At 66.7% G+C, this 57,385-nt stretch carries 48 protein-coding genes (1 of these 48 running past the window's edge); 24 read left to right on the top strand and 24 right to left on the bottom strand.

The window, feature by feature from the left end; all coding sequences use genetic code 11:
- Positions 1–7 precede the first annotated feature (7 nt).
- Both LC490_RS06660 and maiA read left to right on the top strand, forming a co-directional pair.
- Positions 8–994, top strand: a complete 987-nt coding sequence (locus tag LC490_RS06660; RefSeq protein ID WP_223619679.1) for a fumarylacetoacetate hydrolase family protein — start codon at positions 8–10, stop codon at positions 992–994.
- 98 nt (positions 995–1,092) lie between these two features.
- Positions 1,093–1,755: a maleylacetoacetate isomerase gene (gene maiA / locus LC490_RS06665; protein WP_223619680.1), complete on the top strand. Its 663-nt coding sequence runs from the start codon at positions 1,093–1,095 to the stop codon at positions 1,753–1,755.
- Positions 1,756–1,848: 93 nt separating this feature from the next.
- On the opposite strand, the gene LC490_RS06670 is transcribed toward maiA, so the two are convergent.
- Positions 1,849–2,967, bottom strand: a complete 1,119-nt coding sequence (locus LC490_RS06670) for a PilT/PilU family type 4a pilus ATPase (RefSeq protein WP_031371504.1) — start codon at positions 2,965–2,967, stop codon at positions 1,849–1,851.
- Between the two features lie 96 nt (positions 2,968–3,063).
- Here LC490_RS06670 and LC490_RS06675 point away from each other — a divergent pair, with 96 nt between their 5' ends.
- The 8 genes from LC490_RS06675 to LC490_RS06705 all read left to right on the top strand — a co-directional run bounded on the left by LC490_RS06675 (position 3,064) and on the right by LC490_RS06705 (position 10,247).
- Positions 3,064–3,441, top strand: a complete 378-nt coding sequence (locus tag LC490_RS06675; protein ID WP_036148343.1) for a DUF4398 domain-containing protein — start codon at positions 3,064–3,066, stop codon at positions 3,439–3,441.
- On the top strand, positions 3,438–4,067 hold the full coding sequence (locus LC490_RS06680; RefSeq protein ID WP_223619681.1) for a hypothetical protein: 630 nt from the start codon (positions 3,438–3,440) through the stop codon (positions 4,065–4,067). The genes LC490_RS06675 and LC490_RS06680 overlap by 4 nt, the downstream gene beginning before the upstream one ends.
- A 389-nt stretch (positions 4,068–4,456) precedes the next feature.
- Positions 4,457–4,579 (top strand): hypothetical protein, encoded by a 123-nt coding sequence (locus LC490_RS24390; protein WP_255610692.1) that lies wholly within the window; start codon positions 4,457–4,459, stop codon positions 4,577–4,579.
- 38 nt (positions 4,580–4,617) lie between these two features.
- Positions 4,618–4,833: a YdcH family protein gene (locus LC490_RS06685; protein WP_031371506.1), complete on the top strand. Its 216-nt coding sequence runs from the start codon at positions 4,618–4,620 to the stop codon at positions 4,831–4,833.
- A gap of 340 nt (positions 4,834–5,173) precedes the next feature.
- Complete coding sequence (locus tag LC490_RS06690; RefSeq protein WP_223619682.1) at positions 5,174–6,544, top strand: pyridoxal-phosphate dependent enzyme; 1,371 nt, start codon at positions 5,174–5,176, stop codon at positions 6,542–6,544.
- 349 nt (positions 6,545–6,893) lie between these two features.
- Positions 6,894–8,072, top strand: coding sequence for a cystathionine gamma-synthase (locus LC490_RS06695; protein ID WP_031371508.1), 1,179 nt, complete (start codon positions 6,894–6,896; stop codon positions 8,070–8,072).
- Complete coding sequence (locus LC490_RS06700) at positions 8,069–8,908, top strand: ABC transporter permease (RefSeq protein ID WP_081930729.1); 840 nt, start codon at positions 8,069–8,071, stop codon at positions 8,906–8,908. The genes LC490_RS06695 and LC490_RS06700 overlap by 4 nt, the downstream gene beginning before the upstream one ends.
- Positions 8,898–10,247 carry an ABC transporter ATP-binding protein gene (locus LC490_RS06705; protein ID WP_031371510.1) on the top strand — a complete coding sequence of 450 codons (1,350 nt, stop codon included), beginning with the start codon at positions 8,898–8,900 and terminating at the stop codon, positions 10,245–10,247. The genes LC490_RS06700 and LC490_RS06705 overlap by 11 nt, the downstream gene beginning before the upstream one ends.
- A gap of 52 nt (positions 10,248–10,299) precedes the next feature.
- Here LC490_RS06705 and LC490_RS06710 read toward each other — a convergent pair whose 3' ends face one another.
- The 7 genes from LC490_RS06710 to LC490_RS06740 all read right to left on the bottom strand — a co-directional run bounded on the left by LC490_RS06710 (position 10,300) and on the right by LC490_RS06740 (position 18,272).
- Positions 10,300–12,150 (bottom strand): glycosyltransferase, encoded by a 1,851-nt coding sequence (locus LC490_RS06710; RefSeq protein ID WP_051884737.1) that lies wholly within the window; start codon positions 12,148–12,150, stop codon positions 10,300–10,302.
- The gene (locus tag LC490_RS06715) at positions 12,150–13,088 is read right to left on the bottom strand and encodes a glycosyltransferase family 2 protein (protein WP_051884739.1); all 939 of its coding nucleotides are present in this window, start codon (positions 13,086–13,088) and stop codon (positions 12,150–12,152) included. The genes LC490_RS06710 and LC490_RS06715 overlap by 1 nt, the downstream gene beginning before the upstream one ends.
- On the bottom strand, positions 13,085–14,152 hold the full coding sequence (locus LC490_RS06720; RefSeq protein ID WP_031371513.1) for an NAD-dependent epimerase/dehydratase family protein: 1,068 nt from the start codon (positions 14,150–14,152) through the stop codon (positions 13,085–13,087). Before LC490_RS06720 ends, LC490_RS06715 begins: the two co-directional genes overlap by 4 nt.
- Positions 14,153–14,154: 2 nt before the next feature.
- Positions 14,155–15,300: an acyltransferase gene (locus tag LC490_RS06725; RefSeq protein ID WP_223619683.1), complete on the bottom strand. Its 1,146-nt coding sequence runs from the start codon at positions 15,298–15,300 to the stop codon at positions 14,155–14,157.
- An 87-nt stretch (positions 15,301–15,387) separates the two neighbouring features.
- Positions 15,388–16,329: an electron transfer flavoprotein subunit alpha/FixB family protein gene (locus LC490_RS06730; RefSeq protein ID WP_223619684.1), complete on the bottom strand. Its 942-nt coding sequence runs from the start codon at positions 16,327–16,329 to the stop codon at positions 15,388–15,390.
- Positions 16,329–17,075, bottom strand: coding sequence for an electron transfer flavoprotein subunit beta/FixA family protein (locus tag LC490_RS06735; protein ID WP_031371516.1), 747 nt, complete (start codon positions 17,073–17,075; stop codon positions 16,329–16,331). The genes LC490_RS06730 and LC490_RS06735 overlap by 1 nt, the downstream gene beginning before the upstream one ends.
- A 351-nt stretch (positions 17,076–17,426) precedes the next feature.
- Positions 17,427–18,272: a D-hexose-6-phosphate mutarotase gene (locus LC490_RS06740; protein WP_223619685.1), complete on the bottom strand. Its 846-nt coding sequence runs from the start codon at positions 18,270–18,272 to the stop codon at positions 17,427–17,429.
- A gap of 182 nt (positions 18,273–18,454) precedes the next feature.
- Here LC490_RS06740 and LC490_RS06745 point away from each other — a divergent pair, with 182 nt between their 5' ends.
- A complete protein-coding gene (locus LC490_RS06745) occupies positions 18,455–19,867 on the top strand; it encodes a mannose-1-phosphate guanylyltransferase/mannose-6-phosphate isomerase (RefSeq protein WP_223619686.1) in 1,413 nt (470 codons plus the stop codon).
- A 109-nt stretch (positions 19,868–19,976) separates the two neighbouring features.
- On the opposite strand, the gene LC490_RS06750 is transcribed toward LC490_RS06745, so the two are convergent.
- Positions 19,977–20,888, bottom strand: coding sequence for a hypothetical protein (locus LC490_RS06750; RefSeq protein WP_223619687.1), 912 nt, complete (start codon positions 20,886–20,888; stop codon positions 19,977–19,979).
- A gap of 117 nt (positions 20,889–21,005) precedes the next feature.
- Here LC490_RS06750 and LC490_RS06755 point away from each other — a divergent pair, with 117 nt between their 5' ends.
- The 7 genes from LC490_RS06755 (at position 21,006) to LC490_RS06785 (ending at position 34,602) form a co-directional block, all read left to right on the top strand.
- Positions 21,006–21,743: a CoA transferase subunit A gene (locus tag LC490_RS06755; RefSeq protein ID WP_223619688.1), complete on the top strand. Its 738-nt coding sequence runs from the start codon at positions 21,006–21,008 to the stop codon at positions 21,741–21,743.
- 309 nt (positions 21,744–22,052) lie between these two features.
- Complete coding sequence (locus LC490_RS06760; protein ID WP_223619689.1) at positions 22,053–22,685, top strand: CoA transferase subunit B; 633 nt, start codon at positions 22,053–22,055, stop codon at positions 22,683–22,685.
- Positions 22,686–22,949: 264 nt separating this feature from the next.
- On the top strand, positions 22,950–25,193 hold the full coding sequence (locus tag LC490_RS06765) for a reprolysin-like metallopeptidase (RefSeq protein WP_223619690.1): 2,244 nt from the start codon (positions 22,950–22,952) through the stop codon (positions 25,191–25,193).
- Between the two features lie 246 nt (positions 25,194–25,439).
- Positions 25,440–27,599: an FG-GAP-like repeat-containing protein gene (locus LC490_RS06770; protein ID WP_223619691.1), complete on the top strand. Its 2,160-nt coding sequence runs from the start codon at positions 25,440–25,442 to the stop codon at positions 27,597–27,599.
- Between the two features lie 53 nt (positions 27,600–27,652).
- Entirely contained in the window at positions 27,653–29,914 is a 2,262-nt protein-coding gene (locus LC490_RS06775; RefSeq protein ID WP_223619692.1) for a reprolysin-like metallopeptidase, read from the top strand.
- Between the two features lie 65 nt (positions 29,915–29,979).
- A complete protein-coding gene (locus LC490_RS06780; RefSeq protein WP_223619693.1) occupies positions 29,980–32,274 on the top strand; it encodes an FG-GAP-like repeat-containing protein in 2,295 nt (764 codons plus the stop codon).
- A gap of 48 nt (positions 32,275–32,322) precedes the next feature.
- A complete protein-coding gene (locus tag LC490_RS06785; RefSeq protein WP_223619694.1) occupies positions 32,323–34,602 on the top strand; it encodes a reprolysin-like metallopeptidase in 2,280 nt (759 codons plus the stop codon).
- An 83-nt stretch (positions 34,603–34,685) separates the two neighbouring features.
- Here the strand turns inward: LC490_RS06785 and LC490_RS06790 are convergent, their stop codons facing one another.
- On the bottom strand, positions 34,686–36,335 hold the full coding sequence (locus LC490_RS06790) for an electron transfer flavoprotein-ubiquinone oxidoreductase (RefSeq protein ID WP_223619695.1): 1,650 nt from the start codon (positions 36,333–36,335) through the stop codon (positions 34,686–34,688).
- Between the two features lie 231 nt (positions 36,336–36,566).
- Here LC490_RS06790 and LC490_RS06795 point away from each other — a divergent pair, with 231 nt between their 5' ends.
- A complete protein-coding gene (locus LC490_RS06795) occupies positions 36,567–37,160 on the top strand; it encodes an alpha-ketoglutarate-dependent dioxygenase AlkB (protein WP_031371528.1) in 594 nt (197 codons plus the stop codon).
- A gap of 244 nt (positions 37,161–37,404) precedes the next feature.
- On the opposite strand, the gene LC490_RS06800 is transcribed toward LC490_RS06795, so the two are convergent.
- The 6 genes from LC490_RS06800 to LC490_RS06825 all read right to left on the bottom strand — a co-directional run bounded on the left by LC490_RS06800 (position 37,405) and on the right by LC490_RS06825 (position 43,441).
- Positions 37,405–38,592: a glycoside hydrolase family 16 protein gene (locus tag LC490_RS06800; RefSeq protein WP_223619696.1), complete on the bottom strand. Its 1,188-nt coding sequence runs from the start codon at positions 38,590–38,592 to the stop codon at positions 37,405–37,407.
- Between the two features lie 175 nt (positions 38,593–38,767).
- Positions 38,768–39,454 (bottom strand): ABC-type transport auxiliary lipoprotein family protein, encoded by a 687-nt coding sequence (locus LC490_RS06805; RefSeq protein WP_223619697.1) that lies wholly within the window; start codon positions 39,452–39,454, stop codon positions 38,768–38,770.
- Between the two features lie 77 nt (positions 39,455–39,531).
- Entirely contained in the window at positions 39,532–40,461 is a 930-nt protein-coding gene (locus LC490_RS06810; protein WP_223619698.1) for an MlaD family protein, read from the bottom strand.
- A 46-nt stretch (positions 40,462–40,507) separates the two neighbouring features.
- Positions 40,508–41,392, bottom strand: a complete 885-nt coding sequence (locus LC490_RS06815; RefSeq protein ID WP_223619699.1) for a CPBP family intramembrane glutamic endopeptidase — start codon at positions 41,390–41,392, stop codon at positions 40,508–40,510.
- Complete coding sequence (locus LC490_RS06820) at positions 41,389–42,207, bottom strand: ABC transporter ATP-binding protein (protein WP_223619954.1); 819 nt, start codon at positions 42,205–42,207, stop codon at positions 41,389–41,391. The genes LC490_RS06815 and LC490_RS06820 overlap by 4 nt, the downstream gene beginning before the upstream one ends.
- Before the next feature lie 112 nt (positions 42,208–42,319).
- Entirely contained in the window at positions 42,320–43,441 is a 1,122-nt protein-coding gene (locus tag LC490_RS06825) for an MlaE family lipid ABC transporter permease subunit (RefSeq protein WP_031371534.1), read from the bottom strand.
- Positions 43,442–43,574: 133 nt separating this feature from the next.
- On the opposite strand from LC490_RS06825, the gene LC490_RS06830 reads away from it, so the two are divergent.
- Positions 43,575–44,825 carry a threonine/serine exporter family protein gene (locus LC490_RS06830; RefSeq protein ID WP_031371535.1) on the top strand — a complete coding sequence of 417 codons (1,251 nt, stop codon included), beginning with the start codon at positions 43,575–43,577 and terminating at the stop codon, positions 44,823–44,825.
- Between the two features lie 204 nt (positions 44,826–45,029).
- Here LC490_RS06830 and LC490_RS06835 read toward each other — a convergent pair whose 3' ends face one another.
- The 3 genes from LC490_RS06835 to LC490_RS06845 all read right to left on the bottom strand — a co-directional run bounded on the left by LC490_RS06835 (position 45,030) and on the right by LC490_RS06845 (position 48,188).
- On the bottom strand, positions 45,030–45,413 hold the full coding sequence (locus tag LC490_RS06835) for an H-NS histone family protein (protein WP_031371536.1): 384 nt from the start codon (positions 45,411–45,413) through the stop codon (positions 45,030–45,032).
- Between the two features lie 420 nt (positions 45,414–45,833).
- On the bottom strand, positions 45,834–47,546 hold the full coding sequence (locus tag LC490_RS06840) for a proline--tRNA ligase (protein ID WP_223619700.1): 1,713 nt from the start codon (positions 47,544–47,546) through the stop codon (positions 45,834–45,836).
- Between the two features lie 159 nt (positions 47,547–47,705).
- Entirely contained in the window at positions 47,706–48,188 is a 483-nt protein-coding gene (locus tag LC490_RS06845; RefSeq protein WP_081930741.1) for a DUF4124 domain-containing protein, read from the bottom strand.
- 112 nt (positions 48,189–48,300) lie between these two features.
- On the opposite strand from LC490_RS06845, the gene pssA reads away from it, so the two are divergent.
- From pssA to rimI, 3 genes are read left to right on the top strand one after another with little or no spacing between them, the layout of a single operon-like run.
- Positions 48,301–49,077, top strand: coding sequence for a CDP-diacylglycerol--serine O-phosphatidyltransferase (gene pssA, locus LC490_RS06850; RefSeq protein WP_031371539.1), 777 nt, complete (start codon positions 48,301–48,303; stop codon positions 49,075–49,077).
- Positions 49,074–49,451: a hypothetical protein gene (locus LC490_RS06855; RefSeq protein WP_223619701.1), complete on the top strand. Its 378-nt coding sequence runs from the start codon at positions 49,074–49,076 to the stop codon at positions 49,449–49,451. The genes pssA and LC490_RS06855 overlap by 4 nt, the downstream gene beginning before the upstream one ends.
- Positions 49,452–49,504: 53 nt before the next feature.
- A complete protein-coding gene (gene rimI / locus LC490_RS06860; RefSeq protein ID WP_051884772.1) occupies positions 49,505–49,939 on the top strand; it encodes a ribosomal protein S18-alanine N-acetyltransferase in 435 nt (144 codons plus the stop codon).
- Positions 49,940–49,958: 19 nt separating this feature from the next.
- Here rimI and LC490_RS06865 read toward each other — a convergent pair whose 3' ends face one another.
- The 5 genes from LC490_RS06865 to LC490_RS06885 form a co-directional block, all read right to left on the bottom strand.
- Positions 49,959–50,840 (bottom strand): DUF2785 domain-containing protein, encoded by an 882-nt coding sequence (locus LC490_RS06865; RefSeq protein WP_223619702.1) that lies wholly within the window; start codon positions 50,838–50,840, stop codon positions 49,959–49,961.
- A gap of 475 nt (positions 50,841–51,315) precedes the next feature.
- Positions 51,316–54,084 (bottom strand): valine--tRNA ligase, encoded by a 2,769-nt coding sequence (locus LC490_RS06870; protein ID WP_223619703.1) that lies wholly within the window; start codon positions 54,082–54,084, stop codon positions 51,316–51,318.
- A gap of 143 nt (positions 54,085–54,227) precedes the next feature.
- Complete coding sequence (locus tag LC490_RS06875) at positions 54,228–54,653, bottom strand: DNA polymerase III subunit chi (RefSeq protein WP_223619704.1); 426 nt, start codon at positions 54,651–54,653, stop codon at positions 54,228–54,230.
- Positions 54,654–54,662: 9 nt separating this feature from the next.
- Positions 54,663–55,040 (bottom strand): hypothetical protein, encoded by a 378-nt coding sequence (locus LC490_RS06880; protein WP_223619705.1) that lies wholly within the window; start codon positions 55,038–55,040, stop codon positions 54,663–54,665.
- A 2-nt stretch (positions 55,041–55,042) separates the two neighbouring features.
- Positions 55,043–56,512, bottom strand: a complete 1,470-nt coding sequence (locus tag LC490_RS06885; RefSeq protein ID WP_031371546.1) for a leucyl aminopeptidase — start codon at positions 56,510–56,512, stop codon at positions 55,043–55,045.
- 200 nt (positions 56,513–56,712) lie between these two features.
- Here LC490_RS06885 and lptF point away from each other — a divergent pair, with 200 nt between their 5' ends.
- Positions 56,713–57,385: the 5' portion of an LPS export ABC transporter permease LptF gene (gene lptF / locus LC490_RS06890; RefSeq protein ID WP_031371547.1), read on the top strand. Its footprint extends 410 nt past the window's final position; 673 of the gene's 1,083 nt are visible here — the first part of the coding sequence; the start codon lies at positions 56,713–56,715; the stop codon falls past the right edge of the window.

The raw sequence follows: 57,385 nt of genomic DNA on the forward strand, positions 1-57,385 counted from the left end.
GGCCTGGATGAAACTCGGATCCCTGAAGGAAGGCGGCCGCGACGGCACGCTGATCGTCGTCTCGCGCGACCTGACTCGCGCCGTGCGCGCCACCGGCATCGCCGACACCCTGCAGCGCGCGCTGGAGGACTGGTCGAACACCGCGCCGCGCCTCAACGCCCTGTCGGACGCGCTCAACGAGGGTCGCGCCGCGGATGCCTTCGAGGTCGATTTCGCCGCCCTGGCCGCGCCCTTGCCGCGCGCCTACGAGTTCGTCGACGGCAGCGCTTACCTGCCGCATGTCGAGCGCGTGCGCCGCGCCCGCGGCGCCGAGGTGCCGGAAAGCTTCTACGTGGATCCGCTGATGTACCAGGCGGTCAGCGCCGGCTTCTACGGCCCGCGCGATCCGGTGCGCGTGGTCAGCGAGGACTACGGCATCGACCTGGAAGCCGAGGTCGTGATCGTCACCGACGACGTGCCGATGGCGGCGACGCCCGAAGCGGCGGCCGCGCACATCCAGCTGATCGGCCTGGTCAACGATGTGTCCCTGCGCAATCTGATTCCGAACGAGCTCGCCAAGGGCTTCGGTTTCCTGCAGTCCAAGCCGCGTTCGGCGCTGAGCCCGGTGTTCGTCACCCCCGACGAACTCGGCCCGGCCTGGATCGACAGCAAGGTCCACCGCCCGCTGCTGACCCACATCAACGGGGCATGGTTCGGCGCGCCCGAGGCCGGCATCGACATGCAGTTCAATTTCGCCCAGCTCGTGGCCCACGCCGCCAAGACCCGGCCGCTGTCGGCCGGCACCATCGTCGGCTCCGGCACCGTGGCCAACGAAGACACCAGCCTGGGCGCGTCGTGCTTCGCCGAGAAGCGCACCGTGGAGACACTGGAGCACGGCAAGCCGTCGACGCCCTTCATGAAGTTCGGCGACACCGTGCGCATCGAGATGCTCGACGCCGAAGGCCGCAGCATCTTCGGCGCGATCGAACAGCGCATGGAACGTCCTTCCGCCTGACGGCAGCGGCGCGTACGACGAGAGGTCGTCCGACGGCACGGCGCAACCGGTAAGGTTTGCGTCCTGCCGATCGGGCAAGGCAAGCGAGGCGCATCCGGGTGAGCGAACAATTACGGTTGTATTCGTACTGGCGTTCCAGCGCCTCGTATCGGGTGCGCATCGGCCTGAACCTCAAGGGCCTGGACTACGAGACCGTGCCGGTCCACCTGGTCCGCGACGGCGGCGAACAGCACGCCGCCGCCTATCGCGAACTCAATCCACAGGGGCTGGTGCCGGTGTTGCAGCACGGCCAGCGCACCCTGACCCAGTCGATCGCGATCCTGGAATATCTCGACGAGACCTGGCCGCGGCCGAACCTGCTGCCGACGACCGCGCGCGAGCGCCATCGGGTACGCGCGATCGCCCAGACCATCGCCTGCGAAATCCACCCGCTCAACAATCTGCGCGTACTGAAGTACCTCGACGGCACCTGGAACGTGCCGCAGCCCGAGCGCGACGGCTGGGTCAAACACTGGATTTCCGAGGGCTTCGCTGCGTTGGAGACCATGCTGGTCGAGGACGAGGCCACCGGCACCTTCTGCGTCGGCGACCTGCCCGGGCTGGCCGACTGCTGCCTGGTGCCGCAGCTCTACAACGCGCGCCGCTTCGGCGTGCCGCTCGAGGCCTATCCGACCCTGTTGCGGATCGAAGCGGCCTGTCTGGCCCTGCCCGAGTTCGATGCCGCGCGTCCGGAGAACCAGCCGGACTGCCCGCCGGGCTGAGGCCGTCGCGCCGAGCGTTCGCGGCTCCTCGCGGCCCACAAAAAAGCCGGCCGTCTCGCGACGGCCGGCTTTGTCTTGCGTGCTGCGTCCGCGTCAGTGCTGCGCGGCGGTCGCGTCGTACATGTCCGCGTAGGGATCGTGCTCGCCGGTGCCGCCTTCGGACAGGCGGAACTTCAGCGCCAGGCCGTCGCGCGAGTCGGCCGCCTTGAGCGCCTCCTCCATCTCGATCCGGCCCTCTTTGTAGAGGCGGAACAGGCACTGGTCGAACGACTCCATGCCTTCTTCGAGCGACTCTTCCATCGCCTGCTTGATCTCGTGGACCTGGCCGCGGCGCATCAGATCGCGCACGTGCGGGGTGTTGATGAGGATTTCCGCGGCCGGCAGGCGGCGTCCGTCGAGGCCGATCACCAGGCGCTGCGAGACCACCGCCTTGAGGTTCAGGGCGAGGTTCATCAACACGTTCTTGTGCGCGGCCTCGGGGAAGAAGTTGAGGATGCGCTCCAGGGTCTGGTCGGCGTTGTTCGAGTGCAGCGTCGCCAGGCACAGGTGACCGGTTTCGGCGAAGGCGATCGCCGCCTCCATGGTCGTGGCGTCGAGGATTTCGCCGATCAGGATCACGTCCGGCGCTTCGCGCATCGCGTTCTTGAGCGCGTTGTGGAAGGCGTGGGTATCCAGGCCGACCTCGCGCTGGTTCACGATCGACTTCTTGTGCTTGTGCAGATACTCGATCGGATCCTCGATGGTGAGGATGTGCCCGGCGGTATTGCTGTTGCGGTGGTCGATCATCGAGGCCAGCGTGGTCGACTTGCCCGAGCCGGTCGAACCGACGATCAGGACCAGGCCGCGCGGCGCCATGATGATCTGTTTGAGCACCTGCGGCAGCTGCAGCTCTTCGATGCTCGGAATGATGCTGCGGATGGCGCGGATGACCATGCCGACTTCGCCGCGCTGCTTGAAAACGTTGATGCGGAAACGGCCGGCGTCGGGCAGGGCTAGCGCCATGTTCAACTCCAGGTCACGCTCGAACAGCGGTACCTGGCCCTCGTCCATCAACGAATAGGCGATCTTCTTGACCATGCCCGGGGGCAGACCGGTATTGCCGAGCGGGTACAGGCGACCCTCGACCTTGATGTACACCGGCGCGCCAGTCGTCAGGAACATATCCGACGCGTTTTTTTCCGTCATCAGCTTCAGGAAATAGCCGATGTCCATGCATTCACACCCCTTGTTGACGGCGCGTGCCGTTGCAAGCACGCTGCCGGCTTCCGACAATGTCCGTGCGACATCCCTTCCGTACGGCGCTCCCCAATGACCGCAAGCTTCGCACAAATTCGATTGCCGCTGCTGGCCGCAGTTCTCGCTTCCGGGCTGGCCGGCTGCGCCTCCACGCCTCCGCCGACCGGAGAACTGTCCTCCGCGCAGCAGGCGGTCATGCGCGCGGCCGACGCCGACGCCGACCAATATGCGCCGCAGGACCTCAATGCCGCGCGCACCGCGCTGAGCGCGGCCCAGGCCGCGCTGTCGCAGGGCAAGGACGAGGATGCGCGGCGTCTGGCGCTGGCCGCGGCGGCCGAGGCCGACCTGGCCTACGCCCACAGCCGCGAGACCCTGACCCAGGCCGAACTCAACCAGCGCAGGACCGAGATCGCAGAATTGCGCAATCGCCTGCAGGGAGGCGACCGATGAGCGCGCGCTTTCGCGTTATGCGCCTGTCGGCGCTTGCGGCCCTGTCCGTGGCCTGCGGCCTGGCCTTCGCCGCGCCCGCCGACGACCCCGAGGTCGCCCGCTTGGCGCAGCGGGTGACCGCGATCGAGGCCCATCCCGACGCCGCCGCTTACGGCGCCTTCGAGCGCCTGCGCGCGCGCCAGGCGATCGATGCGGTCCGCCAGGCCCGCAGCCGCGACCGCCAGTGGGCCCTGCGCATCGCCGACCGCCGGGTCGAGACCGCCGAGGTCGTGACCCGCACCCAGCTTGCCCAGCGCGAGGTCGACCGCCTCGATCGCGAGCGCAGCGAGCTGCTGGTCGAAGCCAGCCGCCGCGACGCCGACCGCGCCCGCGCCGAAGCCGAGCGCCTGCGCGTGCAGGCCCAGATCCAGGCCGAGGAGGCCGAGCGCCTGCGCCAGGCCGCCGACCAGGAAGCCCTGGCGCGCCAGGAGGCCGAAGGCCTGCTCGACAACGTCGCCAACCAGCAGGCGTCCAAGCTGCGCGCCGCGCGCGAGCGCGACGCCGAGCTGGCGCGCAAGGAAGCCGAGCTGCTCGGCCAGTCCTCGACCCCGCCGAAGCCATCCAAGCCCAAGCCGAAGAAGAAGTAAGCCGTCCGGGTTTAGGCCTGGCCCAGCCAGGCCTGATTCGGCCCAATGCGAGACCGGGTCGGCGGCTTGAAGCCGTGTCCTCGCCGTCGCGCCGCAGGCGCCCGCTGTCGGGCCCGGGCGGCGCCTTGCCGTATCGGGCGGCTGCGCTTCCGACGAACGGCGTGGGCCCAGAGCCCATTTTTGTGAGCGCCCGGGGCGTCGCTGTTCATGTTTTCGGGTTTCGCTGTAAATATTCGATAAAACAATGAGTTAATTCTGCGTTGGGCGCTCGTGGCCGCGGCTGTCCCGGCCCTGAAAACGGTTGCAGAGCGCCCTTGCCGGATCCCAGGCACAGGAGTAGGGTCAAATACCCAAGCGGTTCTCCGACCGCTTGGCGAAGAGCCAGGCCGATGACCGATACGCCCTTTCCGCAGGACCCCGCCGCCGCACATCTGCATGCGGCCGGGTTGCGTGAAGTGGACGCCGCACCGCGCCTGATGATCCTCACGGTCCCCCGCAACGCCCTGGTCTGACGGCCGGGGCGTTTGCATTCGTGCTGAAGGAGGCTTTCATGTTCGAAGAACAACCGCAGCCTGAAATCGACGCGCTCATCAAGAGCAATCCGGAATTCAAACAGCTCTACCAGCGCCACAAGGACCTCGACAAAAAGGTCATGGACGCCGAGCTCGGCGTATTGCCGATCGACGACACCACCCTGGGGCAGATGAAGCGCGAGAAGCTGGCTGCAAAGGACCGCTTGATCCAGTTGTACGACCAACAGCATTGATCGAGGCGGCATCGGCGCTACGACGCCGGTGCGGCGCCCGTCGGGAAGGAGTTTCCCGGCGTTGATCGTATGGACCCCGGCCCGCCTGCGGCCGACGGCTCCAGGTTTAGCGCGGGCGGTGGCGGCCATCCTCGTCGGTCGCCACCGCTCGCGGCTACCGAATCTCTCGGTATCGAATCCCGTGCCGCACGATCGAGGCGGTTCGCCGGCCGCGAAACGTGGCCGGCGTCGCTGCCTTGCGCGCTCGGCCGATTCGAACGCGACCGCACCGCAGCGCAGTCCGCCGAGGCCTCGCTAGAATGGCCGGGTCCGCCGCATGGTCGCGGCCTACAGGATTCGCATGGCCATTCATTCCTCCGTACTCGAACTCATCGGCCAGACCCCGATCGTCAAGGCCCAGCGCCTCGACACCGGCGTCTGCGAGCTGTACCTCAAGCTCGAATCGCAGAACCCCGGCGGTTCGATCAAGGACCGCATCGGCCTGTCGATGATCGAAGCGGCCGAGAAGGCCGGCAAGATCAAGCCCGGCGACACCCTCGTGGAAGGCACCGCCGGCAACACCGGCATCGGCCTGGCCCTGGTCGCCCAGCAGAAGGGCTACAAGCTGCTGCTGGTGGTGCCCGACAAGATGAGCCGCGAAAAGATCTTCAACCTCAAGGCGATGGGCGCGCAGGTCGTGCTGACCCGTTCGGACGTGGCCAAGGGCCACCCGGACTACTATCAGGACCTCGCCGAGCGCATCGCCAGCGAGACCCCGGGCGCCTATTTCATCAACCAGTTCGGCAACCCCGACAACCCGGCCGCGCACGAGTTCGGCACCGGCCCGGAGATCCTCGAACAGATGGGCGGCGACCTCGACGCCATCGTCTTCGGCTGCGGCAGCTCCGGCACCATGACCGGCCTGTCGCGCGCCTTCGCCAAGCTCTCGCCCAAGACCGAACTGGTCCTGGCCGACCCGGTCGGTTCGATCCTCGAGGAATACATCAACCGCGGCACCCTCTCGGACAAGTCGGCCAGTTGGATGGTCGAGGGCATCGGCGAGGACTTCCTGCCGCCGATCTCCGACTTCACCCGGGTCAAGAAGGCCTATGCGATCAGCGACAAGGAAAGCTTCCTGACCGCGCGTTCGCTGCTCGAGAAGGAGGGCATCCTCGGCGGTTCCTCGACCGGCACCCTGCTGGCGGCGGCGCTGAAGTACTGCCAGGAACAGACCGAGCCCAAGAAGGTGCTGGTGTTCGTCTGCGACACCGGCAACAAGTACCTGTCGAAGATGTACAACGACTACTGGATGCTCGACAACGGCTTCATCCAGCGCGAACAGCACGGCGACCTGCGCGATCTGATCCTGCGCCCGTACTCGCAGCGCGACACGGTGGTGGTCGGCCCGGGCGACCTGCTGGTCACCGCCTACCAGCGTATGAAGCTGTACGACGTCTCGCAGCTGCCGGTCATGGACGGCGAGCACATCGTCGGGATAGTCGATGAGAGCGACGTCTTGTTGCACGTGTACGGCGACGAGTCGCGGTTCCGCGACCCGGTTTCGACCGCCATGGTCAGCAAACTCGACAAGATCCCGGTCGGCCAGCCGATCGAATCGCTGCTGCCGGTGTTCGACCGCGGCCATGTCGCCATCGTCGTCGACGGCGAGCGCTTCCTGGGCCTGATCACCCGCATCGACCTGCTCAACTTCCTGCGCCGCCGCGTGCAGTAAGCGCCGCGGGGCCTCCGCCGCGCGCCGGGCGGAGGCCACGTCGGCTTCAGGGGTAGGAGCGGCGCGAGCCGCGACTCGTAGCCGCCTGCGAAGTACGAATCCAGGGCGGCCTGCTCGGCCGCCCGCGGCCTGCTGCGCTCCTGCCCGGAAGCGTTACCTCCGCCTCCGCGGCCACGCCGACCCGCATTCAGCTTGTGTCCGGCCGTCCAAGCCAAGCCTCCGGACCGCCCTCGGTCATCGGCATACCCCGCCTGCATCCGACCTGAAGTGAGGCGGCGTCGCGGCGGCCGGTTGCGATGGCAATGTTAGAATTCCCGGTTGCGCCAATGAGCGGAATCGGAAGCATTCAATGAGCCAACAGCAGCCGGAAGACGGGGCCCGCAAGCTCGGCCTGGGTACCCTCGCGATCCACGCCGGTCAGTCGCCCGACCCGAGCACGGGCGCGGTGATGCCGCCGATCTATGCGACCTCGACCTATGCCCAGAGCAGTCCCGGCCAGCACCAGGGCTTCGAGTACTCGCGCAGCCACAACCCGACCCGCTTCGCCTATGAGCGCTGCATCGCCGGCCTCGAAGGCGGCAGCCACGGCTACGCCTTCGCTTCAGGCCTGGCCGCGACCTCGACCATCCTCGAACTGTTCGATGCCGGCAGCCACGTCATCGCGATGGACGATGTGTACGGCGGCACCTACCGTCTGTTCGAACGCGTCCGCCGCCGCTCCGCCGGCCTGGACTTCAGCTGGGTCGACCTCAGCGACCCCGCCGCGTTCGAAGCCGCGATCCGTCCCGAGACCAAGCTGGTCTGGATCGAGACCCCGACCAACCCGCTGCTGAAGCTGGTCGACATCGCCGCCATCGCCGCGATCGCGCGCAAGCGCGGGCTGGTGGTGGTAGTCGACAACACCTTCTCCTCGCCGATCCTGCAGCGCCCGCTCGAACTCGGCGCGCACATCGTCATGCACTCGGCGACCAAGTACCTCAACGGCCACTCCGACATCGTCGGCGGCATCGCCGTGGTCGGCGACGACGCCGACCTCGCCGAGCGCATGACCTTCCTGCAGAACGCGGTCGGCGCAGTGCAGGGTCCGTTCGACAGCTTCCTCGCCTTGCGCGGCCTCAAGACCCTGCACCTGCGCATGAAGGCCCACTGCGAGAACGCCCAGGCGTTGGCCGAATGGCTCGAGACTCACCCCGCGGTCGAGAAGGTGATCTACCCGGGCCTCAAGTCGCACCCGCAGCACGAACTCGCCAAGCGGCAGATGCACGGCTTCGGCGGCATGGTCAGCATTTACGTCAAGGGCGGCCTCGACGGCGCGCGCCGGATGATGGAGCGCTGCGAACTGTTCACCATCGCCGAATCGCTCGGCGGCGTGGAAAGCCTGGTCAACCACCCGGCCGTGATGACCCACGCCTCGATTCCACCGGACCGCCGCGCCGCGCTGGGCATCACCGACAACCTGGTGCGCCTGAGCGTGGGCGTGGAGGACGTCGAAGACCTGCGCAATGCGCTGGCTGGAGCCTTGCAGTGACGACAAGCGCGCGCCGTGCGACAGGCGGGATCGCCTGGTATGCATTCGGGGCGTTCTTGCTGCTTTTCAGGGAACGCTCCCTGTTCGCGCGTCTCGTTTCGCGCGACGTGGGTTCGCGTTACAAAGGTTCGGTATTCGGCATCCTTTGGTCGCTGCTGAATCCGCTCGCATTGCTGTGCGTTTTCGGTTTCGTCTTCGGGGTCGTCTTTCAAGCGCGATGGGGCGTGGCCGGCGACACCAAAAGTTTTGCCCTGGTGCTGTTTTCCGGCCTGGTGCTGTTCCTGTTTGCGTCGGAGTGCATCAATCGGGCGCCGATGCTCATTCTGCAGAACAGTAATTATGTGAAAAAGGTGGTCTTCCCGCTCGAGTTGTTGCCGCCCGTGGTGGTCGGCGGCGCGGCGGTGAATCTGTGCATCTCGCTAGCCATCTTGCTCGTGGGACAGTTGGTGCTGGAGGGGGCGGTCCCGTTGAGCTGGATCAGCGTGCCCATTATCGTCCTGCCCTTGGCGGTCATGATGGCTGCGTGCGTGTTCTTGCTCTCTTCGCTCGGCGTGTTCTTGCGCGATCTCGGCCAGATAACCGGCCTGGTCACGATCGCCATGATGTATCTGAGCCCTGTGCTGTTTCCGATCGAATCAGTGCCCGAGCGGTACAGAGGCTTGTTGCAGCTCAATCCCCTGACCGTCCCGGTCGCGCAGTTGCGCGCCGCGACTCTCTATGGGCAGTGGCCGGATTGGGCCTGGCTCGGGCTCTACGCCTTGGCGGCTTATGTCCTGTTGGTGTTGAGCTTCGCCTGGTTCTGGCGCAGTAAGAACGGTTTTGCCGATGTCATCTGAAATCGCGATCGATGTAGTGGGGCTGCACAAGAGCTATCTGATTTTCGATAGCCCGGTGCATCGCTTATGGCAGATGCTGTTGCGCGGCAAGAAGCATTTCTTCCGCGAGCATCATGTCCTCAAGGGGATCTCGTTCCAGGTCAGGCGCGGCGAAACCGTCGGTCTGATCGGCCGCAACGGCTCGGGAAAGTCGACGTTGCTGCAGATCATTTGCGGCACGCTCGAGGCCAGCGATGGAGAGCACCGGGTCAACGGCCGGGTCGCGGCGCTGTTGGAGCTCGGCGCGGGTTTCAACCCCGAATATACCGGTGCGGAAAACGTCCGTATGAGCGCGCAGATCCTCGGGTTGAGCAACGACGAGGTGGATGCGCGCTTCGAGAGCATTTTGCGATTCGCCGACATAGGCGATTACGTCGACCAGCCCGTCAAAACCTATTCCAGCGGCATGTTCATGCGCCTGGCGTTCGCCGTCATCGCCCATGTCGACGCGGACGTCCTCATCATCGACGAGGCCTTGGCGGTGGGCGATGCCTACTTCGTGCAGAAATGCATGAGGTTCCTGCACACCTTCAGCTCATCCGGCGGCACGTTGCTGTTCGTAAGCCACGACAGCTCGACGATCACTTCGCTGTGCGATCGGGCTATCTGGCTGCAGGACGGAAAAGTCCGCATGGACGATGCTCCCAAGCAGGTGACCCAGGCGTATCTGGCGGACCTGTATCGGCAAGAGCAGGGCGACGACGAAGTGGCCCAGCAGATCCAGGAGCAAGGCAAGGCCTTGCTGCAGCATTTAGCCGACGACGATTACGCGGACGCCAGGCGCGATCTGGTCCTGAATTCGAATTTGCGCAACGACCTTGAAGTCAGCCGTTTCGACGAGACGGGCGATGTCTTCGGAAAGGGCGGGGCCCGTATCCTGGATACGCGCTTGCTCGACGAGCACGGCGCCCGACTGCAGTGGGCCGTCGGCGGGGAGCCGGTTTCGCTAGTGGTGACGCTGCACTGCTCCGAGGCGATCTCCGGCCTGATCGTCGGCTTCCTTGTGCGCAATCGCCAGGGCTTGTCGCTGTTCGGCGAGAACACGTATCTGTCGTATCTGGACCAGAAGCCCGAGTGCGGCGCGGACGAGACGTGGTTCGCGCGTTTCGATTTCCGTATGCCCATATTGCCGGCAGGCGAATATGCGGTGTCGGTTGCGGTGTCCGATGGCACTCAACGGGACCACGTCGTGCACCATTGGGTTCACGATGCGATCATCATCAGCAGCCATTCTTCGGCCGTGAGCACGGGAATGATCGGTATTCCGATGAAATCGATCGCTCTCGGAAAAATCGGCTGAGCGTCGACCGTATCGCGCACCGGCCCATGCGATGGGCCGGTGCGAGTTGCGATTACTGGCCGAATAAGCGCTTGAGCTTGTTGGCGAAGCGCCAGGATTTGGAAGCCTGCAGCCGCGCTTGGTAATTCTCGAGCTCGGCCGGCCCCATCGCCCAAAGCATGGGCGACACCTGCTTGCGGCCCATCAGCGTGGCCACCGCGCGCACCGGCCACCCGAGTGCCCAGGTGCGGCTGTTCATGGTCGCGTGAATCTGTTCGCGTAATGCGTCCGCGTAACGCTGTTCTTCGAGCAGCGGGTCCGGAAGCGGGCCATGCTGCCCGCGATGGACGCGGTTCCAATCCTGCACCAACTGCCTGATCCGGGTCGCGCTGCCGGGCGCCAGCAATAACGGCATGGCGTCGAACTTGCGCCAGATGGCGTGATGGTTGGACTGCCATTCTTCGGCCGAGTGCAGGGTGTAGGAGGACTCGGCCTGCTTCCAAAGACGATAGATCGAGGTGATCTCGCCGCCGCTGCCCACGTCGCAAACGTTGGCCGTGCGCATCATGAAATCCCAGTCTTCGGTCGTGGTCAGCGACTCGTCGAAAGTGATGCCGAGGTCGTGGAAGGCCGAGTGCGGAAACGCGATTGAAACCGGCGGCGTGTTGTTCTCGACCAAATGCTGGAGGAAATCGAACTCCTTCGGGTAGCGCGAGTCCATGCCGCCCACGGCCCGTACCGACGGGCTGCCGTAGTTCGTGCGTACCGGTTGCCAGGATTGCGCAACGGTTCTGCTGCGGAGCACTCGTCCGGGAGTCCGGTTGGCCAGCTTTCTGAACTCTTCGACCCAGTGCCCCATGACGATGTCGTCGTCGTCGAGGATGGCGATGTACTGGCCCTTGGCTTCGGAGAAGCCGACATTGAGCGGCCGCGTACGAGTGCCGTCGTCCACCTTGACGAGGCGGATGCGGTTTCGGATCGTGGCGTTGGTGTCCTCGATCACGCGCTCGACCGCCGTCACGCTTTCCGGAGGAAGCTTGTGGCCGATGATCAGGACTTCGAAGTCCTGATCGGTCTGCGCGGAGAGGCAAAGGAAGACGTCGCGCAACGTATCCAGCCGCTTGCCCTGGGTGCGCGTGATTACGCTCAGGAAGGGACGCTCGGCGTCGCCGTGGTCGTCGGTGTAGATCACCGCGTCGCGGCCGTGTCCGGGCAGGTACAGGCCGACGAACTGATTGGTGGTCGCGGTGGCGTCGACGCCGTCGCGAACGTGGGACATGACCCGCTGCAGCAACGCTCCGGTCGCCAAGGCCGGATGATAGCTAGGGAAGTACTGGTCGCTTTGGCTGAGTTTGACGTCCTTCGACTCGACCAAGTGCCAGCCCGATGTCTGCATCATCGTCTGCAGGCTGGCCTGGGTGAAGCCGCGAAGATGGGTGTGATCCAACAGGCCGGTCTTGGTGTAGTCCCATCGGCCGAAGGCGAGCTTGAAGCCTACATCGCGATGGGCGACGTTCGGCACCGAAACCGCCAGTGGAGCGCAATGGGCCTCGGATATGCGGCGCAGCATGGCCACTACTTTCTCGGGCTCGGCGACATGCTCCAGCGTGTCGATGATCGACATCGACGCGACGGCTTGGTCGCCGATCACCTGCCGAAGCGTGGCTTCGGCTCGTTCGATGTCGCTCAAGTCGAGCGCATGGGTCTGGAAACCGCGTGCGCCGAGTTGGGCCAATGCCTGGGTGTCGATGTCCAGGCCGATGTACTTGCGGCCAAGGTCGTCGCGTACATGCTCGGCGATCGGTCCCAGGCTGCAACCGATGTCGAGGTGCAGGCCTTCGCGGCTGTCGCCATGACCGGTCAGCAGGCTGATGACATGCCCGTAGACGTTATCGTGGAAATAGGGGTTGTCGTAGGTATTCATCAGAGGCTGAACCGGTGTTCGGTGTAGTGGTCGCCGCGGAACACCGAGACGGATCGCTGCTTGTCGATGGGGGTGGGCAGACGGCCTTCCGTTCGCCGGGTCTCGAAACTGTCCGCGGCGCGCTTGAGGTGCGCCAACGGGGACTTTCCGAAGCCCTCCAGCAATCGGGCGACTATTTCCGGGCGCGAGTATTTATGCGCCATCATCAGCGCCGCTTCGGCGGAGTAGTACTGCTCGGACGAAGTCGGTTGCCACTGGCCGTTATCGCCGAGGCGCTTGTCGTGGAACACCGCGGCCGAGGGCTGGTAGATGATGCTGTAGCCGGCCAGACGGGCACGCCACGAGAAATCGACGTCGTCGCAGTACAGGAAGAAGGACTCGGCATCGAAACCGTCGAGCTCGCGCAGTACCGGCAGAGGAATCAGCGCGCAGGCGGTCGTTGCCCAGCCGGTTTCGCCACTGCTCGCGTTGTACTCCTTGGGATGCTCCACCGGCAGTTGGCGGGCTTCGACCAATCCGACCTTGGCGTTCTGCAACGGCCTGGCGAGCTCTATCAGCGCATCGGGCGCGAGCATCACGTCGGGGTTCATGATCAGCACGACGTCGACCTGGCCGCCCTTTTCGATTGCCTCGACGGCGTGGGCGATCAAGGTGTTGTGACCGCGCGCCGAGCCCATGTTGCGGCCGAAATTCACGTTCTCGACGCTGCGCAGGGCCTCGGACGAGGCTGCGATCGACGCGATCGCGGCCTCATCGAGCACCGGCGCGGGCGAACTGTCGCCGTAGACCAGCGACACCGAGCTCATAGCGCCAGCGGCAATCGCAAGATCCGCGGCGCGATTGAGGTGGGCCACGGTCTGGACGATGCGTTCGGGCTCGTTGCCGTAGAGCACCGAGTGCACGCGCACGTGGCCAATGTTATGGATCTTGGCGGTCATAGCTGCTCCAACTCTCCCTCGCGCTGATCGATCCAGGCGCACAGGCGGCGTACGCCCGTAGCGGCATCGACCTTCGGCGACCAGCCCAGCGTGCCCAGGGACGCGTCGATGTTGCAGGCCGCATGGCGAACGTCGCCGTTGCGGTATTGAGCAGTGATATGCGGCGGCGGCGCGTCGTAGATCTCGGCGATGATACCGGCCAGCTGTTCGATCGAGAGCGACTCGCCGGTGCCGATATCGGCCAGGATTCCGCTCTTGTCGGAGGTGGCGGCCGCTACGATCGCGTCCGCGACGTCGTCGATGAAGACGAAATCGCGCAGCATCTTGCCGTCCTCGTAAAGCGGAATGCTCTTGCCGGCCTTGGCCAGCCGGGCGAACAGCGAGACGATACCGGTATAGGGGTTGGTCAAGGACTGGCCGGGTCCGTAGACGTTCTGCAGGCGCAGGACGTTGAGGGAGGTGCCGAATGCGAGGCACCACGCCGAGAGGATGTGTTCCTGGGCGAGCTTGGTGGCTCCATAGACGCTGGTCGGATCGGGGCGGGTAGCCGCGCAGCGGAACGGCTGGCTCCGCAGTCCCTGGAAATCCCACTGTCCTTGTTCGAGCATCTGGGCCGAGCGTTGGCCGGGATAGTGCGAGTTTCCGCTGGCGTCGAGCCATTCGCCTTCGCCGTATATGGCGCGGCTGCTCGATAGCACCATGCGTGCGGGTTTGATTTCGTTGGCCGCGAGCGCGTCGAGCATTCTCGTGGTGCCAACGACGTTGACCTGCGCATGGCGAGTGGCTTCGGTCAGGGATTGTCCCGTACCGGTTTCAGCGGCCAAGTGGACGATCGTGGTCGGACGGTGCTTGGACAGCACGTCGCTCCACGTCGCGGTTTCGGTCACATCGGCGACGATGAGCTCGACCTGAGGATGAAGCGCGGCCGGCCTCGTTCCGCTCTTATGGATCTGCGGATGCAGGTTGTCGACAGCGACGACCCGATCGAACGATTTCACGAGGGCTTCGGATATGGCACAGCCGATGAATCCGGCGCCGCCTGTGACGAGACAAATTTGGGTCATGCTTACTCCGAAGTTCTGGGAACGAGTGCCGCTACGGGTTTCTTGTTTTTCAGCGCGAGCATCGGCTTCTCGATGTAGTGCCACGACAGCGCCGCGCAGGCCAGGGCGATGGGCAAGCTGACGAGCGCATTCTCGAGCGCGCTAAGCTTGTTGCCGGCCAGATGGTTGACGATTTGCTGGACCAGGAAGCCGTACAGGTATAAACCGTAGGAAAAATCGCCGTAGCGGCCGGCTTTGGAAAGTACCGGGTGAGCTGCAAGGCTGAGTGAAAGCACGGATATCGGTAGTACCGCGTACAGGACGATCTCGCCGGCCCAGGCCGAGCTGGGTGGAACCAAGGCGACCACGCCGATCAGGAACAGGGCCAGACTGGGCTCGAGGTATTTCTCGAGTTTGGCCTGGGCGATGAAGGCGCCGATCATGAAGTAGGGGGCCACATCGAGCGCGCTGATCAGGTCGCTACCGTAGAAGACCGGATGCGCCGCGGGCGGGGCCAAACGCACGTAATAGATGCTGGCGGCGCAAAGAGCGAGCGCGAACCCGCCGAGGAGCCATTTCAGGCGCAGGCGGGCGCCGATGACGCAGACCAGCGGCAGGGTGAGATACATCGCGAATTCGACCGGCAGGCTCCACAGCGAGCCGTTCACCGCAACCGGATACGCGTTGTCCGCGAATACGCCGGGTAGGTCGTAGACCGGATACAGGAAAATGTTCTTGAGGTAGTGCAGCATCCGGCCGTTGGCGGCGTACTCGGCCAGCGGCAGCGCAGTCAGCGCCGGGCCGACGACGAAGGCGCTGAACAGGATGATCGCGATCAGCGCCGGGAAGATGCGCAGCGAGCGCTTGCGCATGTAGCGCGTCAGCACCGGCTCCAGGGTCCAACTGGTGAAGATCAGATAGCCGCTGATGACGAAGAAGATCTTCACCGCCAGCGCCTGCACCGAATTGCCGAGCAGCGCCGGGCTGGGCGTATTGGTCAGGGGATGCGCATGTCCGAAAATGACGGCCGCAGCGGCCAACAATCGCACTGCATCAAAATTGTTGACTCGCCCCATGCTTGCGTCTCGGATGCCGTTTGGATGTGAGGCGAACCCATCGAGCGTCGATTTCTCGATGGGGGCCGTTAGAGACACCGCACTGTGAAACAAGAATGCGGGAAAACTCTCACTGCGGAAAATTTGCCGTGAAGGCCGGGTGAAATGCCCGGCCAAAGCACACTGGCATGCGCAGTGAACTCAGTTCAGTTCGGCGGATAGTTGCGGAAGAAGTGTGAACAAATCCCCTACGAGGCCGATGTCGGCGATCTCGAAGATCGGCGCTTCGCCGTCCTTGTTGATCGCGACGATGGTGCCGGCGTCCTTGATGCCGGTCAGGTGCTGGATCGCACCGCTGATGCCGACGGCGACGTAGAGTTCCGGCGAGATGATCTTGCCGGTCTGGCCGACCTGCATCTCGTTGGGCACGTAGCCGGCGTCGACCGCGGCGCGCGAAGCGCCCACGGCGGCGCCGAGCTTGTCGGCGAAGTCGTAGATGATCTTGAAGTTGTCCGCCGAACCCACGCCGCGGCCGCCGGAGACGACGCGCTTGGCGCTCTGCAGGTCGGGACGGTCGGACTTGCCGGCGGCCAGGCCGACGTAGCGGGTGTGGCTCGGCAGGCTCGCCTCGACCGAGGCGGCTTCGACCGCGGCGCTGCCGCCCTTCGCCGCTTCCGGCCAGGACGCGGTACGCACGGTGGCGACCACGGTGTGGTCGGCGGGCGCTTCGACGGTGACGATGGCGTTGCCGGCGTAGATCGGACGCTTGAAGGTGTGGCTGCCTTCGACGGCCATGACGTCGGAGACCTGGGCGACGCCGAGCAGGGCGGCGACGCAGGGCATGAGGTCCTTGCCGAAGGTGGTGTTGGGGCCGAACACGTGGCTGTAGCCCTTGGCCAACGCGGCGACCTGCGGCGCGAGCACCTGCGCGATCGCGTTGGCGTTGGCGGCGTTGGCGATGGTCAGCACCTTGGCGACGCCGGCGATCTGCGCGGCTTCGGCGGCGACCGCGGCCGGGTCGGCGGCGAGCACGACGATGTCGATGGAGTCCGGCTTCAGCGCCTGCGCGGCCGACACGCACTTGGCGGTCGACGCGTTGAGCTTGCCGTTGAGATGTTCGGCGACGATCAGAACTTTGCTCATTACAGCAGCCCCTTAGCCTTGAGTGCGGCGACCAGTTCGGCCGCGTCCTTGACCATCACGCCCTTGCTGCGCTTCGGCGGCGGTGCGTAATGGGTGGTCTTAAGCGTGTCGCCGGTGTCGACGCCGAGATCGGCGAAGGCGATGGTCTCCAGCGGCTTGCTCTTGGCCTTCATGATGTCGGGCAACTTGATGAAGCGCGGCTCGTTGAGGCGCAAGTCGGTGGTGACCACCGCCGGCAGGTCGATTTCCAGCGTTTCCAGGCCGGCGTCGACTTCGCGCGTCACCGTGGCCTTGCCGCCTTCGACTTCGAGCTTGGAGGCGAAGGTCGCCTGCGGGCGGCCCCACAGCGTGGCCAGCATCTGGCCGGTCTGGTTGGCGTCGTCGTCGATGGCCTGCTTGCCGAGGATGACGATGTCCGGCTGTTCCTTCTCGATCAGCTTGAGCAGGGCGCGCGCGGCGGTCAGCGGCTGGATCGGCTGGTCCGAGACCACGTGCACGGCGCGATTGGCGCCCATGGCCAGGCCGTTGCGCAGGTGCGCCTGGGCGTCGGCCGGGGCGATCGTCGCGACCACGACCTCGGTGGCGATGCCCTTGTCGCGCAGGCGCAGGGCTTCTTCCAGGGCGATTTCGTCGAAGGGATTGGCCGACAGCTTGACGCCGTCGGTGACCACGCCGGAGCCATCCGGCTTGACCTGAATGCGGACGTTGTAGTCCACCACGCGCTTGTAACCGACGAGGATCTTCATCGTGCGGGGATTCCTTGTGGGGTGCTGGGCCAGGAGCGGCCGAGAGCCCCCAATTCTAGCTGAGACGGCCCACGTACGCAGGTCGAGGCCAGCTCGGCCTGGCACCTGAACCCTCCACGACCTGCAGCGCCAGCGCCACCCCGTATGGTGGGATTTGCGACGTATCCGGCTGGACGCCGGGCTTTGGGGCTTGCAGCCGTAAGGTTCGATCAGGCGCCATCGCGACGGGTGCCGATCTGAGGGCGCTGCAGGTATGAATGTGCCGTGCCGCTGCGTTACCAACCGCGACCTGGGGGCTATTGCCGAAGCTGGGCTCCAGGCGCGCCTTAGGTGGAATTCGCTGCTTTCCGGCTACGTCACCGGATCCTCGACGGTCAGAATCTGAGCGCCGCTCCAACTGGCGCCCGGGTCCAGGTGGACGGGTTTGAGTACCTGCGCCGCTTCGATGCAGACGAAGCGGCCGTACTCGCCGGCACCCAGGTCGCCCATGCCGGCGGCCAATTCGGCCCCGGGATTCCATATCACCGTGTCGGCGAAGCCTTCGGCTTCTATGCGCAACAGATCCACGCCATCGGTGACGCGCACGGTGCCGACGGTGTCGGCGTAGATACGGTCGACTTCGCCCTCGAAGCGTACCGGCGCGTCGGCGGCCGGCTGAGGCTCGTTGCCGCGCACGCAATCCAGGAACGGCGACCGTTCGAGTCCGTGCACGAGCGTTCCGGCTACATCGGCCACACGCAGGTAGGTGTGCAGCGCGGCGGTGAATTGGAAGGCGGTGCTGTCCGAATTGTGCACATTCAGAGCGATTCGCAGCCGGTTCTCGCCCGGTTCCAGCGACAACACGGCTTCAAAGCGATGCGGCCAGCGAATTCGGGTCTGTTCGCTGTCGCTCAGGCGAAACGCCAGTCGCGGCAGTTTCGAGCCGGTGGTATCCAGCACTTGCCAGTCCAACGTTCGCGCGAAGCCGTGGCGCGGTCCATCGCCGCGTTCGCCGAATTGCGGAAAGATCACCGGGACGCCGCCGCGGATCGCCTTGCCGGCACCGAAGCTCGCGCGCGGGCTCAGGTAGAGGCGTTCCTGTCCACGGCAGTGCCAGGACAGGGCATGGGCACCGAACGCGGTGGCCTGGATTTCGCCTCCTCCCGGCGCCTGGAGGCGAAGGGCGTTGGGGGCGGTGCCGTTCGAGTCGGAAGCCACGAGCCTGTCCTTGGTTGGGTTGGGGCCCGTCGTCGGCGCGCCGACGGCGTGTCCCGCATGCCGTTTGGGAGGATTCTAAAGCCGTGGCCCGGCGTGCCGACTGGCCATGCAGTCACGATACATGAAGCCTCCGGCTGCCCGGCCGGGCTATTCTTGCCCATCCCCAGTCTTTCGGAGCCGGGATGCTGCATCCTGTCGTATTGAGCGGCGGCAGTGGTTCGCGCCTGTGGCCGTTGTCGCGCGAGAACCAGCCTAAGCAATTCCTGTCGCTGATCGGCGATCGTTCGCTGTTCCAGGAAACGGTGCTGCGCGCTTGCGCCCTGCCGCAAGCGGGTCTGCCGGTGACCGTCTGCGCCGAGGGGCACCGCTTCATGGTCGGCGAGCAATTGCAGGGGATCGGTGTGGGCAGCGGCGGCATCCTGCTCGAACCCAGCGCCCGCAACACCGCGCCGGCCATCGCGTTGGCCGCCTTGCATTTGCTCGCCCAGTACCCCGACGCAGTGATGCTGGTGCTGCCGGCCGATCACCTGATCGAGGACGAATCGGCCTTCCGGGCCGCGGTGGAGCGTGCGGCCGTATTGGCCGAGCAGGGCTGGCTGGTCACCTTCGGTATCCAGCCGGACTATCCGGAAACCGGCTACGGCTACATCGCCCGCGGCGAGGCCCTCGGCGAGGACGGCTACCGAGTCGCCCGCTTCGTCGAGAAGCCGGCCCTGGCGACGGCGCAAACTTATCTGGCCGAGGGCACGTATTCGTGGAACTCGGGCATGTTCCTGTTCAAGGCCGAGCGCTATCTCCAGGAACTCGCGCGTTATGCGCCGCAGATCCATGCCGCGGCGACCGCGGCTCATGCGGCGGCGCAAAGCGATCTGGATTTCATCCGCGTCGGCAAGGACGAGTTCGCCGCCAGCCCCAGCGATTCGATCGACTACGCGGTCATGGAGAAGACCGATCGCGCCGCGGTGGTGCCGGTCAGTTGCGGCTGGAGCGACATCGGTTCCTGGTCGTCGTTGTGGTCGGTGGCCGAGCGCGACGAAGACGGCAACCGTTACGAAGGCGACGTGATCTCCCTGGATACGCGCGACAGCCTGGTGCGTGCCTCGGAACGGCGCCTGATCGCCACGATCGGGGTCGAGGACCTGGTCATCGTGGATACGCCCGACGCGACCCTGGTCGCGCGCAAGGACCGGGTTCAGGACGTCAAGACCATCGTCGATCGCCTTAAAAAGGCCGGGCGCCAGGAGCATCTGTTTCATCGCAAGGTCTACCGGCCTTGGGGTTATTACGATTCGATCGATGTGGGGCCGCGTTTCCAGGTCAAGCGCATCGTGGTCAAGCCGGGCGCGGCCCTGAGCCTGCAGAAGCATCGCAAGCGTGCCGAGCACTGGATCGTGGTGTCCGGCGTGGCCGAAGTGACCTGCGACGACAAGGTATTCGACTTGCACGAGAACCAGAGCACCTACATCCCGCTGGGTAGCGTCCATCGCCTGCGCAACAACGGCATCGAGCCGGTAGAGTTGATCGAGGTGCAGTCGGGCGCGTATCTGGGCGAAGACGACATCGTCCGTCTCGAGGACGTGTACGGACGTTCGTAAGCGGTCCGTCGCGTCCGCGCACGAAAAACCGGCCGCGAGGCCGGTTTTTTCTTTATGGCCCCGCCGAGGCGAGGGCGTGCCGACGCCCGCCTGTGCGGGCGCGAGCGGCTCAATCGACCTGCATCGTCGCCAGCAGCTCGGCCAGCACTTCGGCGAAACGCTCGGCGCTGCCTTGTGCGTGAGCGAAAAACAGCGAGGGTTCGCACAACTCCAGCTCCAGCAACTGCGGCCGGCCTTCGCCGTCGCGGATCAGGTCGACGCGGGCGTACGGCAACGGCTCTTCGAGATCGAGCCGCGCCGTCATCGCGGTCAGCGCATGCAGGGCGACCCTGCGTTCGTCGTCGCCGGCCTCGCGCGTGGTGATGCGTTCGACCGCGCGCAGGTTCAAGGCATCCTCGCGTTGCAGCATCGCGCCTTTGCGGATGGCGTGACTGAACACGCCGTTGAAATGCATCAGCGCGGTCTCGCCGTCGCGATCGACCGAGACCAGATAGGGCTGCAGCATCGCGCTGCGGCCCTCGTCGAGCAGGCGCGCGAGGTGATTGGCCGCGGCGAATTCCTGCGCGCGCGCATAACGCTGGGTGTCGCGCGAGCCGGCGCTGATCGCGGGCTTGACCACGAATTCGTCGGCGTCCGGATGGGCGGCGAGAAACTCCTGAAGGGCCGGCAGCGCATCCATGTCGGGTTCGACGAACGCGCTCGGCACCACCGGCACGCCGCGCGCGGCGAGGTCGGCCAGATAATGCTTGTCGGTATTCCAGCGCACCACCGGCCAGGGATTGAGCAGGCGCGTGTGGGCGTCGACGCGTTCGCACCAGGCCAGGAATTCGTCGAGGCGCTCGGTGTAGTCCCACGGCGAGCGCAGCAATACGGCGTCGTATCGTGCCCAGGCCACGCTGGGATCGTCCCAGGCGCGGATCTCGGCGGCGATGCCGCGTGCGGTACAGGCTCGAAGCAGGGGCGACAGGTCGTCGTCCTGCCCGGCGGCGGCGATGGCGGTGACCAGGGCGAGTCGGCTCATGTCGCAAGTCTAGCGTCGGCACACGATCGAGGCATTGTCGCGGTATTGCCCGAAAGTCCGCTACGTCCGGACCCGGACGCAGGCTAAACTGCGCCCATCCCGCAAAGGAGTTGTCCCATGGCCGAGGCCATCGCCGCGACGCCCACCGGCGCCGCGAAGAGCAAGCTGTACCCCAGTGCGAAACAAGCCCTGCACGACGTGGTGGCGGACGGGCAGACCCTGGCCGTCGGCGGCTTCGGCCTGTGCGGCATTCCCGAGGCCCTGATCGGCGCGCTGCGCGACAGCGGCGTCAAGGGCATCACCGCGATCTCCAACAACGCCGGCGTCGACGGTTTCGGCCTGGGCCTGCTGCTGGAAACGCGCCAGATCAAGAAAATGATCTCGTCCTACGTCGGCGAGAACAAAGAATTCGAGCGCCAGTTCCTGTCCGGCGAACTCGAACTCGAATTCAATCCGCAGGGCACCCTGGCCGAGCGCCTGCGTGCCGGCGGCGCCGGCATCCCGGCCTTCTTCACCCGCACCGGCTACGGCACCGTGGTGGCCGACGGCAAGGAGACGCGCGAGTTCGACGGCCACCATTACGTCATGGAAACCGCACTCAAGGCCGACGTGTCGCTGGTCAAGGCGTGGAAGGCCGACAAGGCCGGCAACCTGGTGTTCCGCAAGACCGCGCGCAACTTCAACCCGGCCTGCGCGATGGCCGGCAAGGTCTGCATTGCCGAAGTCGAGGAACTGGTCGAAGTCGGCGCGATCGATCCCGATCACGTGCACCTGCCGGGTATCTACGTCGACCGGATCGTCGTCAATGCGACCCCGGAGAAGCGCATCGAGCAGCGGACGGTGCGGGCTGGGTGAGCGGGCGGGCCGTCCTGATCTTATGCGCGTCCTTGCGATCGATGCGCTTAGGTTGGAGCGGTCGCTGCGGCTCGCACGCCGGTTTTCTCGAGTCGGAGCGGATCGGCGTCGCCGGTTTTCTGCTTCGTCGATTTCGATGCGTCCAGCTAAAAGGAAAAAACTCTCGGAGCCGATCGTCGCAGACCGATTTTCTCCGTAGTCGATTCGATACATCCAGCTATACGGGAAAAGCTTCCGGAGCCTGTCGTCGTAAACCGACTTTCTCCGTCGGCACTTCAATTGCGTCCACCTATACAGGAAGAATTACCAATGTCTTGGTCCCGCGATGAAATGGCGCAGCGCGCCGCGCAGGAACTCACCGATGGCGCCTACGTCAACCTCGGCATCGGCCTGCCGACGCTGGTCGCCAACTTCATTCCCGCCGGCATGGACGTGTGGCTGCAGTCCGAGAACGGCCTGCTCGGCATCGGTCCGTTCCCGACCGAAAGCGAGATCGACGCCGACCTCATCAACGCCGGCAAGCAGACCGTGACCGCGCGCCAGGGCGCGAGCTATTTCGGCAGCCACGACAGCTTCGCGATGATCCGCGGCGGTCATATCGATCTGGCGATCCTCGGCGCGATGCAGGTCACCGACAAGGGCGACCTGGCCAACTGGATGGTGCCCGGCAAGATGGTCAAGGGCATGGGCGGCGCGATGGATCTGGTCGCCGGCGTCAAGCGCGTGGTCGTGCTGATGGAGCACAGCGCCAAGAACGGCGAGCACAAGATCCTGTCCGAATGCACGCTGCCGCTGACCGGCCTGGGCGTGGTCAATCGGATCATCACCGAGCTTGCGGTGATGGACGTCACCGAGCGCGGTCTGGTGCTGGTCGAGACCGCGCCGGGCGTGAACGAAGACGAACTGCGTAGTAAGACCGGCGTGCCTTTGCTGGCCGCCTGAATAGCGTAACTGCGGCGTCGCGAGCGTTGGCAAAAGCAAGCTCTCCGGAAAATTGAGACGTAGTTCTCAATTGATGGTGCATGTGTTTTTTGCGGCCATTGAAGTATCTGCGCCGCGGATGCAGGATGCGGCGCTGCTTTTACTTGGCTGGTCGCTATGCGCAATTTGGCTTTTCTGGGGATGCTGGTCCTGCTTGCGGTCGGCTGCACGTCATCCGACTCCGGTTCTTCCTCAGTGGCTCAAAGGCTTGCGAGCGGAGCGGCGATGTCCGCTCCGGCAATGCGTTCGGCGCCGACTCCATTCGCAGATCCGTTATCGGTGCGGCTTGCGACGCGTCGCATCGCCGCCGCCGGATTCGCGCGCCTGCCCGATCGCGGCGACCTGGCCGCTTACCCATCCAGGCAACCGGCCATCTCCGAAGGCGCCTATACCTGGCATCGCGTCGAACTGAGTGAACAACACGCGCTCGCCGCGACCGTCGGCGGTCATCTGCGCATCACCGCGCCCTCGGGCGAAAAACTCGACTTCCGTTACGAGCGCCATGTCGAACATCCGAGCGGCGACTGGACCTGGGTCGGGCGCATCGATCGCGGCGGCCTCGCGCAGGAGGCCATCATCACTTTCGGCGAACGCGCCGTGTTCGGCAGCATCGCCCAGCCCGGCAAGCCCGCGCTGAAGTTGACCTTGCGCGACGGCAAGTCCTGGTTGATCGAGACCGATCCGGCGAAGCTGGCGCTGCTCGAAAATTCGATCGGCCCCGATCATGCCGACGACTATCTGATACCGAGCGCGGCGGCGAACGCTTCGAGCGTCGCGCCGGCCAGCGCTTCGATCGGCGCTGCGGCGACCGCGGCCGACGGCCAACTCCTGGTCGATGTCCTGGTCGGCTACAGCAACGGCTTCGCGACTGGCCTGGGCGGTGCGTCCCAGGCCGTGACTCGGCTCAATTATCTGGTCGAAGTCACCAACCAGGCCTACGTCAACAGCCAGATCGCTTCGCGCATCCGCATGGTCCATGCCATGCAAGTCAACTATGCGGACAATTCCGACAACGGCAGCGCACTGGAAAAATTGACCGGCACGCGCACGACGCCGGTCGATCCGGCCTTCAATGCATTGCGTGCGGCGCGCGACCAGTACGGCGCCGATCTGGTCTCGTTCGTGCGCAAGTACGACCGCACTGCGCAGGACGGTTGCGGCATCGCCTGGCTGCTCGGCGGCGGCCAGCAGCCGATCACCACCTCATCGGCGCCCAACGGCTATTCGGTCGTCAGCGACGGGCGCCAGAACGATGGCGGCACGACCTATTTCTGCCGCGACGAAACCTTCGCGCACGAGTTGGGCCACAACATGGGCGCGCAGCACGATCGCGCGACGGCCTCCTCGGGCGGCAGCCTGCAGTACGGCGCTTACGCATATTCGTTCGGCTACAAGGCCGGCGCCGGCAGCGGCAATTTCTACGACATCATGGCGTACGGCGATCCAGGCCAGACCTCTTATCGGGTCTTCTCGAATCCGCGCATCACCAGCTGCGGCGGTTTCGCGTGCGGCGTCGGCGGCCAGGCCGATACGGCGCAGACCCTCAACCAGACCATGCCCATCATCGCGACGTTCCGGGCGACCGCCGTGCCGCAGCGGGTGGTCCGCGGCGACGTCAACGGGGATGGCTGGGCCGACTTGCTGTGGCGCAATGCTTCCGCGCATCAGTTCGCGCATTGGCTGGCCGGTTCGTCCGATGCTTTGCAAGGCTTCGCGAGCGCGGCCGGCTTCGACATGGTCTCTACCTACGATGTCGGGGCCGTCGGCGACTTCAACGGCGACGGCCGCGGCGATGTGCTGTGGAAGAACGAGGCTGAGCGGTTCCTCGTACTCTGGCTCAGTTCGGGCGGTGGCTACACGCAACAAGTGGTCGGCGGGTTCGAGCCGGATATGACGCTGGTCGGAAGCGGCGACGTCAACGGCGATGGACGGCACGATCTGATTTGGCGCTCGCTCGCCGGCAGCCGCCTGCGGGTTTGGCTGATGCAGGCCAATCAGGTTGCGTCCAAATGGGACGCGCCCATGCCGTCGTGGTTCCAGATCCTGGGCGTCGGCGACTTCGATGGAGACGGCCGCTCCGATGTGGTCTATGCCGACGATGCGCAGACCAGCCTGTACTTCAGTAGGGGCAATTATTTCGCCGGTCAGAGCGTCGGCGCACGCCCCGCGGGTTGGAGCTATGTCGACAGCGCGGACATCAACGGCGACGGTCGCGACGATATGGTCTGGCTCAATCCAGGACAGAACGTGCTGAGCTATTGGGTCATGAACGGAGCGTCGATCGTCGCTAATCCCGCTGTGGCAGGGCGGGCTGGCGAAGCCTTCTTCGCCGCGCGCGACGTCAACGGAGATGGGCGCGCCGACCTGATCTGGAATGCGGCGGCGCAGCTCAAGGTCAATATCGATTTGACCGGGAGCAGTCAGCGCTACAGCAATGCTTATCCGGCCGGTTGGCAGATGCGGCGCTGAGCCCGCCCGCAAGCGCAACAGGGTTCTCGAAGGCCGCCGCAGGGCGGCCTTCGTATTTTGTTTATGTGCAACCTGGCACAGATTGAAGTCAATCCGTGACGCATGGCACCATTGGTGCACCCAGGGGGGCCGCACATGCGCAAATGGATATTGGTCGGGGCCGCTGCCCTGGCCTCGGCGTGCACGCAGACCGTGCCGCCAAGCTCGGACGCTGGCTTTTCCTATAGTGCTCGTGCGGATATGCCGATGGCGGTCGCGTCGCAGGCACAGCCGCCGATCCCCGTACCGCTGACGGCTGCCGCGGCCGAGCCGATCCGGATCGAGCCGGGGGCGAAGCCGCAGCGGCGCGGCGCCGCCACCTGGTGGCCGGTGCGCCTGGATTCGGCCCAATTGACGATCGCGGCCCGGCCGCAGGGCCGTCTGCGGCTGCGCACGCCCGACGGCGAGGTCCTGGCGTTCCGCTCCACCGGCGCGTGGACCGGCGATCTGTCCGGGGCGCGGATCTGGACCGGGCGCAGCGACGGTCGGCAGCCGGGGCGGGCGGTGGTGTCCTTCGACGGCAGCCGCATCTCCGGCAGTGTCGACCGTCCCGGCGGCACGACCCTGCACCTGGCGACCGAACGCGACGGCACCTGGCTGATCGAGCCCGACCCGCCGCGGGCCGCGGCAGCGGCCACCTCGGCGGCGCAGTCGCAGGTCGACTACCTGATGCCGCCGGCCGCGCTGCCGGCCGATCCCGGCGTTGGCTCCGAGCAGGACGAGCGCGCCGGTGCGGACATCGTGGTCGCCTACACCAAGGGCTTCCGGGCGCGTTTCGATCAGCCCGGCGGCGGTGGGGACTATGGTCTGGCCCTGCGCCTGGACACCTTGTTCGGCGGCATCAACGCGGCGCTGTCCATGGGCATTAACGCAAGGGTGCGCATCGTTCATGCGGTCCAGGTCGATTATCCCGACGACACCGACGACCTGCAGGCCCTGCGCGAGCTGACCGGTGCCGACGGCGTGCCGGCGCACCCGGCCTTCGCCGAGGTGCGCCGCGCGCGCGACGCCTACGGCGGCGACATGGTCTACCTGGTGCGCAAATACGACGGCCCACAGGGCGGCCGTTGCGGCGCGTCCTGGATGATCGGCGGCGGGCTGACGCCGTACGCGCGTGCGTCCTCGGGGTTGGGTTACGCGGTGTTCGACTGGGACCTGGGCCGCTATTTCTGTACCGAATACAGCGCCGCGCACCAGTTCGGCCATGCCTTGGGGCTGCAGCACGACCGTGTCAGCGCCAGCCCGAACGGCACGTTGGAATACGGCGCTTTCCCGTACGCCTTCGGCTACGTTTCCGGGCCGGCGACCGATCCGAACGCGATCCGCACGGTCATGGCGTATCCGGTCGAAACGCCCCAGCACCGAAGCATGCTTTCGACGCCCGAGCGTAAATGCTACGGGCAGGTGTGCGGCGTGCAGGACCAGGCCGACAACCGCCGCGCGGCGCGGCAAACCTTTCCGGTGCTGAGCAGCTTCCGTCCCAAGCGCGTGCCGGGCGGCAGCGTGGTCGGCGATTTCGACATGAGCGGCGGCGCCGAACTGTACTGGCGCAATCTGGCCAGCCAGGAATTCGCCATCTGGCCGTACGCCGAACCCAGCGCCGGCCGCGGATTCTTCATGGTCGCGCCCTACGACGTGGCCGCCGTGGCCGACTTCACCGGCGACGGCCGCAGCGATGTGCTGTGGAAGAGCGATCCGGATCATTACCTGGTGCTGTGGGCGGCCCAGGGCGATGGGTACGAGCAGCGCGCGATCGGCGGCTTCGAGCCGGGCATGAGCTTCGTCGGCGTCGGCGACTTCGACGGCGACGAGCGTTACGACATCGCTTGGCGCAGCCATGCCACCGGCGAGCTCAAACTGTGGCTGATGCGCGGCGAGCAGATCGCATCCACGCGCAACGCGACGATGCCCGGCTGGTACGAGATCCTCGGCATCGGCGATTTCGCCGGCGACGGCCGCAGCGATATCGTCTATGCCGATTCGGCGAGCGTGAACCTGTACATGAACGACGGCGTCTCGTTCTCGGGCGCCAGAGTGGCCGGTCGGCCCGGGGGCTGGACGTATGCCGGCAGCGGTGATCTGGACTCCGACGGTCGCGACGACATGTCCTGGATCAATCCGGCGCTGGGCACGCTGAGCTATTGGCGCCTCGACGGAGCGCGCATCGTCGGCAATCCCAGCCTGCGCACCGAATCCTACGAACGTCTGGCCGGGATGCGCCACCTCTTCGGTCGCTCCGGGATGGAGTTGCTTTGGGACGATGCGGCCGAGGACGCGCCCTCGGGGCCGCGTTACCTGCGCATGCATTCGCCGGTCAACGACGACTCGCGCTACGCGAGTTATCCGCGCGGCTGGGAAATCAGATAAGCGCCGCGCCGACCGTCGCCGGTCGCGCCAACCGACACCTTGGGGGAAAGCAAATGAAACAGTGGATGTGGGCGTCCGTGGTCTTGCTGGCAGCGTGCCAGCCCCCGCAGGCTCAGCGCGCAGGGCAGGAGAGCGAAGGCGAGCGCGCAGGCAGGACCGCGGTAGCGACCGTGCCGGCCGCGTCGCGGGCCGTACCGGAAGGGCAGTTGTGGGCCTACGACCGCAGCGTTGCCCCGCGCCGGGTCGGGGCCATGCAGTGGCATGCGGTGACGCTGAGCCGACGCCATGCGCTGGCCGCCGCGCAGACCCAAGGACGGCTGAGCGTGCCGACGCCGGACGGGCGCAGCCTGCCGTTCCGCTTCGAGCATCAGCGCAGCGACGGCGATCATTGGAGCTGGATCGGGCACGCCGAAAGCGGTCCGGCGGATGCGCGCGCGCTGTTGGTGTTCGGCCCCTACGTCGCGACAGGCACCGTCGCGGAAGCGGACGGCTCGGCATGGCAACTGGCCACGTTCGAGGGGCGCACTTGGGTCGGGCGCGCGCAGGCCCTCGGCCCCGCAGCAACGCTCGCGGACGCGGTCAGCTTCGAAACCGACTATTTGATGCCGCCGGTCGACCGGCCGGCCGATACAGCGGCCGGCGGGCCCGCGGACCAACAGGCCATCGTCGATCTGGTGATCGGCTACACCCCGGGCTACGCGAGCGTGTTCGAGGACCGCGCCCGCGCGGAATCGGACCTGTACAACCTGCAGGCCACGATCAACAACGCCTTGTACGTCAGCACGATCAACGCCCGCGTGCGCATCGTGCACGCGATGCAGGTCGAGTATCCGGACAGCAACGCCAATTTCCAGGTCCTGCGCGAAATGACCGGCGCCGACGGCGTGGCCGTGGCGCCGGCGTTCTCGGCGCTGCGCCAGGCGCGCGACACTTACGGCGGCGACCTGGTTCTGCTAGTGCGCAACCAGGGCCTGCAGACCGATCGGGCCTGCGGCGCGTCGTGGCTGATCGGCGGCAACCTGAAAGGCATCGACGCTTCCGATGCCGGCCTGGGCTATCTGGTGTGGAACTACACCGGCGCGCAGTCGATGCCTTACTGCCACCCGTTCGCCGCACCGCACGTGATCGGGCACAGCTTCGGCCTGCAGCACGACCGCGCCAGCGCGAGCCCGCGCGGGGTGTTGGAATACGGTGCGACGCCGTACGCGTTCGGCTACGTCCATGGCAACCCGGGTTACGGCCAGACCCGCACCGCGATGGCGTATCCGTTCCAGGTCGATGCCAGCTATTCGTATACCTACTCGACCCCGGACATCACCTGTCACCCCGCCTCGCCCTGCGTGCTCGGGGTGGCGAACGAGGCCGACAACGTGCGTACCGCGCGCCAGACCATCCCGGTCGTCGCCAGTTTCCGTCCGCGCAAGGTGCTCGGCGGTGTGGTGAGCGGCGATTTCGACGCCGGCGGCACCGGCGATGTTTACTGGCGCAATCCCGGGACGCAGGAATTCGCCTACTGGCTCGATCCTATAGCGAGTCAACGCTCTGCCGGCTTCTACATGCAGGCCGAGTACGAGGTGGCGGGCATCGGCGACTTCACCGGCGACGGCCGCAGCGACGTGCTGTGGAAGAGCGATGCCTACAAGTACCTGGTGCTGTGGGTGGCCAAGGACAACGGCTACGAGCAGCGCGGCATCGGCGGCTTTGAGCCGGGCATGAGCTTCGTCGGCATCGGCGACTTCGACGGCGACGAGAAGCAGGACCTGATGTGGCGCAGCTACGGCGCCGAGTTGCTCAAGGTCTGGACCATGAACGGCGCGCAGATCCGTTCGCAGTTCGTCGCCGCGATGCCGCAGTGGTACCAGGTGCTGAGCATCGGCGACTACAACGGCGACGGGTACAGCGACGCGATCTATGCCGATTCGAACGAGGTCAATCTGTATCTCAACAACGGCGCTGGTTTTGCCGGCCAACGGATCTCCGCACGGCCGCAAGGCTGGACCTTCCTGGGCAGCGGCGATCTCAACAACGACAGGCGCGACGACCTGATCTGGCAGAACGGCGCCCGTACCGCGGTCAGCTACTGGACCATGGACGGCGCCCGCATTCTCGGCAACCCGTCGCTGACCACCTATCCGGATCGGCGCTTCATCGCCGCGCGCCACGTCGGTGGCAATCCGTCCGCCGAGCTGATCTGGCTGGAGCCGGCCTACAACGCCGAGTCGTCGCCGAATTTGAAGATCACCGTGGTTGACGCCCCGTACTTGCCGGGCGCGACCCATAGCTTGCCGTTCCCGTCCGGCTGGGAACCGCGCTGAGACAATTTGCCGCCGTACGGCGACCAGCGCAGCCGCAATCGAGCGACAACGAAATGGAGCAAGCAATGCGCAGCAAAATCCAATTGGGTGCCGCCCTGTTGCTCGGGCTTGCGGCGGGCGCCTGCACCGCGCCCAACCCGCCCGTCGCGGCGGCTCGGCCGGCAGGCGCGTCGTTGGTCGCCGCGCCTGCCGCTACGGCCGCATCGGTGCCGCCACCGGCGTACGCCGATGCGCGAAGCCGCTTGGCCGGGCTGGCCGACCGCGGCGAACTGCTGTCGTACTCGCGCGCCACGCCGGCGCGACGCGAAAGCGGATTCGTCTGGCATCGGGTCGGCGGGATCAGCCAGGCGCATGCGCGTGCCGCGACGGCCGGCGGCCGCCTGCGCCTGACCACGCCTTCCGGGCAGCTTCTGGACTACGCGTACGAGGAACAGGTCCGGCACGACAACGGCGATTGGACCTGGGTCGGCCGCGCCGCCAACGGCAACGCCGGCGAGCGCGCGACCGTCACCTTCGGCGCCGACGCAGTGTTCGGCACCTTCGCCGTACCCGGCCAGAGCGCCTTGCGCCTGATCACGCGCGACGGCGCCGCCTGGGCAGTGGAAGCCGACCCCGCCGCGGCCCAACCCGCTGCCGCCGCCGCGGCCGCGGCCGCGCCGGACTATCTGATCCCGCCGACGGTCGCTGCGGACAAGCTTCCCGATGCGCCGGCCGCGGCCAATACCGACCCGGCGATGCGCCTGGTCGATCTGGTGGTGGGCTACACAGAGCAGGGGCCGCGTTCGGTGGTCATGACCCACCTCAACGACATGATGAGCTTCGCCAATTCGATACTGCGCAGCAGCGGCGTCAAGGCGCGTCTGCGCATGGTCAATGCCACTTACGTCGATTACTACGTCAACGACGCCAACGATCAGATCACGTTGCGGAAACTGACCGGCAGCCCGACGGTCGCGCCGGATCCGGCCTTCGCCGGTCTGCGCGCTACGCGCGAGCAGTTCGGCGGCGACCTGGCGGTGCTGGTGCGCGACATGGTCGGCGTCGCTACCCCGGGCTGCGGCGCCTCCTGGTTGCTGGGCGCCAACCTCAAGGGCATCGAGGCCGGCGACGCGGCCTACGGCTACTCGGTGGTCAAGAACGCTTCGGGTTGCTCGGACATGTATTTCCTGCACCAGATCGCCCACAGCCTCGGCGCTCAGCACGACCTGGCGACCGCCAGCGCCGGCGGCAGCGTCGAGTACGGCGCCTATCCGTATTCGTTCGACTATGTGGGCGCCACGTTCCACACCGCTCTGGCGGCCTCCAGCACGACCCGGCCGATGCAGACGCTGTCCAACCCGCGCCGGTCCTGCGCTTATGCCGGAGACGAGGGCCCGCCGCCGCCCTGCGGCACGGCCGAAGCGGACAACGTACTGACCCTGCAGCAGACGATTCCGATCGTGAGCCGGTTCCGGCGCAAGCTGACGCGCGGCGGTTTCGCCCGCTACGACACCGACGGCGACGGTAATCCGGAGCTGTTCTGGCGCAACAAGGGGCAGCAGCTGTTCGCCTACTGGAGCGGCATGAGCCCGCAACAGTCCTCGCAGGCGTTCGGCATGGTCTCCGCCTACCGGGTCGCAGGCATCGGCGACTTCACCGGCGACGGTCGCGCCGACGTGTTGTGGCGCAGCGACCTGGACCAGTTCCTGGTGTTGTGGGTGGCGGTCGGCGAGGGCTTCGAGCAGCGCATCGTCGGCGGCTACGAGCCCGGGATGCACATCGTCGGAGTCGGCGATTTCAACCGCGACGAGCGTTACGACTTGCTGTGGCGCAACTACACCACCGGGCAAATGAAGGTCTGGGCGATGCGCGAGGAGCGCATCGTCGAACAGGCCGTGGCGCCGATGCCGGGCTGGATGGAGATCCTGGGTATCGGCGATTTCAACGGCGACGGCTATAGCGACGTGGTCTACGCCGACGGCGCCAACGTCAACCTGTACGTCAACGATGCGATGCGCTTCACCGGTGCCGTGGTCGCCGGGCATCCGGGGTGGACCTACGTGGCGACGGGCGATTACAACGGCGACGGCCGCGACGATATGTACTGGGCCAATCCCGCCGGCGATACGTTGAGCCGCTGGGTCATGGACGGCCCGCGCATCACCGCCAACCCGAGCCAGACATTGCGCGCCGGGCATCAGTTGGCGGGCGTGGTGCGCGGCCCGGGCCATATCGCCGAAGCCGACGTGATCTGGGACGTGCCCAAGGGCGGGACCAGCGTCGGCGAGCGCAATGTCGGCAGGAATACCCTGATCAACGGCTTCGATTTCATTGTCTACCACCAGTACCCGGTCGGCTGGGAGTTGCATCCGATGCGTTGACCGGGCTCCGGTCGGCCATGCACGAACACGCATAGAAGCAGAGTAGGGATGGCGATGAACAAGTGGCTGTGGATGGCGATCCTGGCGATGTCCGGCGCAGGCTGCATCGTGGTCGACCGGGACCGCGAAGGATCGGATGCTGCCCGCACTCCGACCGTTCCGTCGCAGACGCATGTCGCCGGGAGCCGGCCGCACCTGCGTTTTGGCGTTGCGGCCGATCGCGGCGAACTGCTGGTCTATCCCGACAAGACCGTCGCGATGCGCGAGCACGGGTTGCTCTGGCATCGCATCGGCCTCAGCCAAGCGCATGCGCGCGCCGCGGTGGCCAGTGGCCGATTGCATTTGCGCACGCCCGGCGGGCGCGCGCTGAGCGTGCGTTACGAGCGCGACGCGACCGCCGCATCGGGCGATTGGACTTGGATCGGCCGCATCGACGGCGAGGCCGCGCGCGGGCGGGTCGTGCTGACCTTCGGCGTGTCGGCGGCTTACGGATCGATTTCGGTGCCGGGCGCCGCACCGTTGGAATTGACCACGCGCGACGGCGCGGCGTGGGTGGTCGAGGCGGATCCTGCGCAGGCCGCGAGCGTCGCGGCCGGCAAAGCCGCAGCGTCGTCCGACTTCCTGGTGCCGCCCGCCCCGACGCCCGGCGCGGTGCGGTCCGGAAACGGAGCGACGATGGCGGCCGCCAGCGCCTATTCGCCGCCGTCGGCCGTGATCGACCTGGTGGTGGGAATCACCGGTCCGAACCAGGATGCGATGCTGACCAAGCTCAATCAGATGGTCGCGGTCGGCAACGACATGCTGTTCCAGAGCCTGGTCAATGCCCGGTTGCGGGTCGTGCGCACCTTGCCGGTGAACTACGCTTCCGGGTTGTCCAGCCAGGCCGTGCTGGAACGCATGAGCGGCGCGAGCGGCGTCAGCGTTGACCCTGCGTTCGACGCACTTCGCGCCGCCCGCGAAGCGCACGGCGGCGACCTGGTGGTGCTGCTGCGCGACGCCGGGAGCTCGACCGCCGATTGCGGCGCGGGTTGGCTGATAGGCGCCGGCGGACGCGGCATCAGCGCCGGCGACTCGGGCTACGGCTATTCGGTGATCAACGCCGCCTGCGCCAACACCGCCTTGATGCATCAAGTCGCGCACAACCTCGGCGCCCAGCACGATCGCGAACACGCCGGCATCGACGGTTCGGCGGTGTCCGGCGCGTACTCGTATTCGTACGGCTACCGCTACATGAGCGGCCAGTACCCGTCCGGGAGCTTCCTGGCGTACGAAGCGGACCGCTATCTGTGGGGCGGTTCGGTGTTCTCGAATCCGCGTATAGCCGCGCCTTGCGGCTGGACTTATTGCGGGCAGGCGGGTTACGCCGACAACGCGCTGACCTTGAACCGGACCACGCCGGTGGCCGGCGCGTTCCGCAACGAGACCGTGCGCGCCCCGGCCGCGCGCGACGATTACGACGTCAACGGCTATGCCGACATGTTCTGGCACAACGCGGCCGAGGCGCAGTTTTCGTACTGGCGCGGCGGCGGGACCATGTACGCTTCCGGCGCGTTCTATTCGCCGTGGCGCAAGTATCGGCCGATCGGCTTGGGCGATTTCAACACCGATTCGCGTATCGACGTGCTGTGGCGCGATCCGGACAGCGGTTCGCTGACGGTATGGACCGCTCACGAAGACGGCTTCGTGGAGGGCTTCATCAACGAAGCCGCCAGCGGGCTCGCCTTCGTCGGCACCGGCGATTTCAACGGAGACGACAATGCCGATTTGCTGTGGCGCGACCTCGCCAAAGGCGAGATCGTGGTCTGGATCATGCGCGGGCTGTCGGTGTCCGAGCGCAGGACCGCGCCGATGCCGGCTTGGTTCGAAATCCTCGGCATCGGCGATTTCCATGGGCGCGGCCTCAGCGACATCGTCTATGCCAGCGCCAGCGACCTGAATCTCTACGTCAACCTCAACGGCAACGGTTTCGCCGGCACCCGCCTCGCTGCGCGTCCGGCCGGCTGGAAGTACGTCGCCACCGCGGACATGAACGACGATGGCCGCGAGGACATGTTCTGGATGTCGCCCAACGGCGACGTGCTGAGCTATTGGCTGATGAACGGGACTGCGATCCAGGCCAATCCCAGTCTGCCGGTCGTGCCGGGCCAGAGTTTCGTGACCGCACGCAATTACAGCCCCGCGCCGGGCGCCGAATTGATCTGGAACCGCCCGCCGCGTCAGGGCGAATCCTGGCCGTCGATGGGCTACGAGTACGTCGGGGGCGGCGGCCGCCGCTACACGGATTACAGGCCGTATCCGCCGGATTGGACGATCGTCGCCCTGCTCTGATTACGACTGCGGCGCTAAGGCGGAAAGCCGACAGGCCGCCCGAGGGCGGTCTGCCGGTTGCGGCGATCGCTACGCGGAGCCGCTCAGAGGTTCTGGTAATTCGGCCCCGAACCGCCTTCCGGGGTGACCCAGTTGATGATCTCGTACGGGTCCTTGATGTCGCAGGTCTTGCAGTGCACGCAGTTCGCCGAGTTGATCTGCAGGCGCTTGGCGCCGGCTTCTTCGACGATCTCGTAGACGCCGGCCGGGCAGAAGCGCGTGCAGGGGTTGCCGTATTCCTCGGCGCACTGGGTGATGCAGATGTTGGTGTCGGCGACCTTGAGGTGCACCGGCTGGTCTTCGTCGTGCTCGGTGGCGGCGAAGTACACCGAGGCGAGGCGATCGCGCGGCGCCAGGCTGCGATCCACGTAATCGCGCTTGGGCTTCTCGGCCTCGCCGAGTTTCTGCAACGACGACCAGTCGGCCTTGTTCTTCAGGGTCCACGGCGAGAGTCCGCCGGTGACGGTTTCCCAGGCGGCGTTGAGCATGCCGAACCACAGGCCGCGCTTGAACGCGGGCTTGATGTTGCGGACCTTCTTGAGTTCGGCCATCGCATCGGAGGCGCGCAGCTTGGCGTCGAAGCCTTCGCTGCTCAGCGACTGCGCCAGATGTTCGGCGGCGAGCATGCCGGAGCGGATCGCCTGGTGGGTGCCCTTGACCTTGGGCACGTTGAGCAGGCCGGCGGTGTCGCCGATCAGCAGCGCGCCGGGCATCTCGACCTTCGGCAGCGACTGGTAACCGCCGGTGACGATGGCGCGCGCGCCGGCCGATACCAGGTTGCCGCCTTCCAGCAGCGGTTTGACCATCGGGTGGTTCTTCCATTGCTGGAAGGCCTCCCACGGTTTGTAGTCGGGGTCGCGGTAATCCAGGCCGCTGACGTAGCCGAGCGCGATGCGGCCCTTGTCGAGGTGATACAGGAAACTGCCGCCGTAGGTGTGGCTGTCGGCCGGCCAGCCGAAGCTGTGCACGATCTTGCCGGGGCTGACCCGGTCTTCGGGCACCTGCCACAGCTCTTTGATGCCGATCGAATAGCCCTGCGGGTCGCTGCCGGCGTCGAGCTTGAAGCGCTTGATCAGGCGCTTGGTCAGATGGCCGCGCGCGCCTTCGGCGAACACGGTGACCTTGGCGCGGATGTCGATGCCGGCGGTGAAGCCGGACTTGTGGCTGCCGTCCTTGGCGATGCCCATGTCGCCGATGCGCACGCCGGCGACGCGGCCGTCGGGGTCGTGCAGGGTCTCGGCGGCGGCGAAGCCGGGGTAGATCTCGACGCCGAGGGCTTCGGCCTGCGGCGCCAGCCAGGCGCACATCGCGCCGAGGCTGACGATGACGTTGCCCTGGTTGTGCATGCCCGGCGGCACCGGCAGCTTGCGCCCGCCGGTCTTGCTGAGCAGCCAGAATTCGTCGTCGGTGGCCGGCACGCAGATCGGCGGCGGGTTGTCGCGCCAGTTCGGCAGCAGCGCGTCCAGCGGTCCGGTCTCGATCACCGCGCCGGACAGGATGTGCGCACCGATGGTGCTGGATTTTTCGATCACGCAGACCGACAGCTCCGGATTGAGCTGCTTGAGCCGGATCGCGAACGACAGCCCGGCCGGGCCGGCGCCGACGGTGACGACGTCGTACTCCATGACGTCGCGTTCGATTTCGATGGCTGGCGTGTCGGACGGCTGGACCGTATCGATCGGCTGTTCGCTCATGCTGGCGGGACTCTGGCGTGCGATCCGCATATTGTCGCGGGTTTGCGGCGGCAGCGCCAAATGTGACCCCGTCGGCGCCGCGCTGCGCCGGCGTTTAAAACGCTTTGCGTACTGTTGCGCACGCGTTCCCGGACGTTCGCGGCGAGGGGCGTATGGAGGCCGGGCGATGGCCGCCGGGCGGGCGCAAGATCCGGATCGCGAGGCCCGCGCGACGCGTGCTAGCGTGCCGCCATGCCCTTGCAACGCCTGCCTCTGGAAGACGCCGAACTGGCTTTCGATCCGCACTGGCTGGAGCGCGCCGCCGCCGATGCCCTGTACGCCGCCCTGGTGGAAGACATCCGCTGGGAGGTACACCGCATCCGTCTGTTCGGGCGCGAGCACGATTCGCCGCGGCTCAGCAGTTGGATCGGCGACCCCGAGGCGCACTACCGCTACTCCGGCGCCGACTTCCGTCCGTATCCCTGGCCCGCTGCGCTGGCGCCGATCCGCGAGCGGCTGATGCGCGAGCTCGGGGTCGGCTTCAACAGCGTGCTCGCCAATCGCTACCGCAATGGCCGCGATGCGATGGGCTGGCACAGCGACGACGAGCGCGAGCTCGGGCCGAGGCCGGTGATTGCGTCCTTGAGCCTCGGGGCGACGCGCCGCTTCGCGTTCAAGCATCGGCGCCGTGCGGAATTGAAGGGCGCCTTGGAACTGGGGCACGGCAGTTTGTTGGTGATGTCGGGGTCGACCCAGGCGAATTTTCGCCATGCGCTGCCGCGCACGGCGCGGCCGGTGGGCGAGCGGATCAACCTGACGTTCCGGGTAATCGGGCCGCGGGTGTGACAGGGCATTGGTTCTGTGCGGGTGACGCAGTCGGTGCGTTGGCGCGATCGCGGCTCGCGCCGCTCCTACCCAAGAGCAAGAGTCAGTCGAGTCCAGCCGAAGCGCCTTGTAGGAGCTGCGCAAGCTGCGACCGCGAATCCGCAACTACGACGCGACTGAGAGGACGCGGTCGCGGCTTGCGCCGCGCCGGCCCAAGAGGTTGGATCAGCCGAAGCCCTTCCGGCCTTGCGGCCGAACGACTCCGCTACGGCCGCTGCCAGGCGCGGACGTAGTCGACCCAGGTGATCGCCGATTGGGTCGTCGCAGCGGGCGGTTTGCCGGCGTAGACGAAATGGTCGAGCAGGATCGAGGTTTCGATCTGGCTGACGTTGGCGGTGGTGCGCACCAGTTGGCCGTCGATGTAGAAGCGCGTCGCATCGGGGGCGATGTCGGCGCCGTAGACGTGATAGCCGGCGCTCGGGTCGAAGCTGGTGGTGTGGATGTAGCTGTCCAACTGCTCGATGCCGTTCTTGATCACGTACTGGTTCAAGTACAGCCGACTCTTGTTGTCGGAGTAGTACTCGAATACGTCGGTCTCGTTCCACTGCTGCGCGCCCGGTGCCTGGAAGGTCCAGAACGCGGGCCAGAAGCCGGCTGCCGCCGGTAGTTTCATGCGCGCTTCGATGAAGCCGTAACGGAAGTTGTAGCGTTTGTGCGAAGACAGCAGGCACGAGGTCCAGTCGTAGCTGCGGCCCGAAGGCGAGCGCACGCTCTCGCGTTTGGCGAGCATCGACAGCACGCCGTTGCTCACCGAGCAGTTCTTACCCTGGTTCCATTCCAGTTGCTGATTGCCTGGGTTGCCGTGGCCGTGGTCGGCTTCGGCGGAGGAGTCGTCGGCCCAACGATTCCAATCGACGACGCTGCCGTCGAATTCGTCGCCGAAGCGATACACCCAGTTCGTGCCGGCGCCGAGCGGACGCGTCGCGGTGGGGTCGGTGACCGGCGCCGCGGTTACGCTGAAACTGCGTTGCGGCGCCAGATCGGTCCAGCGCCCGTTGGCGTAGTAGGAAACCCAGTAACGATATTGGCCGGCCGGGAAGCGGCCGCTGCCGGTGAGCTCGCGCACGCTCGTGCCGACCGTATAGCCGCTCTGGTGGCCGAGGTCGTAGTTGCGGTCGGCGGCGTCGCGCACCGCGAACACGATCTGTTCGTAGGCAACCGGGGCCGGGTTGGCCAGGCGCGCGCCGAACAGGACGCTGGTAGTGGCATCGGGCGCTTGCAGGTCGCGACCCAGCGCGCGCAGCGGCGTCGCGCCGATGGTTTCGTAGTCGATGGTGCCGGGCGGGGTTGCCTGCGCGAGGCCGATGCAGGCGATCAGTTCCAGGGCCATCGCGAGCGCGAGCAGGCTGCGTCGCGCACTGGCGCGACGGCGTTGCGAGAACGGTGCGGTCATGCCTATCCCCGATGCACGCCACGATGGCGCCAGGGCAGTCTAGGCAGCGGCTTCAGGACGGCTTGTGTCGCCGGTCACCGCGTACATTCTTGCGCAAAGCCTTCACGCGGTTTTCGCGAGGCGCGGACACCGCGGCGGGGCGATGAGGGATGCGGCCCTTGCGGCCGCAGCTCGATCAGCGCTTGTGGCTCTTGTCGTGCGCGTCGCCCGAGGTCAGCGTCCAGCCGGCGATCTCGCCGGTGATCGTTTCCAGCGAGCGCTCGAAGGCGTCGACCACGTCGGGCACCGCGGTGGTCGCGGCCGGTTGCGCCTGCAGGAAGGTGTGCGAGGCGACGACCTTCTGGTCGGGGTTGTGCATCAGCTTGGCGTTGATCTCGATGGTCGCCGACGGCACCGCTGCGCCCTGGCCGTAGTCGGACTCGAAGCGACGCATGTCGAGCACCAGCTTGTAGTCGCCGCCGATGCCGCTGCCCTGGCGCGCGACCGCGGCGATCTTGCCGGAGTCCTCGAGCGTACGCAGCAGGGCGTCCTCGATCATGCTGCTCGGCAGCTTGGCCCAGGCTGCGCCCTTGTAGACCTCGATCTCGTTGCCGGTCGGGCGCACGGCGATGCGCAGGCTGTCGATCATGCGCGCGGCGTTGGGCGCGCTCAACGACAGCTGCCAGTTCGCGTTCGGCCACGACGGATCGGCCTGCACGCGCGGATCGGGCGCGTACTGGGTGGTCGGCTTCTTCGGCTTTTCGCCGAGGATCGACGAGCAACCGGCCAAGGCCAATACGGTCGCGCCGGCTAAGAGCCAACCGAAGCGGTGAACGAAAGCGGAGCTGCCGGAGGATGCATCGAATCGGGGGGTCTGAGTCATGATCGTCTTCGCAACATGGTTCGAACGTTCGCCGGCTTGGTCTGCCGACCGCTGTATCGATGGCTTCGCCATGCGCCTCATTCGGGCTCGAATTCTTTGGTCGCATCGCGGCCCAGCAGGTAGCGGGTCGGGTTGCTGTCGAGGCGGTCGCTGATCCGGCGCAGGTCGCGCACCAGCGAGCGCAGTTCGCTCAGGGTCGGGCCGAGCTGGGCCAGGCCGTCGTTGGCGAAGCTGCTGATCGCGGCGCGGTTGTCGGTGAGGATGCCGTTGGCGCCGGTCGCGGCCGAATCGAGCTTGGTCAGGGTGCTGTCGAGCTTGGCGATCAGGCCCGGCAGCTTGTCGACCAGCTCGCGGTCGACGCTCTCGACCGCGCGGTTGGTGGTGTTGAGGGTCACGGCGAGCTGTTCGCTGGACTTGCGCGCGTTGGTGATCAGCGCACGCAGGTCTTCGCGCTGACCGGCGATGGAACCGGTCAAGGATTCGATGTTGGCCAGCGTGTTCGACACGTGTTTGACGTTCTCGTCGCTGAGCACCTGGTCCATGCGAGCGACCAGGCGGTTGGCGGTGTCGGCGATGTTCTGCAGCGCCGAGGCCTCGGTCTGGATCACCGGGATGTCGCTGCTGCGCTCGGCGTCGGCCAGCGCCGGGCTGTTCGGGCTGCCGCCGGTGAGCTGGATGATCGGGCTGCCGGTGATGCCGGTCATCGACAGCTTGGCGCGGGTGTCGGTCTTGATCGGCGCGTCGGCCTGCAGGCGCAGCTTGGCGATGACCCGGCGCGGGTCGTCCGGCGCCAGGCTCAGCTGTTGCACGGTACCGACCGAGATGCCGTTGTACTGCACGGTGCTGCCTTCCGACAGGCCGGTGACCGGCTCGTTGAAGATCACCGCGTACTCGCGCCAGCTCTTCTCCGAGGAGTACTTGGCCGCCCACAGGGCGAACAACAGCAGGAACAGCGTCACGACGATCGTGAACGCACCGATGAGGACGTAATTGGCCTTGGTTTCCATCAGGCACCTTTGAACGACGGGGCGTTGCCGTGTTTCATGGCCGGCATCATGCCAGCATGGGATAGGTAAACGCGGTGAAATGAATGAAGTTGAGGCCGAAGTGGGCGAGTACGGCCCCAAACAGGCCGCCCTTGCGATAGGCCCAACCGTAGGCCAGGCCGGCCAGGCTCGCCAGCAGCACCCAACGCCAGCCGCCGCCGGCGTGGACCAGGCCGAAGGCCAATGCCGACAGCATCGTGGCGTAGGTCGCGCCGTGCCGCAGCTCGCGCCAGCGCCGCTGCAAGGCCTCCTGCAGATAGCCGCGGAACATCGCTTCTTCGGCCAGCGCGACCAGCAGCAGATTGTTGAGCGCCCACACGGCGCCGAACGCCGGCCACTTCGGTGCCCAGGCGATCGCGCCCAGGGCCAGCGCCAGGCCGAGGCACAGCAGCGCGGCCAGCGCCGCGCCGATCAGGCCGGCCGACAGCGAGGCCGGTAGCGGTTGCTCGCCTTCGCCAAAGCGTTTCAGCAACGGCCAACACAGCAGCAACCAGAACCCGGCCAGGGGCTTGTCGAAATTGAAGTACAACGACATCGGCGCCGCGTCGGGCGTCAGACGCAGATCGGTCAGCAGCTGCGGGTTGTGGAAGCCCGGCATCAGGTGCAGGCCCAGGGCGAAGGCGACCAGCACGAACAACACATGCCCGGTAATGCGCCAGGCCTTGCTGCGGGCCGGCAGCACCAGCCAGGCGGCGAGGCCGAGCAGGGCGAAGGACACCAAGGCGATGGGATCGAGCAACCCGCGCAGCAGCGCGCCGGCCACGACCGCGCCGAGCAGAAACAGGCTCGCCGCGCGCGCCTTCGGCCACCACAGCAAGGCCGCGGCGGCGCACAGCAGTCCCCACAGCGACACGCTCCACAGCGCGTCGGCCGGCAGTCCCCAGGTGGTCATGGCGGCGGCGCATCCGCGAGGTTCTGGTCGCGCGCGACCTGCGCGGCGCGCGCGCGCGGGCCATGGAAATATTCCTGCACCCAGGGGTGCTCGAGCTTTTCGACTTCGGCGATCGGCGCGCAGGCGATGACTTTCTTGTCGGCGAGCACGGCGATGCGGTCGCAGATCGCGTACAGGGTGTCTAGGTCGTGGGTGATCAGGAACACGGTCAGGCCGAGCGCCTGTTGCAGGGTGCGGATCAGGCGGTCGAACGCGGCCGCGCCGATCGGGTCGAGGCCGGCGGTGGGCTCGTCGAGAAACAGCAACGGCGGATCCAGCGCCAGCGCGCGCGCCAGGCCGGCGCGCTTGCGCATGCCGCCCGACAGCTGCGAGGGCAGCTTGTTGATCGCATCGGCCGGCAGGCCGGCCAGCTTGACCTTGAGCAGCGACAGTTCGTAGCGCAGCGAATCGGGCAGGTCGCTGTGGTACTCCTTCAGCGGCACCTGCACGTTTTCGCCGACGGTCAGCGACGAGAACAGGGCGCCGTCCTGGAACAGCACGCCGGTGTTGCGCTCGATCTCGCGGCGCAGGCGCGGGTCGGGATTGCGCGCATCGATGCCCAGCACTTCGATCTCGCCGGCATCGGGCTTACGCAGGCCCAGGATCGACCGCATCATCACCGACTTGCCGGTGCCCGAGCCGCCGACCACGCCGATGATCTCGCCGCGCCGCACGTCCAGGTCAAGGCCGTCGTGAACGACCTGTTCGCCGAAGCGATTGACCAGCCCGCGGATACGGATGATGGGGGCGTCGGCTTCGCCGCCGCCTTCGGGAATTGGGAATGGGGAATCGGGAATCGTCACAGCGGTTTCCTTGCTACGTGCGCGAACGCAGGCGAGGCACGCCTTTCCACGATTCCCGATTCTCGATTCCCTATTCCCGGCCGCATCACCAGCCCATCTCCATGAACCAGATCGCGAAGAAGGCGTCGAGCACGATCACCAGCGAGATCGCCTGGACCACGCTCGAGGTCGTGCGTTCGCCGACCGATTGCGCGGTGCCCTCGACCTGCAGGCCTTCCAGGCAGCCGATCAGGCTGATCAGCAGGGCGAAAATCGGCGCCTTCGACAGGCCCACGAGGAAATGCCGCAGTTGCATGGTGTCGTGCATGCGCGCCAGGTATTGCTGCGGCGGAATGTCCAGGCCGTAGGCGCCGACGGTGAGGCCGCCGAGCAGGCCGGCGACCATGGCGATGAAGGTCAGCAGCGGCAGCATCACCAGCAGGGCGAGCACGCGCGGGATCACCAGCAGGTCGATCGGGTCCATGCCGAGGGTGCGGATGGCGTCGACTTCTTCGCGGCTGACCATCGCGCCGATCTGGGCGGTGAAGGCGCTGGCGGTGCGGCCGGCGAGCACGATCGCGGTCAGCAGCACGCCGAACTCGCGCAGGAAGGCGATGCTGACCAGCTCGACCACGAAGATGGTCGCGCCGAAGTCCTTAAGGATGGTCGAACCGAGGAAGGCCACGACCGCGCCGACCAGATAGCACAGCAGCGCGATCAGCGGCACCGCGTCGAGGCCGACCTGCTCCATGTGGTGGACGGTGGCGGTCGGGCGGAATCGCCCCGGCTCCTTGAACAGACGCAGCATCTTGACCAGGGTTTCGCCGAAAAAGGCGACCAGGGCCAGGACTTCCTTCCAATTATCGGTGACCGCGAAGCCCAGGCGCGCGAGCGCGGCCTGGAAGCCGTACTCGCGCTTCTTCTTCGGCCGCTCGTCGGCGACGTCCTCGATCGCGCTGACCAGGGCGCGGTGACTGTCGTGGAAGGTGAAGGCGGTATCGAAATCGAGCTCGTGCCGGCGCGCATAGCGCATCAGCTGCAGCACGCCGACCGAGTCGAGCCGGTCGACGCCGCTGGCGTCGATCTGGGTGGCGCCTTCCGGGGCGCTCTTGAGGGCTTCGGAGATCTGGATCGCGTGCTCGAGCGTCCAGCAACCGGAAAGGCGTAGCCGCGAGGGCGCTTGGCCATCGGCGGTAATTTCCGGCGCGTGCGTGGTCGATACGGTCATAGAGCCTCGGGCGGAGAATACAGGCTAGGGACGGCCAGGTGAGTGTCACGTGCAACGCCGGCTGACCGAAGCCCGAGCCCGGTCGCGCGGCCCGTCTGCCCAGCGGCGCGCGCTCATGCGATGCTTCGCCGTTATGTCGACCCCGCACCCGCTCAGCGCCACCAGCTATGCCGCCCGCATCGCCTTCGTCGTCGAGCTGGCCGAGCGGCTGCACAGTTACGGCACGACCGCCCAGCGCCTGGAAGGGGCGGTGACGGCGGTCGCGCAAAAGCTGCGTCTGGAATGTGAGCCGTGGTCCAACCCGACCGGCCTGATCCTGACCTTCAGCGATCCCAACCGGCCGCTCGGCGACAGCGACACCACGCGGGTGATCCGCCTGCCGCCCGGCGAGAACGATCTGTACCGGCTCAGCGAAACCGACCGCATCGCCGAAGAGGTCATGGCCGGCCGTCTCGACCTCGCCGCCGGCCATGCCGCGCTCGAACAATTGGACCGGCCGCGCAGCAAGCGCTGGCGCGCCATGCAGGTGGTCGCGTATGGCTTGGCCGCCGGCGCGGTCGCGAGCTTGTTGCGGCTGCCGTGGCTGGACATCGGCGTGGCCGCGGTCAACGGCCTGATGATCGGCCTGCTGGTCGACATCTCCGGCTCGCGTCCGCGCTTCAAGGAAGCGCTGGAAGCGATCGCGGCGATGTTCGCGGCCAGCATGACCGTGCTGGTCGCCAGCTTCATCGCGCCCTTGAACCAGAACACGGTGATCATCGCCTCGCTGATCGTGTTGCTGCCCGGGTTGGCCCTGACCAATGCGGTCAACGAGTTGACCAGCCAGCATCTGGTCTCGGGCACGGCGCGCTTCGCCGGCGCCCTGACCACGGTGGTGAAACTCGCGGTCGGCACGGTGATCGCGCTGTACTTGACCGACCTGATCGGGCTGCAGCCGCAGATCCGCGCCTCGCGTCCACAGGAGGCCTGGGTCGAATGGTGCGGCATTGCGGTCGCGGCCTACGCGTTCGCGGTGCTGTTCCGCGCCCATCGCAGCGATTATCCCAAGGTCATGGCGGCCGCCGCCGGCGGTTATCTGATTTCGCGTTTCGTCGGCCTGGCCTGGGGCAGCCCGGCCGGGATATTCCTCGCCGCGCTGACCCTGACCGCGGTCGGCAATGCCTACGCCCGCTGGGGTAATCGGCCCGGGGCGATCATCCGCGTACCCGGCATCATCATGCTGGTCCCCGGCAGCGTCAGCCTGCGCGGCTTGCTGTCGATGATCCAGCAGCAGGACGTAAATGTCGGCCAGGATGCGGTATTGGCCGTGCTCAATATCCTGCTGGCGCTGATCGCCGGCCTGATATTCGGCAATCTGTTGCTGCCGGCGCGGCGGAATCTCTAAGCCCGGCCCGGAAGGCCAATCCGTGCAGGCCGTAATGGCCGGTTCGGGGCTGCGGCGCGGGCCCGGACGGCACGGCGATTCGCTTGCGGCGGCCGGTTTTCCGAGGCGGCGAGCCAAATCTCCGCCGATCCTCCGCTCGCCCTAAGATTTTCCCGCCCACAAAAAAGCCGGCGCAGGGCCGGCCTCTTCGCTGCGTATCGCCGATTACTTGATGAGGAAATCGTCGATTTTGCGACCCGCGGCGACGTACGCGGCCAGCCAGCGCGGCTGCTTGCCGCGGCCGGTCCAGGTTTCCGCGGTATTGCCGGGGTTGCGGTACTTCGGTGCGACTTTACCGAGCGGCTTGCGGGCCTTGCGGTCTGCGGCTGCGGGCTTGGCGGCTTTCGTGGCCTTGGTGGCGCGGCTGGCGGGAGCGGCGCTGCCGAACAATTCTTCGAGGGTGTATCCCTCGGTCTTGAGCACCTGCGCGACCTTCTTTCGCACCGCAGCAATGGGCTTGCGCTTATTGAGGGTGGTCTTGCGCTTCTTGGCCTGGCTGATCAGTGACTCGAGTTCTTTCGCGGACAACGTGGAGAGATCGATCGACATGGAGCCTCCGGGGAGTGGGTTCGGATTTTGGCCAGTCCCTGGCGCGCGGCGGAATAGTAAAGGCACATTCACTCCGCGTAAATGTGCCGAAGGTCCGTGCAGATATTCGCGTTCTTATAGGGGGCGAATCCATCGGGTTCGCCGTCGACGCGTGGATTAATGTAATCGGGTATTGGCCGCTGCGCTAACTGCACGAAGGTAGTAGGCGGGAGCAGCCTCGCCGTGGCCCCGTCCCGTCGGGTGCGGGCGCGGTTTGCCATGTAATTGCCATAAACCGCGCGCACCGTACGGGCGGGCCGTATTCGGGTCGCTGCGGATAATCAATCGACGCCGGTCGCGCCGGCGGCGGACGATCCCCGACTTACCTCCCCGACTTACCTTTCTTGGGGCGGGAGGTAAGCGGGAAAGTAATCGCCGGGCTTATCCGGCGATCCGCGCCAACACCGCGGCGCGGTCGAGATTCTCGGCTTCGCTGGCGCGGCGGTGGCGGTATTCGAAACTGCCCGCGGCCAGGCCGCGCTCGGACACCACCACGCGGTGCGGGACGCCGATCAATTCCATGTCGGCGAACATCGCGCCGGGACGCAGGCCGCGATCGTCGAGCGCGGCGTCGACGCCGGCCGCCAGCAGTTCGCGATACAAGGCCTGAGCCGCTTCGGTCACCGCGGCGTCGTTCTTGGGATTGATCATGCACACCACCGCCTGCCAGGGCGCCATCGCCTCGGGCCAGGCGATGCCGGCGTCGTCGTGGTTCTGCTCGATCGCCGCGGCGACGATGCGCGACACGCCGATGCCGTAGCAGCCCATCGCCGGCGTGGCGGCCTTGCCGGTTTCGTCGAGCACGGTCAGCTTCATCGCTTCGGCGTACTTGCGGCCGAGCTGGAACACGTGGCCGACTTCGATGCCGCGGGCGATGCCGAGCGTGCCCTGGCCATCGGGCGAGGGGTCGCCGGCGACGGCGTTGCGGATGTCGGCGACCTCGTCGGGCTCGGCCAGGTCGCGGCCCCAGTTGACGCCGGCCAGGTGGTAGCCGTTTTCGTTGGCGCCGACCACGAAGTCGTGCATCGCCGCGACGCTGCGGTCGGCGATCACGCGGATGGTCTTTACCGGCTTGAGCGGGCCCAGGAAGCCCGGCTGCGCGCCGAGGTGTTCGAGGATCTCGGCTTCGGTGGCGAGGCGGTACTCGGCCAGGCCGGCGAGCTTGGACAGCTTGATCTCGTTGACCACGTGGTCGCCGCGCACCAGCGCCAGCACGAACTGCGGCTTGCCTTCGCCATCGGCGCCGACGATCGCGACCGACTTGACCGTGCGTGCCAGGGCGATGCCCAGCAGCGCGGCGACGTCTTCGCAGGTCTTCTGGGTCGGCGTGTCGACCTTGCGCAGGTCTTCGGCGGCCGCGGCGCGCGCATGCGGCGCCACCGCTTCGGCGAGTTCGACGTTGGCGGCGTAGTCCGAGCCGTCCGAGAAGGCGATCGCGTCCTCGCCCGAATCGGCGAGCACGTGGAACTCGTGCGAGGCGTTGCCGCCGATCGCGCCGGTGTCGGCGAACACGGCGCGGAACTTCAGGCCCAGGCGGGTGAAGATGCGGCTGTAGGTGTCGTACATGTTGCGGTATTCGCGATCCAGGTCCTGGTCGCTGAGATGGAACGAGTAGGCGTCCTTCATCAGGAACTCGCGCGCGCGCATCACCCCGAAGCGCGGGCGGATCTCGTCGCGGAACTTGGTCTGGATCTGGAAGAAATTGACCGGCAACTGCTTGTAGCTGGCCAGTTCGTTGCGGGCGAAATCGGTGATGACTTCCTCGTGGGTCGGGCCGTAGCAGTACCAGGCTTCCTTGCGGTCCTGGATTTTCAGCAACTGGCCGCCGAATTTCTCCCAGCGCCCGGTCTCTTCCCACAGCTCCTTCGGCTGCACCGACGGCATCAGCACTTCGATCGCGCCGGCGGCGTTCATCTCCTCGCGCACCGCGCGCTCGACCTTGCGCAGCACGCGCAGGCCCAGCGGCGACCAGGTGTAGAGGCCGGCGGCGAGCTTGCGGATCATGCCGGCTTTGAGCATCAGCTTGTGGCTGACGATTTCGGCTTCGGCGGGCGTTTCCTTGCTGGTGTGGAGATGGAATTGCGACAGACGCATCGGCTGGGGTTCGCGTACGTGGAAAGCGAACAGTTTGCCATGCCGAGGCGGTGGCTCCGTCCGCCGGGGTGGGTCGGGCCGGTCCCCGGAGCGGCGGGGGCCGGTCCGGGGCGGGAGAGGCGGCCTGGTCGGGCCGCCGGGAGCATCAGGCCGCCGGGATCAGGCGTCGCCCTGCTTGGCGGTCGACGGGCGCGTCGAGGCCGGTGCCACGGCCGGAGCCGCCGGCTGCATGCAATAGGCCTTGACCGCCGATTCGGCGAGCTGGACCTGGGCCGCGCGCTGCTGCGCGTCGAGGATGTTGTCGGGCTTGCCGTCCTTGTTGGCGTCGACGCCGACCGAGGCCGAGCTCTGCAACTGCTTGAGGTTGCCGCGCGCGGTCGTGCACTGGGCGTTCTCGGCCGGGCTGTCCTCAGTGGCCGACTGGGCCGAGGTGGCGGTGCCGGATTTGTTCTTGATCACGCGGTTCTTGACCCCGCCCTGGTTCGGCGGCGGCGAATCGGAGTAGTGGGTGACGCCGTTGGCGTCCTTCCACTGGTACAGCTCGGTGGCGGCCGCCGGCGCGGCCAGCAGGGCGACCAGGACGGCGCTGGCGGCGAGCGCCGGAAAGGCGCGAAATAGCGAGTGGCGGGACGGGCAGGGCATAGCGAAGCTCCGAGGCAGACAAACGGAACGGACGGCGTAAAGCCGGTCGAGCGGGGGAAGCGACGATTGCAGCATCCTGCCGAGGCACAGGCAAGCGCTACACTTCCCAGTTATGGAACCCCATCACACGCCCCGCCCGCGCGGACGCGGCATTTACCTGCTGCCGAACCTGTTCACCACCGGCGGCCTGTTCGCCGGCTTCTACGCGATCATCGCCGCCACCCAGGGCCGCTTCGACGAGGCCTGCATGGCGATCTTCATCGCCGCCATCCTCGATGGCGTCGACGGCCGGGTCGCGCGCCTGACCAACACCCAGAGCGAATTCGGGGTCCAGTACGACTCGCTGGCCGACCTGATCAGCTTCGGCCTGGCGCCGGCCCTGGTGATGTATCACTGGGCGCTGGAGTCGACCAAGCTCGACGGCGTGATCCCCGGCAAGATCGGCTGGATCGGCGCCTTCCTGTATGCCGCCTGCGCGGCGCTGCGCCTGGCCCGCTTCAATTCCCAGGTCGGACAGGTCGACAAGCGCTGGTTCATCGGCCTGGCCAGCCCGGCCGCGGCCGGACTGGTGGCGAGCTTCGTCTGGACCTGCCACAGCTTCGACCTGGTCGGCGAGCAACTGCGCTACGCCGCGCTGGCGCTGACCGTGGTGGCCGGACTGCTGATGGTCAGCCGCATGCGCTACTTCAGTTTCAAGGGCAGCGGCCCGCGCAACGACCGGGTGCCGTTCCTGGCGATTCTGATCGTCGTGGTGGTGGTGATCGCGATCGCGATCGACCCGCCGCGCGTGCTGCTGGCGATCTTCGCCCCGTACGCGCTGTCCGGCCCGGTCTATGCCGCGTATCGGCGCCTGCGCCGCATGCCGCCGGCCGAGGCTGGCCCGCCATGAGCGCGCTGTGGAGCGCCGAGCAGCGCGAATGGCTGCAGGCGATGGGCCACTCGGTGATGAAGCTGGCTTCGGACAAGGTCGAGGAGGTGCCGGTCGTCGCACGCGAGGCATCTGTGCCGGCGGCGCAGGTTGCTTCGACGGAAGCGGTCGCGACGGCGCAGCGCGCCGAGCCGGCGCGTCCGGTCGCTTCCGCGCGAGCGACGGGCGCCGACAGCGCCTTGCTGCGTGCGGTGCTGCGCGCCGCCCGCCGCGGCGCCGACGATCCGGCGGTGCTGGCATTGTTCGATGCGCAGGCTCTGCGCGGCGATGCCGCCGCCAAGCGCGCGCTGTGGCCGCAGTTGCGCGCCCTGCGGCGCGGGAGCGCGGCGAGGTGAGCGCGCAGGCGTCCGAGTTCGATCCGGGCACGGCGCCGGCCGCGCTGCGGCCGATGCGCGAGGACGACCTCGAAGTCGTCCATGCCATCGAGATCCGCGCCTACGAGTTCCCCTGGACCCCTGGCATCTTCCGCGACTGCCTGCGCGCCGACTATCCGGCCTGGGTGTTGTCCGAGGGCGAACGCATCATCGGTTACTTCCTGATGAGCGTGGCCGCCGGCGAAGCGCACGTGCTCAACGTCTGCGTGGCGCCGGAAGCGCACGGCCACGGTTATGGCCGCAAGCTGTTGCGCGCGTTGGTCCATATCGCCCGCGGCCGCGGCGCCGAACGCGTGTTCCTGGAAGTGCGGCCGTCCAATACCGGCGCGATCGCGCTGTACCACAACGAAGGCTTCAACGAGATCGGCCGCCGCCCGCGCTATTACCCGGCGCGCGGCGGACGCGAGGATGCCCTGGTCATGGCGATCGAGCTGTTTGCCGAGGAATGACCGGTTTGTCGGCGCGCGGTCAGGGCGCCTGCTTCAAGGCTGCCAGGATCGCCGGCTTCAGTGCCTTGATCGCAGCGTCTTCGCTCTGATCCGCCTGCACATACAGACCGCTCAGAAACGCCGTCAGATCGTGGCGACGCCCGAGCCAGCCGGCGTAGTCGGTGCGGTCGAGCTTGCCGACCTTCGCCGATAAAGCGGCGAACCACGCCTGCCAGTCCTCGGCCGACAGCAGGCCGCGTTGGGCCGTGAACAACAGCGACCGGGCCAGGCGCTCGGGTTCGCCGAACACATAGGCATGACCGTTGCCCGGCACCGCCTGGGAGGCGATCGCGGCCAGGATGCGATCGTATTGCGCGCGTTCGAGGGCGGGATTCAGGCTCAACTGCATCAGCCAGTCGGCGCCGTGGGCGACGCCGTGCCGCCAACCTTGGCCTTCGCTATAGCCGCGGTAGTCGCGCACCGCTTCGACGTAGGCCGCCGCGCGCTCGACCATCGCCACTCTTTCCTGCGGTGTCATCCACGATTTGATCCGGTCGGTGCGCGCGACTTCCGACAGCACCAGGGCCGCGAACGGCTTGCCGAACCCTTGCGGGTCTTTGCTATCGAGCGATGCGTACAGCGAGTCGCGCATCGCTCGCAGTGCGTTTGCGTCGAAATCGCCGGCGCGCATCCACTGGCTCAGGGCTTCGAAGGCGATGCCATCGCGCAGCTCGGGATCGGAGGCGGACAGACAGCCGATCAGGCCGGTCGCCAGCGCTTGTTTTTCCGCCGGGTCGGGCAGGGCGAATTGGCGCGCTTTCAGTGCCTGCAGGGACGCTGCGGTGTGCCCGGCAGGTGGGCAATTCTGGGCGAACGCCGGGGTCGCCAGCAGGCAGACGCCTAACAGCAGGACAAGACGCATGGCTTTCGCTTCCCCAAGGCCAGGAGTTCCAGCCTAGGTTGCCGGCTTACGGCGCCGCAAGGGCTGGAGTTGCGGGTTGGTGCGCTGTGCGCGGCGGCGAGGAAGAGGGTGTTGGGGCGATCGGTAGGAGCCGGCAGGGCAGAGCACGAGCGGAGCACGAGCAAATCCCCCTGCCCGCCTTTTCCGAAGGGGGGAAGCTTGGGAGATTCGTGGCGATGTTCGGCGACATGCGAAGCGGGTATCTCGCTCTCGGATGTAGGCTCCTGCCCGCTGCCCGCTGCCCGCTGCCCGCTGCCCGCTGCCCGCTGCCCGAATCCCGAATCCCGAATCCCGAATCCCGAATCCCGCATGTGCACTCCCCCCTTTGGAAAAGGGGGGCAGGGGGGATTTGCTTCTGCCTTTCGCTCCAACCTCGTCGCAAAGAAAAAGCCGTGGCAAGCCACGGCTTTTCTCGAACGAGCGGCGCCGGACCCGCTCAGCCCAGCTTGGTGCGCTGCGCGGTCAGGCCTTCCAACTGCACGTTCCAGTCGACCAGGCGCTTGCGCTCCTGCTCGACCACGGCGGCGGGGGCGTTCTGGACGAAGGTCTCGCTGGCGAGCTTGCCCTGGCATTTGCCGATTTCGCCGGCGACGCGCTTGATCTCCTTGTCCAGGCGCGTGCGTTCGGCGCCGAGGTCGACCAGGCCTTCGAGCGGAACCAGCAAGGTCAATTCGCCGACCACCGCCGACGCCGCGGGCGGCGCGTCGTTGGCGTCGGCAATGAACTGGATGCTGTCGAGGCGATTGAGGAAGCGCAACTGCGAGTCGAAGCGCGCGGCCCGATCGCGGTCGGCGGCATCGCCCTTGGCCAGCAGCAGGCCGACGTTCTTCTGCGGCGAGACGTTGAGCTCGCTACGCACTTTGCGCAGGGCCGAGACCATGGCCTTCAGCCACTCCACGTCGGCTTCGGCCTGGGCGTAGTCGGCGCCGAGGTCGCTGGCCTGCGGGTACGGGCGCAGCATGATCGTGGTTTCGGCGATGCCGAGCTTGGGCGCGACCTGTTGCCACAGCTCTTCGGTGACGAAGGGGATCAGCGGGTGCAACAGCGACAGCAGACGCTCCAACACGTACAGCAAGGTGTGGCGGGTGCTGTCGGCGGCGGCTGCGTCGTCGCCTTGCAGCGCCGGCTTGGCCAGTTCGACGAACCAGTCGCAGAACGCGTTCCAGGCGAACTCGTACAAGGTCTGGGCGAGCAGGTCGAAACGGTAAGCGGCGAAATGGGTTTCGGCTTCGGCCGCGGCCTGGGCCAGCTGCGCCAGGATCCAGCGCTCGGCGTCGGTCTTGGGCTGCGGTGTGCCCGAGAAACTCGCGTCCTCGGTGTTCATCAACACGAAGCGGGTCGCGTTCCACAGCTTGTTGCAGAAGTTCTTGTAACCCTCGGCGCGGCCCAGGTCGAACTTGATGTCGCGGCCGTGGGTGGCCAGCGCCGAGATGGTGAAGCGCAGCGCGTCGGCGCCGAAGCTCGGGATGCCGTCGGGGAATTCCTTGCGCGTGGCTTTCTCGATGCGCGCGGCGTCCTTGGGGTTCATCAGGCCGGTGGTGCGCTTGGCGACCAGGTCTTCGAGTTCGATGCCGTCGACCAGGTCGATCGGGTCGAGCACGTTGCCCTTCGACTTGGACATCTTCTGGCCGTCTTTGTCGCGCACCAGGCCGGTGATGTAGACGTCCTTGAACGGAATCTGCCCGGTGAAGTGGTCGGTCAGCATGATCATGCGGGCGACCCAGAAGAAGATGATGTCGAAACCGGTGACCAAGACAGAGGACGGAACAAATCGCTCGAACCCGCGCTCGCCCATGGCCGCCGCATTCGGCCAGCCCATGGTGCTGAACGGCCACAGGCCGGAAGAGAACCAGGTTTCCAGCACGTCGTTGTCCTGGGTCAGGACGACCTCGGCGCCGATCCCGCCGCGCGCGCGCGCATCGGCTTCGTCGCGGCCGACGTAGATCTTGCCGTCGGCGTCGTACCAGGCCGGGATGCGGTGGCCCCACCACAGCTGGCGGCTGATGCACCAGTCCTGGATGTTCTGCATCCAGTGGCGATAGGTGTTGATCCAGTTCGCCGGGACGAAACGGATATCGCCCTGCTCGACCAGTTGCAGGCCGCGCGCGGCCAGGTCGTCCATCTTCACGAACCACTGGTCGGTCAGATACGGCTCGATCACCTGGTTGGTGCGGTCGCCGCGCGGCACTTGCAGCTTGTGCGGCTTGGTCTCGACGAGCAGGCCTTCGGCTTCCAGGTCGGCGAGCACGACCTTGCGCGCTTCGTAGCGGTCCAGGCCGACGTACTTCGCCGGGGCGTTGTCGTTGACCGCCGCCTCGGGGGTGAAGATGTTGATCATCGGCAGGCCGTGGCGCTGGCCGACCGCGTAGTCGTTGAAGTCGTGCGCGGGCGTGACCTTGACCACGCCGGTGCCGAACTCGCGATCGACGTAGGCGTCGGCGATCACCGGGATGACCCGGCCGCTCAGCGGCAGGGTCACGGTCTTGCCGATCAGGTGGGCGTAGCGCTCATCCTCGGGATGGACCATGACGGCGGTGTCGCCGAGCATGGTTTCCGGGCGCGTCGTCGCGACCACCAGCGTGGCGCTGCCATCGCTGAGGGGGTAGGAGATCGACCACAGGAAGCCGTCTTCTTCTTCGTTGACCACTTCCAGGTCGGAGATCGCGGTCTTCAGCACCGGGTCCCAGTTGACCAGGCGCTGGCCGCGGTAGATCAGGTTTTGCTCGTGCATGCGCACGAAGGCCTCGACCACCGCTTCGGAAGCGATCGGGTCCATGGTGAACATCGAGCGCGACCAGTCGCCGGAGGTGCCGAGGCGGCGCATCTGCCGTTCGATGGTGTCGCCCGACTGGCCCTTCCACTCCCAGACCTTCTCGATGAAACCGTCGCGGCCGAGGCCGTCGCGGGTCAGGCCTTCGCGACCGAGGTTGCGCGCCACCACCATTTCGGTGGCGATGCCGGCGTGGTCGGTGCCCATCTGCCACAAGGTGTCGTAGCCGCGCATGCGGTGATAACGGATCAGCGCATCCTGCAGGGTGTGCTGGAACGCATGGCCCATGTGCAGGGTGCCGGTGACGTTGGGCGGCGGCAGCAGGATCGTATAGGGCTGGCCCTCGCCGCGCGGCTTGAATACGCCGCTGCTCTCCCACTGCTCGTAGAGGCGGGCTTCGAACTGCTTGGGGTCGTAGCTGGAGGCGAGGGACATAAGAACCGGGATTCGTTATTCGGGATTTGGGATTGGTTGAAGCAACAGCCGAAGAGCAAAAACTTACAGATCACAGGGCCGGTCGGAACTGGGCGGATCCGCTTCGCGAATCCCAACTCCCGAATCCCCAATCCCGGCCTTCCTCACATATCGTGCTTGTTGAGCGTCAGCCCGCGGGCCTGGTATTGCTTCCAGCGCTCGCGCAGCGGGCCGCGCGCGGAGTCGTCGGCGGGGACCACTTCCAGGACGCGGTCGAAGCCGTCCTGCACCGGGGCGTCGCGCAGGTTGATCACCAGCGGCCGCAATGGCGCGTCGGCCTCGGGCGCGGCGATCAGCACGTCGGCTTCTTCCTCGTCGAGGTCGGCGCCGGCGATCTGATGCGGGATGTAGGCGTCTTCGCCCATGTCCCACAGCATGTCGTCGATCGCCTCGGCCTGTTCGGCATTGCGCGCCAGGATCAGCGTGGGCAGACCGGCGTCGTGGGCCTTGCGCGCCAGTTCGCAGACCAACCGCAGCGGTTGTTCCTTGAAACGCGGCGTTTGGATCAGATAGAAGTCAGCGCGGGCCATGGGCGGGTATCAACCGGTATATGCGGCCGAGCCGCCGAAAACGAAATAGCCGAGCAGGGCGCCGCCGATGTTCAGGGCGAACCAGCCGAGCAGGAGCAGGAAGAACCCGACGACCGCCTTGAGCTTGCGTCCCGCCGGCCGGGTCCGGGCCAGGTAGATCGGCACGAACAGCATCGCCAGCACGACGATGCCGATGTTCATCCACGGCGAGCGGCGATGGCCGAACTCCTGCTGGTCGCCATGCAGCCACATGAAGATCCAGAACATGCCCAGCGCCACGAACAGCCAATCCACCAGGGTGAAACCGGCCTGCGCAAGCGGCGACATCGAGTAGATGCCGCTGGCCAGGCCGGTAATCGCCGCGAGGATCAGCGCATTGCGCTTCATCGTCAGGCGGTGCGCTCGAGCAACCACTGCGAGAGCAGGCCGACCGGACGGCCGGTGGCCAGGCCGCGCTTGCCTTCTTCGTTGGAAACGCCGGCGATGTCGAGGTGCGCCCAGCGCTGGCCTTCGGTGAAGCGCGACAGGAAGCAGCCGGCGGTGATCGCGCCGGCCCAGCGGCCGCCGATGTTGTAGACGTCGGCGAAGGTCGATTCGAGCTGGGTCTGGTACTCGTCCCACAGCGGCAGGCGCCAGGCGCGGTCGAAGACCTGCTCGCCGGCGCTCGTCAGTTCGGCGGCCAGGTCGTCGTCCTTGCTCATCAGGCCGGTGGCGAACTTGCCCAGCGCGACCACGCAGGCGCCGGTCAGGGTCGCCACGTCGAGCAGAGCCTGCGGTTCGAAGCGCTGCGCATAGGTCAGCGCATCGCACAGGATCAGGCGGCCCTCGGCGTCGGTGTTGCCGACCTCGATGGTCTTGCCGGACATGCTGGTCAGCACGTCGGAGGGACGGTAGGCGTCGGCGTCGGGCATGTTCTCGACCGCCGGCACGATCACCACCAGGTTGATCGGCAACTGCATGCCGACCGCCGAGACGAAGCTGCCCAGCACTGAGGCGGCGCCGCACATGTCGAACTTCATCTCCTCGATGCCACCCTGCACCTTGAGGTTGATGCCGCCGGTGTCGAAGGTGATGCCCTTGCCGACCAGCACATAGGGCTTGGCGTCGCCGCCGTTGTCGTACTTGAGCACGATCAGCTTGGGCGGATTGGCCGAGCCGCGGGCCACGGCGAGCAGCGAGCCCATGCCGAGCGCCTGCATCTGCTCGCGGTCCAGCACTTCGCACGAGGTGTTGTCGAAGCGGCCGGCGAATTCCTGCGCCTGCTCGGCCAGGTAGGCCGGGTTGCAGATGTTCGGCGGCAGATTGCCCAGCTCGCGAGCGAAGGCGACGCCGGCGGCGATCGCCTGGCCCTGGGCCAGGGCGGTGGCGTCGTCGCCGCGGATCGACAGCTTGCGCAGGCCGGGCTCGTCTTTCTTCTTGCCCAGCGTGGCGGTGTAGCGGTAGCAGGCGTGGTCGGCGGCGATGGCGGCCTGGCGGATCGCCCAGGCGGCGTCGCGGCCGGTCACCGGCTCTTCGCTGAGGGTCAGCAGCGCATGCTCGACCGGGCCGGCCTTGAGCGCGCGCGCGGCGTCGCCGACCGCCTTGAGGTACTGGGCGACGCCGAACTTGCCGGCCTCGCCGAGGCCGATCACGAGCACGCGCGGCGCGGTCACGCCGGGCAGGTCGTGGAGCAGGGAGGTCTTGCCGGTCTTGCCGCTGATGTCGCCGCGTTCGAGCAAAGCCGTCAGGCGCCCGCCGCTGACTTCATCCAGCGTTCGCGCGGCAGCCGTCAGGGTCTTGTCGGCGAAGGCGCCTACCACGACGCAATCAGTTTGAGCGGCCGCGAGCGCGTCGCGGTTCAGGTCGAATTCGAGGGTCATCCAACAGATTCCCAGCAGCTAAGAAGAGTTTGTCCGTACAATCGAACGGCTTTGCGGGGCGTCGGTCCCGGGCTCGATGCCCGTGCCGCCATCCTGGGTCCTCGACCTCGCGCCTCCGGCTATCCCGGAGCGCCAGCAGACAGGTCGGCCGTCGAACGAACCCCCGAGTTTAAAGCAAGCCTGCCCGATGCCGAAGCCCGATGCTCAAGCTTGACCGTTACCTGACTGGCGAATTCGCCCAGGCCGTCTTCGCGACCCTGGTGGTGTTGCTGATCGTGAGCGTCGGCGGCGCCTTCACCGACGTGCTCGAGGACATCGCCAAGGGCAAGGTCCCGGCCGGGCTGATGCTGCTCCAGCTGGGCCTGGTGCTGATCAAATGGCTGCCGCTGATCCTGCCGCTGGCGTTGATGCTGGGGCTGATGCTGGGCATCGGCCGGCTCTATCGCGATTCGGAAATGCCGGTGATCGCCTCGATCGGCGTCGGCCCGCGCCGGCTGCTCAAGCCCTTGCTGATGGTGGTCGGGCCGATCGTGGCCGTGGTCGCCGCCTGCTCGCTGTGGCTGGGCCCCTGGGCCGACCGCGCCTCGCGCGAGATGATCAACGAGGCCAGCCGCAGCCTGATCGTGGCCGGCCTGGAGCCGGGCGCCTTCACCGGCCTGCCCAACGACAACGGGGTGATCTACGTCGGCGCGATGTCCAACGACGGCACCCGTTTCGAACGCATCTTCATCTACCGCAACAAGCCCGACCGTCAGGACGTCACCACCTCTAAGGCCGGTCACCTGACGGTGCGCCCGAACGGCGACCGTTACCTGACCCTGGAGGACGGTTTCGAGGTCGAGGGCCCGAAGGACGGCGGCCTGAATTACCGGC

This window comes from Lysobacter sp. ESA13C (assembly GCF_019970005.1).
In the GTDB taxonomy this organism is placed as follows: domain Bacteria; phylum Pseudomonadota; class Gammaproteobacteria; order Xanthomonadales; family Xanthomonadaceae; genus Lysobacter; species Lysobacter antibioticus_B.

What these genes read in the sequence shown, in the direction of transcription:
- LC490_RS06660 (WP_223619679.1), top strand. Translation starts at nt 8, where the DNA reads ATGAAACTCGGATCCCTGAAGGAAGGCGGCCGCGACGGCACGCTGATC.
- LC490_RS06670 (WP_031371504.1), bottom strand. Translation starts at nt 2,967, where the DNA reads ATGGACATCGGCTATTTCCTGAAGCTGATGACGGAAAAAAACGCGTCG.
- LC490_RS06675 (WP_036148343.1), top strand. Translation starts at nt 3,064, where the DNA reads ATGACCGCAAGCTTCGCACAAATTCGATTGCCGCTGCTGGCCGCAGTT.
- LC490_RS06680 (WP_223619681.1), top strand. Translation starts at nt 3,438, where the DNA reads ATGAGCGCGCGCTTTCGCGTTATGCGCCTGTCGGCGCTTGCGGCCCTG.
- LC490_RS24390 (WP_255610692.1), top strand. Translation starts at nt 4,457, where the DNA reads ATGACCGATACGCCCTTTCCGCAGGACCCCGCCGCCGCACATCTGCAT.
- LC490_RS06685 (WP_031371506.1), top strand. Translation starts at nt 4,618, where the DNA reads ATGTTCGAAGAACAACCGCAGCCTGAAATCGACGCGCTCATCAAGAGC.
- LC490_RS06690 (WP_223619682.1), top strand. Translation starts at nt 5,174, where the DNA reads ATGGCCATTCATTCCTCCGTACTCGAACTCATCGGCCAGACCCCGATC.
- LC490_RS06695 (WP_031371508.1), top strand. Translation starts at nt 6,894, where the DNA reads ATGAGCCAACAGCAGCCGGAAGACGGGGCCCGCAAGCTCGGCCTGGGT.
- LC490_RS06705 (WP_031371510.1), top strand. Translation starts at nt 8,898, where the DNA reads ATGTCATCTGAAATCGCGATCGATGTAGTGGGGCTGCACAAGAGCTAT.
- LC490_RS06710 (WP_051884737.1), bottom strand. Translation starts at nt 12,150, where the DNA reads ATGAATACCTACGACAACCCCTATTTCCACGATAACGTCTACGGGCAT.
- LC490_RS06715 (WP_051884739.1), bottom strand. Translation starts at nt 13,088, where the DNA reads ATGACCGCCAAGATCCATAACATTGGCCACGTGCGCGTGCACTCGGTG.
- LC490_RS06720 (WP_031371513.1), bottom strand. Translation starts at nt 14,152, where the DNA reads ATGACCCAAATTTGTCTCGTCACAGGCGGCGCCGGATTCATCGGCTGT.
- LC490_RS06730 (WP_223619684.1), bottom strand. Translation starts at nt 16,329, where the DNA reads ATGAGCAAAGTTCTGATCGTCGCCGAACATCTCAACGGCAAGCTCAAC.
- LC490_RS06735 (WP_031371516.1), bottom strand. Translation starts at nt 17,075, where the DNA reads ATGAAGATCCTCGTCGGTTACAAGCGCGTGGTGGACTACAACGTCCGC.
- LC490_RS06745 (WP_223619686.1), top strand. Translation starts at nt 18,455, where the DNA reads ATGCTGCATCCTGTCGTATTGAGCGGCGGCAGTGGTTCGCGCCTGTGG.
- LC490_RS06750 (WP_223619687.1), bottom strand. Translation starts at nt 20,888, where the DNA reads ATGAGCCGACTCGCCCTGGTCACCGCCATCGCCGCCGCCGGGCAGGAC.
- LC490_RS06755 (WP_223619688.1), top strand. Translation starts at nt 21,006, where the DNA reads ATGGCCGAGGCCATCGCCGCGACGCCCACCGGCGCCGCGAAGAGCAAG.
- LC490_RS06760 (WP_223619689.1), top strand. Translation starts at nt 22,053, where the DNA reads ATGTCTTGGTCCCGCGATGAAATGGCGCAGCGCGCCGCGCAGGAACTC.
- LC490_RS06765 (WP_223619690.1), top strand. Translation starts at nt 22,950, where the DNA reads ATGTCCGCTCCGGCAATGCGTTCGGCGCCGACTCCATTCGCAGATCCG.
- LC490_RS06770 (WP_223619691.1), top strand. Translation starts at nt 25,440, where the DNA reads ATGGCGGTCGCGTCGCAGGCACAGCCGCCGATCCCCGTACCGCTGACG.
- LC490_RS06775 (WP_223619692.1), top strand. Translation starts at nt 27,653, where the DNA reads ATGAAACAGTGGATGTGGGCGTCCGTGGTCTTGCTGGCAGCGTGCCAG.
- LC490_RS06780 (WP_223619693.1), top strand. Translation starts at nt 29,980, where the DNA reads ATGCGCAGCAAAATCCAATTGGGTGCCGCCCTGTTGCTCGGGCTTGCG.
- LC490_RS06785 (WP_223619694.1), top strand. Translation starts at nt 32,323, where the DNA reads ATGGCGATGAACAAGTGGCTGTGGATGGCGATCCTGGCGATGTCCGGC.
- LC490_RS06790 (WP_223619695.1), bottom strand. Translation starts at nt 36,335, where the DNA reads ATGAGCGAACAGCCGATCGATACGGTCCAGCCGTCCGACACGCCAGCC.
- LC490_RS06795 (WP_031371528.1), top strand. Translation starts at nt 36,567, where the DNA reads ATGCCCTTGCAACGCCTGCCTCTGGAAGACGCCGAACTGGCTTTCGAT.
- LC490_RS06800 (WP_223619696.1), bottom strand. Translation starts at nt 38,592, where the DNA reads ATGACCGCACCGTTCTCGCAACGCCGTCGCGCCAGTGCGCGACGCAGC.
- LC490_RS06805 (WP_223619697.1), bottom strand. Translation starts at nt 39,454, where the DNA reads ATGACTCAGACCCCCCGATTCGATGCATCCTCCGGCAGCTCCGCTTTC.
- LC490_RS06810 (WP_223619698.1), bottom strand. Translation starts at nt 40,461, where the DNA reads ATGGAAACCAAGGCCAATTACGTCCTCATCGGTGCGTTCACGATCGTC.
- LC490_RS06815 (WP_223619699.1), bottom strand. Translation starts at nt 41,392, where the DNA reads ATGACCACCTGGGGACTGCCGGCCGACGCGCTGTGGAGCGTGTCGCTG.
- LC490_RS06825 (WP_031371534.1), bottom strand. Translation starts at nt 43,441, where the DNA reads ATGACCGTATCGACCACGCACGCGCCGGAAATTACCGCCGATGGCCAA.
- LC490_RS06830 (WP_031371535.1), top strand. Translation starts at nt 43,575, where the DNA reads ATGTCGACCCCGCACCCGCTCAGCGCCACCAGCTATGCCGCCCGCATC.
- LC490_RS06835 (WP_031371536.1), bottom strand. Translation starts at nt 45,413, where the DNA reads ATGTCGATCGATCTCTCCACGTTGTCCGCGAAAGAACTCGAGTCACTG.
- LC490_RS06840 (WP_223619700.1), bottom strand. Translation starts at nt 47,546, where the DNA reads ATGCGTCTGTCGCAATTCCATCTCCACACCAGCAAGGAAACGCCCGCC.
- LC490_RS06845 (WP_081930741.1), bottom strand. Translation starts at nt 48,188, where the DNA reads ATGCCCTGCCCGTCCCGCCACTCGCTATTTCGCGCCTTTCCGGCGCTC.
- pssA (WP_031371539.1), top strand. Translation starts at nt 48,301, where the DNA reads ATGGAACCCCATCACACGCCCCGCCCGCGCGGACGCGGCATTTACCTG.
- LC490_RS06855 (WP_223619701.1), top strand. Translation starts at nt 49,074, where the DNA reads ATGAGCGCGCTGTGGAGCGCCGAGCAGCGCGAATGGCTGCAGGCGATG.
- rimI (WP_051884772.1), top strand. Translation starts at nt 49,505, where the DNA reads ATGCGCGAGGACGACCTCGAAGTCGTCCATGCCATCGAGATCCGCGCC.
- LC490_RS06865 (WP_223619702.1), bottom strand. Translation starts at nt 50,840, where the DNA reads ATGCGTCTTGTCCTGCTGTTAGGCGTCTGCCTGCTGGCGACCCCGGCG.
- LC490_RS06870 (WP_223619703.1), bottom strand. Translation starts at nt 54,084, where the DNA reads ATGTCCCTCGCCTCCAGCTACGACCCCAAGCAGTTCGAAGCCCGCCTC.
- LC490_RS06875 (WP_223619704.1), bottom strand. Translation starts at nt 54,653, where the DNA reads ATGGCCCGCGCTGACTTCTATCTGATCCAAACGCCGCGTTTCAAGGAA.
- LC490_RS06880 (WP_223619705.1), bottom strand. Translation starts at nt 55,040, where the DNA reads ATGAAGCGCAATGCGCTGATCCTCGCGGCGATTACCGGCCTGGCCAGC.
- LC490_RS06885 (WP_031371546.1), bottom strand. Translation starts at nt 56,512, where the DNA reads ATGACCCTCGAATTCGACCTGAACCGCGACGCGCTCGCGGCCGCTCAA.